Annotated in this window: 57 protein-coding genes (2 of these 57 only partly in view); 23 read left to right on the forward strand and 34 right to left on the reverse strand. The window is 48.2% G+C overall.

Annotation, left to right across the window (positions count from 1 at the left end; all coding sequences use genetic code 11):
- A protein-coding gene (locus JSU04_13760; protein MBS1971369.1) for a MarR family transcriptional regulator crosses the window boundary here: on the reverse strand, nt 1-423 show its 5' portion. The gene continues 15 nt to the left of window position 1, outside the view; only the first 423 of its 438 coding nucleotides appear in the window; the start codon lies at nt 421-423; its stop codon lies off the left edge, out of view.
- Nucleotides 424-859: 436 nt separating this feature from the next.
- On the opposite strand from JSU04_13760, the gene JSU04_13765 reads away from it, so the two are divergent.
- Together JSU04_13765 and JSU04_13770 are read left to right on the forward strand one after the other, a co-directional pair.
- Nucleotides 860-1,135, forward strand: coding sequence for a hypothetical protein (locus JSU04_13765; GenBank protein ID MBS1971370.1), 276 nt, complete (start codon nt 860-862; stop codon nt 1,133-1,135).
- 25 nt (nt 1,136-1,160) lie between these two features.
- Nucleotides 1,161-1,877 carry a PilZ domain-containing protein gene (locus JSU04_13770; protein ID MBS1971371.1) on the forward strand — a complete coding sequence of 239 codons (717 nt, stop codon included), beginning with the start codon at nt 1,161-1,163 and terminating at the stop codon, nt 1,875-1,877.
- 153 nt (nt 1,878-2,030) lie between these two features.
- Here JSU04_13770 and JSU04_13775 read toward each other — a convergent pair whose 3' ends face one another.
- On the reverse strand, nt 2,031-2,705 hold the full coding sequence (locus tag JSU04_13775) for a hypothetical protein (GenBank protein MBS1971372.1): 675 nt from the start codon (nt 2,703-2,705) through the stop codon (nt 2,031-2,033).
- Between the two features lie 84 nt (nt 2,706-2,789).
- Here JSU04_13775 and JSU04_13780 point away from each other — a divergent pair, with 84 nt between their 5' ends.
- On the forward strand, nt 2,790-3,518 hold the full coding sequence (locus JSU04_13780) for a hypothetical protein (GenBank protein ID MBS1971373.1): 729 nt from the start codon (nt 2,790-2,792) through the stop codon (nt 3,516-3,518).
- Here the strand turns inward: JSU04_13780 and smpB are convergent.
- From smpB to pal, 8 genes are all read right to left on the reverse strand, one after another.
- The gene (smpB, locus tag JSU04_13785) at nt 3,463-3,915 is read right to left on the reverse strand and encodes an SsrA-binding protein SmpB (protein MBS1971374.1); all 453 of its coding nucleotides are present in this window, start codon (nt 3,913-3,915) and stop codon (nt 3,463-3,465) included. The two genes, JSU04_13780 and smpB, sit on opposite strands and share 56 nt — an antisense overlap.
- A 223-nt stretch (nt 3,916-4,138) precedes the next feature.
- Nucleotides 4,139-4,948 carry a TIGR02147 family protein gene (locus tag JSU04_13790; GenBank protein ID MBS1971375.1) on the reverse strand — a complete coding sequence of 270 codons (810 nt, stop codon included), beginning with the start codon at nt 4,946-4,948 and terminating at the stop codon, nt 4,139-4,141.
- Nucleotides 4,945-6,138 (reverse strand): hypothetical protein, encoded by a 1,194-nt coding sequence (locus JSU04_13795; protein MBS1971376.1) that lies wholly within the window; start codon nt 6,136-6,138, stop codon nt 4,945-4,947. The genes JSU04_13790 and JSU04_13795 overlap by 4 nt, the downstream gene beginning before the upstream one ends.
- A 160-nt stretch (nt 6,139-6,298) precedes the next feature.
- A complete protein-coding gene (gene rsmA, locus JSU04_13800) occupies nt 6,299-7,141 on the reverse strand; it encodes a ribosomal RNA small subunit methyltransferase A (protein ID MBS1971377.1) in 843 nt (280 codons plus the stop codon).
- Nucleotides 7,138-8,181, reverse strand: coding sequence for a tRNA (adenosine(37)-N6)-threonylcarbamoyltransferase complex transferase subunit TsaD (gene tsaD, locus JSU04_13805; protein ID MBS1971378.1), 1,044 nt, complete (start codon nt 8,179-8,181; stop codon nt 7,138-7,140). Before tsaD ends, rsmA begins: the two co-directional genes overlap by 4 nt.
- Before the next feature lie 35 nt (nt 8,182-8,216).
- Entirely contained in the window at nt 8,217-8,921 is a 705-nt protein-coding gene (locus JSU04_13810; protein MBS1971379.1) for a tetratricopeptide repeat protein, read from the reverse strand.
- Nucleotides 8,918-9,196 carry a DUF4398 domain-containing protein gene (locus JSU04_13815; protein ID MBS1971380.1) on the reverse strand — a complete coding sequence of 93 codons (279 nt, stop codon included), beginning with the start codon at nt 9,194-9,196 and terminating at the stop codon, nt 8,918-8,920. The genes JSU04_13810 and JSU04_13815 overlap by 4 nt, the downstream gene beginning before the upstream one ends.
- 49 nt (nt 9,197-9,245) lie before the next feature.
- Entirely contained in the window at nt 9,246-9,755 is a 510-nt protein-coding gene (pal, locus tag JSU04_13820; protein ID MBS1971381.1) for a peptidoglycan-associated lipoprotein Pal, read from the reverse strand.
- A gap of 121 nt (nt 9,756-9,876) precedes the next feature.
- On the opposite strand from pal, the gene JSU04_13825 reads away from it, so the two are divergent.
- From JSU04_13825 to JSU04_13840, 4 genes are all read left to right on the forward strand, one after another.
- A complete protein-coding gene (locus JSU04_13825) occupies nt 9,877-12,813 on the forward strand; it encodes a hypothetical protein (protein ID MBS1971382.1) in 2,937 nt (978 codons plus the stop codon).
- Between the two features lie 83 nt (nt 12,814-12,896).
- Nucleotides 12,897-13,412, forward strand: coding sequence for a hypothetical protein (locus tag JSU04_13830; GenBank protein MBS1971383.1), 516 nt, complete (start codon nt 12,897-12,899; stop codon nt 13,410-13,412).
- Nucleotides 13,413-13,466: 54 nt separating this feature from the next.
- Nucleotides 13,467-13,982 (forward strand): hypothetical protein, encoded by a 516-nt coding sequence (locus tag JSU04_13835; GenBank protein MBS1971384.1) that lies wholly within the window; start codon nt 13,467-13,469, stop codon nt 13,980-13,982.
- On the forward strand, nt 13,979-14,479 hold the full coding sequence (locus JSU04_13840) for a hypothetical protein (protein ID MBS1971385.1): 501 nt from the start codon (nt 13,979-13,981) through the stop codon (nt 14,477-14,479). The genes JSU04_13835 and JSU04_13840 overlap by 4 nt, the downstream gene beginning before the upstream one ends.
- Here JSU04_13840 and JSU04_13845 read toward each other — a convergent pair.
- Together JSU04_13845 and JSU04_13850 are read right to left on the reverse strand one after the other, a co-directional pair.
- Nucleotides 14,476-15,777: an O-antigen ligase family protein gene (locus tag JSU04_13845; GenBank protein MBS1971386.1), complete on the reverse strand. Its 1,302-nt coding sequence runs from the start codon at nt 15,775-15,777 to the stop codon at nt 14,476-14,478. The genes JSU04_13840 and JSU04_13845 overlap by 4 nt on opposite strands.
- Complete coding sequence (locus JSU04_13850) at nt 15,777-16,307, reverse strand: SLBB domain-containing protein (protein ID MBS1971387.1); 531 nt, start codon at nt 16,305-16,307, stop codon at nt 15,777-15,779. Before JSU04_13850 ends, JSU04_13845 begins: the two co-directional genes overlap by 1 nt.
- A 134-nt stretch (nt 16,308-16,441) precedes the next feature.
- Between JSU04_13850 and JSU04_13855 the strand changes: the two genes are divergently transcribed.
- Both JSU04_13855 and JSU04_13860 read left to right on the forward strand, forming a co-directional pair.
- The gene (locus JSU04_13855; protein ID MBS1971388.1) at nt 16,442-17,545 is read left to right on the forward strand and encodes a hypothetical protein; all 1,104 of its coding nucleotides are present in this window, start codon (nt 16,442-16,444) and stop codon (nt 17,543-17,545) included.
- A gap of 943 nt (nt 17,546-18,488) precedes the next feature.
- Nucleotides 18,489-18,791, forward strand: coding sequence for a hypothetical protein (locus JSU04_13860; protein ID MBS1971389.1), 303 nt, complete (start codon nt 18,489-18,491; stop codon nt 18,789-18,791).
- A gap of 71 nt (nt 18,792-18,862) precedes the next feature.
- Here JSU04_13860 and JSU04_13865 read toward each other — a convergent pair whose 3' ends face one another.
- The 7 genes from JSU04_13865 to folD all read right to left on the reverse strand — a co-directional run bounded on the left by JSU04_13865 (nt 18,863) and on the right by folD (nt 26,712).
- Complete coding sequence (locus JSU04_13865; protein MBS1971390.1) at nt 18,863-20,689, reverse strand: DUF2723 domain-containing protein; 1,827 nt, start codon at nt 20,687-20,689, stop codon at nt 18,863-18,865.
- A complete protein-coding gene (locus JSU04_13870; protein MBS1971391.1) occupies nt 20,658-21,935 on the reverse strand; it encodes a response regulator in 1,278 nt (425 codons plus the stop codon). The genes JSU04_13865 and JSU04_13870 overlap by 32 nt, the downstream gene beginning before the upstream one ends.
- Entirely contained in the window at nt 21,932-22,306 is a 375-nt protein-coding gene (locus JSU04_13875; GenBank protein ID MBS1971392.1) for a hypothetical protein, read from the reverse strand. The genes JSU04_13870 and JSU04_13875 overlap by 4 nt, the downstream gene beginning before the upstream one ends.
- A gap of 118 nt (nt 22,307-22,424) precedes the next feature.
- Entirely contained in the window at nt 22,425-23,735 is a 1,311-nt protein-coding gene (locus JSU04_13880; GenBank protein MBS1971393.1) for a class I SAM-dependent rRNA methyltransferase, read from the reverse strand.
- A complete protein-coding gene (locus tag JSU04_13885; protein MBS1971394.1) occupies nt 23,735-24,808 on the reverse strand; it encodes an esterase-like activity of phytase family protein in 1,074 nt (357 codons plus the stop codon). Before JSU04_13885 ends, JSU04_13880 begins: the two co-directional genes overlap by 1 nt.
- Entirely contained in the window at nt 24,796-25,836 is a 1,041-nt protein-coding gene (locus JSU04_13890) for an aromatic ring-hydroxylating dioxygenase subunit alpha (protein ID MBS1971395.1), read from the reverse strand. Before JSU04_13890 ends, JSU04_13885 begins: the two co-directional genes overlap by 13 nt.
- A gap of 12 nt (nt 25,837-25,848) precedes the next feature.
- Nucleotides 25,849-26,712, reverse strand: coding sequence for a bifunctional methylenetetrahydrofolate dehydrogenase/methenyltetrahydrofolate cyclohydrolase FolD (gene folD / locus JSU04_13895; protein ID MBS1971396.1), 864 nt, complete (start codon nt 26,710-26,712; stop codon nt 25,849-25,851).
- Between the two features lie 166 nt (nt 26,713-26,878).
- Between folD and JSU04_13900 the strand changes: the two genes are divergently transcribed.
- The 6 genes from JSU04_13900 to JSU04_13925 all read left to right on the forward strand — a co-directional run bounded on the left by JSU04_13900 (nt 26,879) and on the right by JSU04_13925 (nt 30,048).
- The gene (locus tag JSU04_13900) at nt 26,879-27,166 is read left to right on the forward strand and encodes a hypothetical protein (GenBank protein MBS1971397.1); all 288 of its coding nucleotides are present in this window, start codon (nt 26,879-26,881) and stop codon (nt 27,164-27,166) included.
- 126 nt (nt 27,167-27,292) lie between these two features.
- Nucleotides 27,293-27,556, forward strand: a complete 264-nt coding sequence (locus JSU04_13905) for a hypothetical protein (GenBank protein MBS1971398.1) — start codon at nt 27,293-27,295, stop codon at nt 27,554-27,556.
- Complete coding sequence (locus JSU04_13910) at nt 27,525-27,878, forward strand: hypothetical protein (protein MBS1971399.1); 354 nt, start codon at nt 27,525-27,527, stop codon at nt 27,876-27,878. The genes JSU04_13905 and JSU04_13910 overlap by 32 nt, the downstream gene beginning before the upstream one ends.
- Before the next feature lie 2 nt (nt 27,879-27,880).
- Entirely contained in the window at nt 27,881-28,618 is a 738-nt protein-coding gene (locus JSU04_13915) for a hypothetical protein (protein MBS1971400.1), read from the forward strand.
- 72 nt (nt 28,619-28,690) lie between these two features.
- Nucleotides 28,691-29,170 carry a hypothetical protein gene (locus JSU04_13920; protein MBS1971401.1) on the forward strand — a complete coding sequence of 160 codons (480 nt, stop codon included), beginning with the start codon at nt 28,691-28,693 and terminating at the stop codon, nt 29,168-29,170.
- Nucleotides 29,171-29,175: 5 nt separating this feature from the next.
- Nucleotides 29,176-30,048, forward strand: a complete 873-nt coding sequence (locus JSU04_13925; GenBank protein ID MBS1971402.1) for a hypothetical protein — start codon at nt 29,176-29,178, stop codon at nt 30,046-30,048.
- Between the two features lie 43 nt (nt 30,049-30,091).
- Here the strand turns inward: JSU04_13925 and JSU04_13930 are convergent, their stop codons facing one another.
- Complete coding sequence (locus tag JSU04_13930) at nt 30,092-31,360, reverse strand: amidohydrolase family protein (protein ID MBS1971403.1); 1,269 nt, start codon at nt 31,358-31,360, stop codon at nt 30,092-30,094.
- A gap of 55 nt (nt 31,361-31,415) precedes the next feature.
- Nucleotides 31,416-33,392, reverse strand: coding sequence for a hypothetical protein (locus JSU04_13935; GenBank protein ID MBS1971404.1), 1,977 nt, complete (start codon nt 33,390-33,392; stop codon nt 31,416-31,418).
- A gap of 174 nt (nt 33,393-33,566) precedes the next feature.
- Between JSU04_13935 and JSU04_13940 the strand changes: the two genes are divergently transcribed.
- Nucleotides 33,567-34,673: a hybrid sensor histidine kinase/response regulator gene (locus JSU04_13940; protein ID MBS1971405.1), complete on the forward strand. Its 1,107-nt coding sequence runs from the start codon at nt 33,567-33,569 to the stop codon at nt 34,671-34,673.
- On the opposite strand, the gene JSU04_13945 is transcribed toward JSU04_13940, so the two are convergent.
- The gene (locus JSU04_13945; protein ID MBS1971406.1) at nt 34,670-35,554 is read right to left on the reverse strand and encodes a type 1 glutamine amidotransferase domain-containing protein; all 885 of its coding nucleotides are present in this window, start codon (nt 35,552-35,554) and stop codon (nt 34,670-34,672) included. The genes JSU04_13940 and JSU04_13945 overlap by 4 nt on opposite strands.
- 203 nt (nt 35,555-35,757) lie before the next feature.
- Between JSU04_13945 and JSU04_13950 the strand changes: the two genes are divergently transcribed.
- Entirely contained in the window at nt 35,758-37,074 is a 1,317-nt protein-coding gene (locus tag JSU04_13950; GenBank protein ID MBS1971407.1) for a pilus assembly protein, read from the forward strand.
- Nucleotides 37,067-38,170, forward strand: a complete 1,104-nt coding sequence (locus JSU04_13955) for a CpaF family protein (protein ID MBS1971408.1) — start codon at nt 37,067-37,069, stop codon at nt 38,168-38,170. Before JSU04_13950 ends, JSU04_13955 begins: the two co-directional genes overlap by 8 nt.
- 3 nt (nt 38,171-38,173) lie before the next feature.
- Here JSU04_13955 and JSU04_13960 read toward each other — a convergent pair whose 3' ends face one another.
- From JSU04_13960 to aspS, 4 genes are all read right to left on the reverse strand, one after another.
- Complete coding sequence (locus JSU04_13960; GenBank protein MBS1971409.1) at nt 38,174-38,533, reverse strand: hypothetical protein; 360 nt, start codon at nt 38,531-38,533, stop codon at nt 38,174-38,176.
- A 431-nt stretch (nt 38,534-38,964) separates the two neighbouring features.
- Entirely contained in the window at nt 38,965-40,065 is a 1,101-nt protein-coding gene (gene namA / locus JSU04_13965; GenBank protein MBS1971410.1) for an NADPH dehydrogenase NamA, read from the reverse strand.
- 31 nt (nt 40,066-40,096) lie between these two features.
- Complete coding sequence (locus JSU04_13970; GenBank protein MBS1971411.1) at nt 40,097-40,486, reverse strand: cupin domain-containing protein; 390 nt, start codon at nt 40,484-40,486, stop codon at nt 40,097-40,099.
- 5 nt (nt 40,487-40,491) lie between these two features.
- A complete protein-coding gene (aspS, locus tag JSU04_13975; GenBank protein MBS1971412.1) occupies nt 40,492-42,333 on the reverse strand; it encodes an aspartate--tRNA ligase in 1,842 nt (613 codons plus the stop codon).
- Between the two features lie 76 nt (nt 42,334-42,409).
- Between aspS and JSU04_13980 the strand changes: the two genes are divergently transcribed.
- From JSU04_13980 to JSU04_13990, 3 genes are all read left to right on the forward strand, one after another.
- The gene (locus JSU04_13980; protein MBS1971413.1) at nt 42,410-42,712 is read left to right on the forward strand and encodes a polyhydroxyalkanoic acid system family protein; all 303 of its coding nucleotides are present in this window, start codon (nt 42,410-42,412) and stop codon (nt 42,710-42,712) included.
- A 10-nt stretch (nt 42,713-42,722) separates the two neighbouring features.
- Entirely contained in the window at nt 42,723-43,838 is a 1,116-nt protein-coding gene (locus JSU04_13985) for an RNA polymerase factor sigma-32 (protein ID MBS1971414.1), read from the forward strand.
- Nucleotides 43,839-43,909: 71 nt separating this feature from the next.
- Nucleotides 43,910-44,899, forward strand: coding sequence for a C40 family peptidase (locus JSU04_13990; GenBank protein ID MBS1971415.1), 990 nt, complete (start codon nt 43,910-43,912; stop codon nt 44,897-44,899).
- A gap of 70 nt (nt 44,900-44,969) precedes the next feature.
- On the opposite strand, the gene JSU04_13995 is transcribed toward JSU04_13990, so the two are convergent.
- The 3 genes from JSU04_13995 to JSU04_14005 form a co-directional block, all read right to left on the reverse strand.
- Entirely contained in the window at nt 44,970-46,385 is a 1,416-nt protein-coding gene (locus tag JSU04_13995; protein ID MBS1971416.1) for a hypothetical protein, read from the reverse strand.
- 227 nt (nt 46,386-46,612) lie between these two features.
- The gene (locus tag JSU04_14000; protein MBS1971417.1) at nt 46,613-48,040 is read right to left on the reverse strand and encodes a hypothetical protein; all 1,428 of its coding nucleotides are present in this window, start codon (nt 48,038-48,040) and stop codon (nt 46,613-46,615) included.
- A 379-nt stretch (nt 48,041-48,419) separates the two neighbouring features.
- Entirely contained in the window at nt 48,420-49,118 is a 699-nt protein-coding gene (locus tag JSU04_14005; GenBank protein ID MBS1971418.1) for a hypothetical protein, read from the reverse strand.
- A 162-nt stretch (nt 49,119-49,280) separates the two neighbouring features.
- Between JSU04_14005 and JSU04_14010 the strand changes: the two genes are divergently transcribed.
- Both JSU04_14010 and JSU04_14015 read left to right on the forward strand, forming a co-directional pair.
- Nucleotides 49,281-50,132, forward strand: a complete 852-nt coding sequence (locus JSU04_14010) for an endonuclease/exonuclease/phosphatase family protein (protein ID MBS1971419.1) — start codon at nt 49,281-49,283, stop codon at nt 50,130-50,132.
- The gene (locus JSU04_14015) at nt 50,119-51,177 is read left to right on the forward strand and encodes a hypothetical protein (protein MBS1971420.1); all 1,059 of its coding nucleotides are present in this window, start codon (nt 50,119-50,121) and stop codon (nt 51,175-51,177) included. The genes JSU04_14010 and JSU04_14015 overlap by 14 nt, the downstream gene beginning before the upstream one ends.
- Before the next feature lie 26 nt (nt 51,178-51,203).
- On the opposite strand, the gene JSU04_14020 is transcribed toward JSU04_14015, so the two are convergent.
- The 5 genes in view from JSU04_14020 to flhB are tightly spaced (at most 60 nt apart) and all read right to left on the reverse strand, a layout consistent with a single transcriptional unit that may run on beyond the window.
- Entirely contained in the window at nt 51,204-51,989 is a 786-nt protein-coding gene (locus JSU04_14020) for a FliA/WhiG family RNA polymerase sigma factor (GenBank protein ID MBS1971421.1), read from the reverse strand.
- Between the two features lie 60 nt (nt 51,990-52,049).
- Nucleotides 52,050-52,880: a MinD/ParA family protein gene (locus JSU04_14025; GenBank protein ID MBS1971422.1), complete on the reverse strand. Its 831-nt coding sequence runs from the start codon at nt 52,878-52,880 to the stop codon at nt 52,050-52,052.
- Complete coding sequence (flhF, locus tag JSU04_14030; protein MBS1971423.1) at nt 52,877-54,367, reverse strand: flagellar biosynthesis protein FlhF; 1,491 nt, start codon at nt 54,365-54,367, stop codon at nt 52,877-52,879. Before flhF ends, JSU04_14025 begins: the two co-directional genes overlap by 4 nt.
- Nucleotides 54,357-56,456, reverse strand: coding sequence for a flagellar biosynthesis protein FlhA (flhA, locus tag JSU04_14035; GenBank protein ID MBS1971424.1), 2,100 nt, complete (start codon nt 56,454-56,456; stop codon nt 54,357-54,359). Before flhA ends, flhF begins: the two co-directional genes overlap by 11 nt.
- Nucleotides 56,456-57,311, reverse strand: partial view of a flagellar biosynthesis protein FlhB gene (flhB, locus tag JSU04_14040; protein ID MBS1971425.1) — the 3' portion only. Its footprint extends 209 nt past the window's final position; the window shows 856 of its 1,065 coding nt (coding positions 210-1,065); its start codon lies off the right edge, out of view — the gene reads right to left on this strand; it ends in the stop codon at nt 56,456-56,458. The genes flhA and flhB overlap by 1 nt, the downstream gene beginning before the upstream one ends.

Raw genomic sequence — 57,311 nt, forward strand, 5'->3', positions numbered from 1 at the left:
TTTGTCGAAGTGCGCATTTATTTTTGTTAGTAAGTTAAAAAGTTGATCATGTTCTTCTGGTGAAAGCGAAGCGACTAGCAAATCCGCCAACTCACCGTAAATCGCCATAATCGCCGGCATTTGCTTTTCGCCTTCCGCCGACATTTTCACTTTCCATAAGCGGCCGTCTTCAGGACTCTGAGTTTTCTCAACCCAGCGCTGTTCGACCATCTGAGCGATGGAACGACTGACAGTTCCTGGGTCGGTGCCAACTCGCTCTGCGAGTTTACCCAGGCTGATTTCGCCTTGTGTGTGAATTACCTTGAGCATCACCATCTGACGATGCCCGAAAGGAAGATCTTTAATTCTCTGAGAGACTTCTAAACTAAGGTTTCTTCTCAGAGCGCCATATTGTTCGAGGGTTTTAATATTATTGTTTGCCATAGCAAATAATATAACAGGTGTTATTTGCCATAGCAAGGAATGCTAAACTCGCATTTCAAAATGAGACTTAAGATACTGGAATAATTGATAGATCCAGAAAAACAAAAAGCCATGGGTTTCAATCCATGGCTTTGTTTTAAAAGTGTTTTATAGCTCTACCCCGGGGGACCTGTCTCCTGGTGGTGGACCAATTCACGCAGCTCCGTGTGAAGCATGAATTCGTGGCGAAGTGATTTATTTATTAGTAACACTCGCATCCTCCTCTAGGGCCCTCATTACGATGAGCCAACATGTATGACTTATCGGCTGGACCTTCGGCGAGTTGAGGAGTTTTTTTGGCCGCACATACGATTATCAGTGTGAAACGAGAAGTGCTGAAAAAAGAATCATCTCTAATCTTAAGACAGTTTCCGACTCAATCTCGGACGAATTGCAAATGCTTGCCGCAAGCTCCGGAATTTTTGTTAATCTTTCTTACATGAATAAGAAGACTTCAGAGAAGCTGGACGTTGGTAGTGAAGACTTCGAAAAGATCCTCGAGTTCCTTAATGAGGATTCAGAAGCGCCTCCCGCAAGTGCCATCGAGCAGGCTGAGTTCAGTGCACTCAAAACACTGCTCCTGACACCCGCTCAAAATCGTCGTGCGGTGAGAGGCTATCTTCAACAAACATCCAGCTTACAAAAAGGCGAACGCGTAAAAAAAGCCGCTTGAGTGTCTACTCTTGAGAGGATGCTTGATGTATCATCAACCTGTGAGCCAGGATGGAGCCGATATTTTTTCGAAAGTGACCGCCGAAGAGCGCATGCGTCTTTTCAGAGACCTTGCGAACGTACGCGGCGAAGTCACCTGCAAAGGTGACAGCGACGAAGTTTATCGTCTGATCGTAGAGCGCGCGACGGCGAAAGCAGAACTTCAATGCTCTATTCCTTTCGGCCTGCAGTCCCCTGCTAAAGAAACCGAACTTTTAGGAAATTTCTTTTTAGGCGGTGAACGATACTTCTTTAAAACACCCGTGAAGGTGGATCAGGACGTTGTCGTTTTACGAATGGATTCAGATCTCTTTCATCTGCAGCGCCGCCAAAATTACCGCATTAAAATTCCAGAAAATTATCAGGCTACTTTGCTGATTTCCTCTCTGAATAAAGCGCCTGTGAAACTAACAGGTCAGCTCTATGATTTAAGTAGCGGTGGCTGTCGCGTCGTTTTAACTGCGAGCACACCGGTGCTTGAGCATGGTGATATCATTGAGGGTCATGTGGTGATCGGCAAACGGGAATCCCTCGAGATTGAGGGCACCGTCCGACATCACAAAATCGAAAAAGGCGCGAACGTCACTAAACAAATTTTTGGTATTGAATTCAAACCGCTCTCTTCTCTGCTCGAGGGAAAACTGTTCGCAATTACAATGGATTTGCACCGAGAGTTCTTCTCAAGATTAAACACCAAAGGCTAAAGAATTATTCAAATTTTAATCGTGTCCTGAACGGAACCAGCCGATAAGTATCTTAAGAAGGCAGGTGATTAATGAAGTACGTACTTGGAATCATCATATTTGCGTTCATACTAGGTATTGGCATCTGGTTTGAGATGCTCATGAACAGCTAATTTAGTTTTTTTGCTTAGCCGCTGCCTCTGCAGCTTTCTTGGCCTCTTCGTAGCGTTTGGTATAAGCGCGAAGCTCTTGATTAAATTCATTACTTTTCTCTCGCGCATAATCATCGAAATTCTTTCTTTTATCTCTCATGTCGGATTCGAACTCTTCGCGCTTATCACGTTCGGCGGAGTAGAATTCTTTTCTTTTGGCATCGAGATCGTCGTAAAAATCTTTGTTCTGATCACGCGTGCTCTTTTGTTTCTTAAAATCGCTGCGGGCTTCCTCTTGCTGTTTGGTGAAGTCGTCTTTACGCTTCTTCTCTTCTTTCACGTAGGTTTCGCGGGCCTTGGTCATATCTTTTTGAAAAGTTTCGCGCTTCTTGCGCAAAATGCTATCGAACTTTTCGCGGATATCTGAGGGAGATTTTTTTTCGTCGGCAAAGAGCTGACTCATGAACGCAAGTTCGTCGTTTTCTTTTTTCTTCTCTTCTGGAATATTCTTGCGAAGCTCATCGAGCTGTTGGCGATCCGCCGTCAGAGAGTACTTATCATCGACTAGAGGCGCATTCTCAGTTTGAGACGGGGTGCCTTCCGATCTTTTTGTAGAAATTTGGCAGGCAGAAATGAAAATCAAAGATGCCACATAAAGCAGCGAAAGGTATTTTGTTTTCCCCGACCATAGTCCCATGAACGGACCTCCCTGAGTCTAATTTGTCTCACTCTGAGAATAATTGGACTTCAAAGAAAGAGCAATCTGTCGATAAGTATATATATGTTGTACGGAAAACGAATCTACGAACCTCAGTCGCGTTTGTCTCACAATCGGTCTCAGAAGATGATTCTGAACAAGGCCTTCCAGTACAAGTACACGGTCTTTTTGATGACCGCTGTCCTCGGCGGTGCGCTGCTGTTCTTCATTCCGGCGTACTACTTCATCAGTCAGAACTACACTCTCTTTACAAATCTTGCTTATGATACGCAACCGGCTCTGGTGACTCACCTGGAGCGCGAAGTGGTTTGGCTTGGCGTCTTTATGGTCCTTAGTCTGGTCATCATTGGCGGCTTCACACTCGTCGCCGGCCTTCGTATGACAAAGAACCTTCTGGCTCCGCTGGTGCAAATGGAAAAGCACATGAAAGAGCTCATGTACGGTCACTGGCATATTCCTGATTACAAAATCACCAATGAAGACGACTTCCGCGATCTGGCGATGACGTACGATTACTTCTATCGTTCATTGAAAGCCAACACTGAAGCGGAGTTGAAACTCATCGAAAAGCTTTCGATCGATCCACAAAATCGCGAAGCTTATGCGGCTTGGAAAAATTTAATCACGATCAAGCGTTCACGCTTAGGTTTACAAGAGCTGCCATTTGAAGAATTCACGGTGCAACCGTTGTCACGCAACGGTCCTGATTTCGAAGCCGAAAAAGCGAAGGCGGCGGCTAACGGTCCCGACGTAGTGTCGATCGAAGCTGGGCGTCGGCGTCGCGTTTCTTAATCGCCTCACGCTTGTCGTGGGTCTTTTTACCCTTCACTAACGCAATCTCAACTTTAGCGCGGCCTTTTTTGAAGTAGATCTTCAAAGGCACGCAGCTATAACCCTTTTCACGAAGAGCATCGTAAATACGATCAAGCTCCAAGCGATGCATAAGAAGCTTACGCAATCTCTCAGGCTCATGGTTATTGTAGCTGCTGGCTTTATAAACCGAGATATGGGCGTTCTGCAAAAAGGCTTCGCTGCCCCGGAAGCTCACATAGGAATCTTTGAGCTGAACATTCTTATCGCGAAGTGATTTCACTTCACTGCCCGTTAAAACAAGGCCGGCCTCGAAGGTATCAACGACCTCATAGTTGAAGCGGGCTTGTTTGTTTTCTTGGATAATCAGAATGCTCATGACGAAAGAAACTAGCACCCCACCCAGCCGAAGTCACGCGGGCAACACCGAGCCAGCTTGCTTATATTGCTTGTCGCAGCAGTACGGGGCACAGCAAGGCGCATCCATCCATGAGAACGCCTTCCTGCCGGCCATCGTGGCCGCCAGGAAGCGGGGTTCGGGGCAGTCGCCCCGATTGTCAGGATGCAGAAAGACCTGCGAAGCCATCCCCTACGCTCGGAAACTACGCCGACGTGGACTGGAAGAACTGAACATTGAGCTGGAACACCTCGGTGCCCCCGCTCGTATCCATCTCCTCATTAAACTTATCAACGAAGTCACGGATCAGCTTCTTGGCACGTTCCATGTCTTTCGGGCGCATAGCCACAGCCAGGTTATTGAATTCGCGAATATCGACCGGCTGTCTGCTCAGAGCGGCCGTCGCACGTTGCAACTGCTGGCGGTGGTTTTCACGAATCGCCGCAGACACGATGTCATCAGACGTCGTGATGTCCTGAGCTTCGACCGGGCGGAGTTCGCCTTCGGGAGTTTGCTCTAAGAGTCTCAAATTCAATAGACGGTTGATCGCATGAGTGGCTTCCAAAGGCTGAATTTCCAAGCGGCGCGCGATCCAGTGCGGATCGTTGCGGAAGCCCGGGATCTTTGCCAAAGCGATGATCGCAAAATGATGCCAGTCAGAGATTGTTTTGAAAGTCTCGAGATCCAACGTCCTTCTTTGAGCGCTTTTGCTCTTAGAAGCCATTGTTTTAAGAATCTCTGCGCGGATCTCTTCATCTTTTGTCATTTCAAGCTGAACCAGCAGCATGAAGTAGCTGGTCTCGGAACGGCCAAGCTGCAGGCGCTGAGCCACTCTGCCCGCCATCACCATCGAAAGCTTTTTAGAGCCCGACAAAACGCGCGACAAATGCGAAGGGCTGAGCTCCAAGTTGCGTGCGAAGGAACGGAGAGAAAACGCCGCATTCTTCTTCACTTTGTCTTCAAGAACATTACCTAAGTATGTGCGATAGCTAGTGTGATCAAAAACTGAAATCATGGGACTGTCACTCCTACCGTCGATTGAACGAAATCCAAAACAAACTCAGAACCTTCCAGAGTCACGTCTTTGCCGTTCACGGTGCCTTTGAAAACCAGCACCGGCAATGGACCTGGCAACACAGACGTTGGATCGCCGTCACCGCGAATTGTAACCTGACGGCTGTCAACCGATACGAAACTTTCGCGGATATTGGTCAAATAGCCGCTACCATCTTTAAAAAATAATTTCCCATTGATACCCGCTTCCTGAATCGTCAGTTCGTTCACCAAGGCATCCAGGCAGGTCGGCGCACCTTCCGCGTTGAAGTAACGTCCAGCAGCGGCCTCAGAACATTCACCGTTTTGTAGAATAACTTTATTACCCAACCACGTATAGAAAATGCCGTTCAGAATCGGAGCAGCTGTTTCTGCAAAATCAACTGTATCTGGCGACGAGAATCTTACTTTAGTATGAACAAACTCGCCTTGAGCACTCGCCGTCGTGATCACAATTGGCAAACCGTACTGTGTATCCATCGTCGCGACATAATTTGCGCTCAGATTATTGTAGTACTCTTGCAAGTGCATAGTTTTCACTTCGCGAGAGCTAAAGAACGCATTCAAGCTACGCGCAAAGTACGAAGTCCCATGCGGCGGATACTGAGTCACCAGCTCGCGATAGATCATCTCATGCAACACAAGGCCGGCTTTGCCGTTATTGTCGAGCTTGTTCCAGATCCCTTTGTTAATGATGTAGCGACGATCACCACGCAGGTTTGTATCTTGGTGAACCGCCGCCTGAGCCAAGTCACAACCTTTTGGCGGAGTATCGATTTCGCCGGTATCTTTTAACAAATTCAATTTTGCATCGGTGAAGTAAGTATCCATTTCAAAAGATGCAAGCCACTCTTGATAAAGAGCTGCACGGCTTGGGTTCAATCGCTGGATGGAGTCAATCACTGCCGCCACTTTTTGAAAGTAATGATCTTTTGGAGAACCGAGATCGAGAGTCCATTGTCTCTTGCTTGCTTCGTAGTGATCCAAAAGCTGAACAGTCGCCTGGCCGGAGCGGTTTTTACAGATAAGAACAACACCACCATTTCCTACACGTGGCCCGCCGTTACCGACACGTGGCCCATCCAACAACACAGCGTGGACAGATGCAGTCCCCAACAAGAAGGCGCCTATAAAGTGAATGAAAATCTTCATTTACGTTCCTTTGTCTCTAGTTAACTTTGTTTGAATTACAGCGGGACTATTCACATGAGACAAGCCCCCAAGGCAACAAATTGTTATCCGCAGGCAACAGCTGGGCAATGAAGATTGGCGCAAAACCGCTCCAGGAGCGGCTTACAAGAAGGTCTCGTTTTTAACGTGTAATTTTTTCGAATTGAAACCGGTGGTAAAGTTCGACAAATTGAGCAGGATTCAATTCCTCAGCTCGAACAGTCTCTTTAAATCCCATCTCTGAAAGCCAGCCCACAACCTTTGCGTCATCGGTCCCGGTTTGGTTGTAAAGAGCTGACAGATTCTTTTTCAAAAGCTTTCTTCTTTGCGCAAACGCCGCTTTGACGAAACCTAAAAAGGCTTTTGGATTTTGCACAGAGGTTGGCTTGCGAGTGAATGCCAGAACTCGCGAAGCAACCCGGGGTGGCGGATCGAAATCACGCGGACCTGCTTCAGTCACTTTTTCAGTTTTCCAGAAAGTCTGAGCAATCACCGTCAGCAAGCCATAGGCATCGGTCTGCGCTTGAGCCGCGATTCTTTGTGCGACTTCTTTTTGGAACATCAATACCATGTGATCAAGCCCCTCTTTATCAAGGCTGCGATCAATCACAATGCTGGATGAAATCTGATAAGGAAGATTGCTAACGAGGACTTTCTTGCCGGTTTTGCCTTCGTAGAATTGCTGCCAATCCAACTGCAAAGCATCGCCTTCTATAACATCGACTCCATGGCCACGCCAGAATTGCGCCAGCACGCGATCGAGTTCAATCACACGAAATTCCGCTTTAAACTGACGCAAGAAATAAGTCAGTGCACCGGGCCCAGGACCGACCTCAATTAAAACATCCGGCTCAAATTCCCGGGCTTTATTGATGATTCTTTCAATGACAATATCGCTGACCAAAAAGTTTTGGCCCAACGACTTCTTGGCTTCGATGCCAAGGGCTTCTTGCACCTCTTGAAGGCGCTCGCGAGCGGTACTCATTGTTTGTTATTGAAATCTTGGGGAAGGCTTTGCGGAGAAGGCCCAAGATCCAATGTAGAAACTTCGCCACGATTCAGGCGCAAAACACCAACGTAGCCAATCATCGCTGCATTATCAGTGCAGTATCTGAGCGGCGGAATCACAAGCTTAAAACCTTTGCGCTTTGCCCAGTCTTCGGCCCGCGCACGCAAACGCGAATTCGCACTCACTCCACCCGTTAGGATGACACGTTTCGCTTTAAACTTCTTAGCGGCTTTTTCTAACTTAGCGATTAAAACGTCCACGATCGCTTCCTGGAAAGAGGCGCAGAGGTCCGGCAAATTTTTTTGCACTTCCTCAGCTCCCATCTGTTCAAGCAAGCGCTGACCGGAAGATTTCAAACCCGAGAAGCTCATGTCGAAGGTGTCGTCGTGAATCATGCTGCGCGGGAAATCGTAAGCTTTCGGATTTCCTTTTTGCGCTTCTTTATCAACACGCACGCCGCCTGGAAAACCAAGCCCCGCCATCTTCGCAAACTTATCGAAAGCTTCACCGGCCGCATCGTCTTTGGTGGTGCCGAGCACTTCGTACTCGCCGATGCCTTTGATGTGATACAAACTCGTATGACCGCCGCTGATTGCAAGACCCACATAAGGATAATCAAAATCCTCAGGTGGCGCGTACTGCGCATCTTTCAAGAAAGGCGCAAGCAAGTGTCCCTCAAGGTGATTCACACCAATAAACGGAATCCCCTTGGCCTGAGCGATGCTTTTTGCAGTAATCAATCCGACGATCAAAGACCCCACGAGGCCCGGGCGATTGGTCACCGCAATCGCAGGAATATCTTTCCACGTCATGTTCGCTTTTTTCAGAGCTTCTTCAATCAGGGGAATCAAGGCTATCGAGTGATTGCGGCAGGCGATCTCTGGAACAATTCCGCCGTAGGGCTCATGTTCCAGGTCTTGGCTCGCAGAAACGACCGAGTGAACCCAGCCTGTGCGTTCAACAACAGCTACAGAGGTATCATCACAACTCGTTTCAATCGCGAGAACGCGGTCCATTTAGTACTCTTTATTTCAAGCCCCAAAGGGGCCCATTATTTTTTATTAAGACCTTTTAAACGGATCTTAGCTTTTTTCGCTTCGTTGGAATCCGGAGACTTCGTCACAAGCTCATCATAGAAAGTCTTTGCTTCGTCTTTCATACCCAGTTCTTGGAAAGACACACCCATCTTATAGGTCGCTTCGTTGAACTTTTTGCCCTTAGGGTTTTCATCACGATATTTCTGATAATTCAAGATCGCTTTTTTCCAATCCTTCTGGTCGAAAGCCTCTTGGCCAAGCTCATAGGAGCTTTTCTTGGCTTCTGTCGCTGCTTTTGCCTGGGCTGCTGACGCTTGGGCTACGGCTGCGGCTTTTTCAGCTTTCAAAGCATTTACTTCGGCATTTAATTGGAAAACGGTTTTTTCAAGATTGCTGAGACCTTCTTGCAAAAGAAGGATCTTCTTATTGGCATCCGCAGAAGAATCGGCAGCGAACTTTTTCGCCGCTTCGGCCTCTTGCGAGCCTTGGCCTTTTTGGTGTTCAAGCACTTCTACACGGCCGCGAAGGCCACGCATATCTTCTTCGATATCAGAGAAGCGGCTTGCGGAATCCGCAGAGGCCTTCTGCATTTTTGTGACTTCTTGCTGAATCACTTGTTTTTGTTCGGTTTCACGCACGTCCGTACGGGTTTTCAAGCAGCCAGTAAGGCCGAGGGATAAAAGCCCAACGTATGTAGTTGCAGGAAGTAACCACTTCATAACACATCTCCTGTTTTTTGACGGATCAGACGAGCTGAATTTTCCGCTCTTTCGGCGGCTATTCTTGCTTTAATAAAAGCGTCACGTGCTTGGGCGTAATCTCTGTCTTTATAGTACAACCGGCCTTGTCGATAAGCTTCGTCAGCTTGATGCCAGTAGCCTGGTGAATGGCGGGGAGCTTGGACTGCCCGGGCGGCTTCAATCGCGGCGCGGGCCAGAGTATACTCTTCAATCGGCTGGGGGACCGTTTGGCAGCTCACTAAGAGAGCCAACATTGTCACTGCTAGAACAACAAATCCCCTCACCCGAAAATTCCTTTAACTATTATTGCTGAACTGGCAAGAAGTTCGCGCGACGGTTTTTCGCGTTCGCAGCTTCGCTCTCACCTGCTTCAACAGGTTTTTCTTTTCCGTAGCTGATCACAGACAAACGAGCCGCTGGAACACCCAAGCTTACCAAGTAAGCCTTTACAGCGTTTGCGCGTCTTTCGCCCAATGCCAAGTTGTACTCGATAGTCCCGCGAGCGTCGCAGTGACCTTCGATTTGAACTTTGTAGCCACCGTTCTTTTTAATCCAGTCCGCGTTGCCTTGGAGGATCTTCTTATTCTCAGCATCGATGCTAGATTTGTCATATCCAAAATGCACAGTCTCAAGTCCAGGGATTTTACCGCTGTCACTGCCTGCAGTATCAAAACTCATTGGAGTTGATTCCACAGCCGTCTCAGACGTTGGCGTTGTGATAGGTGTTGATTCAACATCAGACTTCGTTTGTTTGCCTTTACAAGCAACTACCAAAGCGACTGCAGCAAAAGCGAACGTCAATTTACGTAACATCGTTACTCCTCCTTAAGGTTTTGAACCCTTAAAACTTTAAGCCATGATGGGTTATTGTCAAACCATATCAATTAGTTGTTTCGATATTGATGTTGCGTTGCCATGCGGTGATACTGGGCCCATGAAATTGAAAAATCTGTTATTTTTTGCGGCAGTCCTCGTCACATCGTCATTCTTTTCCGCTCCTAGCTTGGCTCTTGAAGTTCCTCCAGATTGGAAGTTTAAGAAAATCACCACTCCACACTTTGAAGTTATTTATAATGCCGAGCAGCAAGAGCTGGGAGATCTATACGCCCGTCAATTAGAACGTGCGTACAACGTCCTCTCTCCCATTTTCGCCGTCCAGCCTGAAAAAACTCTCGTGATCATCAATGACAAAACGGATGTGACGAATGGTTATGCGACTCGCATTCCTTATCCACACATCATGACCTATCCGGTTCTACCGGGCCCGCAAGAAAGCTTGAGTGAGTCCGGCGATTGGTCTCTAGAACTGCTTGCGCACGAGTACACGCACATCCTGACGTTTGAACCTGCGACGGGAGTTTTCCGTGTTCTGCGCGGAGTCCTCGGCAGCATTGCATCGCCGAATATTCTTTTGCCAAATTGGTGGAAAGAAGGCCTCGCTGTTCAAGTCGAGTCCATGCTCGAACCTAAGGGCGGTCGTCTGAAGTCTCTGTATCAAGATGCCGTGATTCGCGCGATGGCGGATGATGGCAGCTTACAAGCTTACGATGTTGCCCAAATCAACGAGTACATCCCTTCCTGGCCTGAAGGCATGCGTCCTTATATGTTCGGCTCGATTTTCTGGAGCCAAGCCGTGGATGAAAACGGCAAAGAGGTCATGAACAACCTCAACATGCGCCACTCTTCGCGCATCCCGTTCTTTATTGAAACTCCGGCCAAAGATTTACTAAAGCTGGACTACGAAGGTTTCTATAATAAAGCTCTCAGCACGACGAACACGATGGCCCAAGATCAGCTGAAAGCTTTGCGAGTCACGCCAACGACTGAGATCCATAGCCTCCCTCTGAAAGCAAAATACTCTTCTGCACCGGCCATCAGCGACGACGGCAAGTACTTGGCACTGATTACTGTCGACTACAAAGCCGATCGTGTGATTGATATTTTCATTCGCGACCCAGACACAAAAGTGATCTCCAAGAAACTGCAGGTTGAAATCAAAAAAGAAGAAGAACCTCTCGCCCCGAAAGACAATAACGACGGCCCGCCTTCTGGCAGCATTCAAAAGATCGCGTGGTTCCACAAGACACCGAAATTGATTTACGACCAGCTTCGCTACTTTAACCGCATTGAGCGCTACTCGGAACTCTACACTTATGATCTCGACACCGGTAAAAGCAAACGTCTGACGACAGGCCTGCGTGGCCGCGAACCTTCGATGGCTCCTGACGATAGCAAAGTCGTCTTCGTCCGTCTCGAAGGCGGACGCACCCGTCTTGCCGTTTACGATCTGGCGACCGAGAAAGCCGAGATCCTCTTGAGCGCAGCCATGCAAGAGCGCATCTCTTCGCCAACTTACTTAAACGCGGACACGATTATCTTCGCGCTTCGTAACAGCCAAGGTGAAGAAGGTCTTTGGACGTACTCACTCAAAGACAAAACCACCGCGCAAGTTTTGACATCGTTTACGCAAGCGCGCTTTCCGAGTGTGACGAAAAATGGTTTGATGTTCACGGCCTCTAACAACGGTGTGCATAATCTCTATCTCGCCAACGCCGAGATGACTGCGGCAAAGCCAGTAACTCACGTAGGCACAATGGTGAGCTCATCAGCACTTGATCCACAGACAGATAATCTCTATGCCACTTATATGTCGTCTGTAGGCCCGATGGTTGTTATGATCGCAGCTGATAACTGGAAGAAAACTCCGGCAGAGCTGCCAAAAATCGACGGGCTTTTTGCAAAACGCTACCAGAAGACTTTGGCGCCGGCGGAAACTCCGGCCACCGATGAAACAAAATACGAAGTCAGCGATTACAGCCCTTGGGGCTATATGTGGCCACGCTACTGGATTCCATATCTTTGGACTTCCCCTGAAGGCGGCATTGTCATTCAGGCGCAGACCTCCGGTTTTGATCCACTTCATCGCCATTCTTATGATGTGCTTGTCGACTGGAATACTTACCTCAAAGCCTTTGACTGGTCGGTGAGCTATTTGAACAACACCACGAACCTGCCAGTTCAAGTCACGGGCGCGCAAACTCATTCATACCTCGTTGAGCGCGAAAATCTTGTGAAAGATACTTTGGCACAGGTCTCTGCTCTGCCGGATATCTGGCGCTTTAGTGACAAGCTCACTCTAGGGCTTGGCTGGCGTTACCTTGAAAGAACCGTGGTCAGCAGCCCGACCACAAAGCGCACGGGGCCTTTCGGCTCATTGATCTACAAAAACTTTACTCAAGGCGGGGAACAGTTTGCTCCGCAAGAAGGTGGCGGCGCTTATCTGATGGCGGTGGATTACATCGCGGGCAAAGACCTGATGAACCATTCGCAGTTCCAAACCGGCGGCGTTTATTATTTCTCAAAATGGCTGCCGAAATTGCACTCCATAATGGCCCGCGCGAGCGTGCTTTACACGCCTGAAAAAATTGCTGCGATTTACGGAACTCAGTCGGACTCGATGGATTTCGATGGTTCGGATTTGATGTCGAAGTTCCTGGCACGTGGTTACTCGACCGGTCAATTCATTGGCCGCAATATGTACAATGCGAGTCTCGAGTACCGCCTGCCGATTTGGGACATGTACAAAGGCAAGGGAACCTGGGCGTTCTTTGCCCGCCGTCTGTATGCAGCGGTCACGATGGATGCCATTTCAACCGACGGGTTTGCTTATGAGATCGTTGACGGCACTTACACGGCCAATGCGGTGACGGCGCATGATATTTTCACGAGCTATGGCCTTGAAGGGCATTTGGAAACGACGATTGGCTACGAATTCCCGCTGAACTTTGTTTTTGGTGTCTACCAAGGTGCTAACAAAAAGTACGCGCCAAATCCAACAGCGGGCCTTGCCATCCAATTCGGAGGCTTTTAGCGCTGCATGTTGTCGGCTCTCCACAAGGACCCCTTGACAATGATCCAGGTCGTCGAAAACACTGGAAATACCTGGAGGGGTGCATGGAGAAAATCAGCTGGATTAAAGAACTTGTGAAAGCTGAACAACAAATGGAGGAGTCTGGCCTCGTAGACATGAGCTTTGGTTTCGACCCAGAGCGCGTTCTCGTGACAGAAAGTATCCAATTCCTCATGAACCTCAAAACCGAGTTCGTGGATGCTGCTACCAATTTTAATGAGCTGAAACCTTCAGCTCTCGGCCGCATCAAAATTTACGGGATCGCAAAGACTCACGCAGACTTCATGCTCTTCCGTAATGGCTATAAGATGATTTTCTCATTGAAAGCCCCAGGTCAGATCAGTGTTCGATTCAATTTCATCGGCACAAATTACATCCCTACTCCGGGAGCAGCAGAGAACACTCCGGCTGCGAACGCGAACGTCATGGATGAAAATATCGTTGAAGCAAAATGGGCGGCCTTCGAAGAGCTCATCTGGACTTATCGTGGACAGACTGTGAAGCTCGAGTACATGGTTCGTCACTACCTCACTCAGTTCATCCGCGAAAGCTCAAAATAGTTTCATAGTCCTGGACTTACAAAATGTCCGCAGCTCGCGGACAATAGAGCTAAGATGACATCAAAGCTTTGTATTTCTATCTTTGTTGGCCTGGGTTTTATCAATAGTGCTTCTGCCGCTGATATCTGTGCTAAAAACGGCAAAGACTTAGCTCTGTTGAAAGACTCCTTTCCCCGATTTTTTCAGTCACAAACAGAAATCCACTTCGCCCGCTCACAAACTCCGGTGGCCTATCTCAGTGTGACGGTGGCGCCGGATAAAATTGCCGGTGAAGCGAAGTACAAAATTCCGATCTTCGGGATCAAGCAAGAAAAAGGCTATGCCACTCAGCTTTGTTATAACAAAGACGACGGTGAGCTAAAGATTGAGCTCGATAACGGCAAAGAATTCAAAGTGAAAGTCATCAACGACAATCCTCCGGATGCGACTGTCACTATTAAAGGTTACGAGATGACCCGCAAACCTGCCGAATACAACAAAGCGATGGCCATTCTCAATGGCACAAGCTCCGGCTCTTCATCTTCATCAAGCGGATCCAGTGACTTTAACAATAATGGAGGTGCTCAATGATGACTTTCGTGATCAGCACACTTCTCAGCCTGTCTTTTGCAGCGACCTCTCCGGTTCAATCCAAAGAAGAGATCAAGTTTATTTCTAAAGCTGACAATAAGCTTTTGGACACTTTTAAAACGGACGCTTACATCGGCACCATCGGCCGCGTAGACGAGAAAACTCAGGATCTGAGCCTCGTCGATCTTTATGCTTTTAAGGATAACGGCAAAATTTCGATGAATGAGGCGCTTTGCAAAGACTATCTCAAGCAAGTCTATGGGCCGCTTGATAAAATAACTTTAAAAGTGAAGAACATCAAAATCTATAAATCGCACACGGGTAATACTTGCGAGGCTCAGGCAGATGATCCTGAAGCAAAGAGCACGGTTCCTGAACACCGAATCATCATCGGCTTCTTAAACGCCAAACCCTACGCGATTGAATTTAACCTTGCGAAGAAATCGACTCCCGACGTTCAAGAAAACATCCGCAAGTTCTGGGATAGCCTTCGCTAGTGAGTCGTCGCCTCGGCCTGCTTCGTAAAAGCTTCGGGCTGAGGCTGAGGACGCTTTGTCTGGTGAATATGTAAAGCCAAGTAGCCGAACACCAACCAGTAAAACCGATCGGCCATTCCACCGAGCGATAAATGCCAGTGATAGATAATTAGAATCGGAATCTGCACCATCGCGTAGATCCCGAAGATATGCAGGACCGAGTTCTCGGACATCAGAACCTTGACTGCCATCACCACCAGCAAGAGCAGAAAAATTCCCGTCCAAACTATAAAGGGCCAACCACCGACCACGCCCGCAGAGGCAAAGATATTGTGCGGGTCTTTGAATGAGTTGTAGCTTTCAACATTGAGATCGTCTTTGCCCGAGAATTTCGACAGCAAACCCTGCCCGATCCACGGGCTGGTTTCGAAGTACTCCCAACCGCGTTCGACTTCTTCCATGCGGCTGGCGACGCCATCTTGGGCTTCACGATCGACGAGGCCTTTTTTGCCAGTGGCAATATCGCTCGCGTATTCCGCCATCTGTGCGCCGAAAAGAACCAACGTGACTGTCATAATCAGGGCCGCTGAAAACTTAAAGAAGCGAAAGCCTGCGTGCTTCGTCGGAACTCGCAAGAGCCACAGCACCCACGCCATCATCACCGCAGCCAGCGCTGAACGCGTGCCTGTAAGAATCAACGCTACAACACTCAAAAGAATGCCGACAATCCAAAGCGCTCGCACCCAAGGTCTTTTTGTCTGCTGCAAACACGCCAGCGGAAAGACAGTTCCGACGGTCGCGCACGTCACCATATATGGAATGTGCTTAAAGATGCCGATAAAGCGGCCGCCTTTGAAAGTCAGATCCGGGCGCACTGCAAGCAGTCCCAACGAGAGAATAACGAAAATCACTGACCAGAAACTGAGAAACCGCACCGCTTTCTTTGGATCCAGCATCGCGGGCAAAAAAACTCCGAACAAAACGATGATCCAATACGTGGACGCCAGCGCCGCCCATCCATAGAGACCTTTATGATTATCCATAAAGATAAATTGCAGAAGTGTCTCCAAGAACAACGTCAAGAGCAGCACAATGACAAGCGTGCGATAGACTTTGCCGAGCTTATTCAAACGATCATGATGATGAAGAGTGTAGAAAACTAGCGGCAGTCCCAGCAAAAAACTCAGAATAACGTTCATATACGGATGCAAACCGTGCTGAAAGATGATGACCGAGACCTGCGAGGGAATCCCCATCCATGTCAGCGACAGTTTCGAGACGAACACTAGAAAGAGTAATGCCAGTGCCCAGAAAGCCATTACTGTTTTTCGTTGCTGTATTTACTAATTAGCAGACCCGTCAGTGCAATACTCATGACCACAGAAACCAACGTGATCGCTTTGCTGGCTTCAGGGCTGACGAGCATTTCTCTTGGCGGAACGTAAATCAAATCTTCATGGCTCATTTTCAAGCTGTCACCGCCGCCTTGTTTGATGAGCTCTTGCACATCGACCTCGTAAGTTCCACGATGCTCGTCCACGGCCTTGGAGTGAATGCCGGCCCATTTTTCAGGTTCTTGTTTGCGAACCATGACCTCAGAGATGTCGCCACCATTCGTACTGCCGCCTGCAAGAGTCAGTACCTTTAATAGATCCGTGTTACTCGGCACATAGTAGACACCAGGCTTTTGGACAGCTCCAAGCAACTGGACTGAGATCAAGGACTCTTTCGGCGAAGAACGATACATGTATTCTGAGGCTTGCGCTGGCGTTTTAATATCACCAATCGCGCCCAAGTCTGCCGTCGGTGCCGCTGATGCAAGAGACGTCCAAAAAGTTAAGAAAACCATCAGGAATTTCAACAGCTTCTTCGCAATTATATTACTCGGCGTATTCACGGTAAAACCCTCCCCGTTGCTCTTTCCTAGACCTGTTGGGATACAAATATAATGGCCCGGACCTTCGCCGAGAAGTGAAGATTTAGGTGACGGAATCTGGCCCTCCGTTTAGCCTTATACCTATGACGAGTCCAGTACCAGAACACGAAAAATTATTCGACGAAATCAGTAACAAACTCAATGAGCTCAGCCAGCGCTATCAGGATGGCACTACAGCCGAAGAGGCGCCGTCTCAACAGCAGAGATTGGAGCGAATGCAAGATCAGTTGAAGAAATTCAGAACTGATATGCAGGGCAACAATAACGAGATGATTGAGAAGATTAAAAGTCTTGAAAATGTGAATTTTTCGCAAAACGAGATCACGGGACAGCTTCGTCAGATCACTGAGCAGCTGAACCATGAGCGTATGACGAATTCCAAACTCAGTGCGGACCTCGCAAAATCTCTGGAACTCTGCTTGCAACTGCAACTTGAGATCCAAGGTTTGAAAGCTCGCTCTATGGCGATCCAAACAGAGGATAAAAAATTCTCTAACTCGCTCATCGAAAAGAATCGCGTTCTGCAACGTGAGCTGGAACTCTCGCAAGCACTCAAAGGTGAAATGGCCATGGAAATGGCTAAAGCCAAAAGCGCGATGCAAAGAGAACAACAAACTTGGGTTGAAACAGAGCAAAGCCTGCAAAACCAAATCGCCGAACTGAATAAAGAAAAAGCGGAGATGCTGGCTTCCATCGAAGAGCTCAACGGCATGATGGACGAAAAGGATCTTCAGATCGCGAACCTCAGCATGGACATCGAAAAAATCTCTACTTCATTCAACGAAGTCGAATCTTCAGCGGTTCAACAAAGCGATGTTCTGAAAAACTTGATGGCGGTTGCCGAAACAAAGATCGTAGAAATGAAACTCGCTTTGGATAAAAAACACAGCGAAGCTGCTGACTACTACAGCCACTTGCAAAAGGCTCTGGCACAAGTGAATGTTCTGACCCAAGAGAACATGACTTTGAAAGACTACGTGAACAAGCTGAACTACTACCATCAGCAGACACAAGCTTTGCAAGCCGCAGGCTTGCAACAGCAGCAAGCGCAGGTTGCGGCTCAAGCACAGGCTGTGCAGCAGGCTCAGGCGCAGTTGCAACAACAAGCCCAGCAAATGCAGCAGGCGCCTCCGACACAGACGCCGCAGTAATTACGGATTAAAGTTAGAAGCAAGGAGCCCTGGTGATGAACCGGGGCTTTTTTTTTGCGCAGAGATTTACTGGCTCCGCCCTTCTTTACTAGCTGCCGCCGGCGCTTCTCCATCCATGTGAATCGAGGCTTCTGCCTCGAGCTCCGCTTCCTGCCGGCCATCCAGGCCGTCAGGTTTCTGTATTTTTGGAACTTCCTTCGATCTAATTTTTTGTATTCATACCAAGGACCTTCCCTGCGAATCGTCTATTATACGACCCGGTCGTCTTATAGACGACTCACTCGTATAATATACCATTTCATCAGAGGTATGCTTTCTGCAAATGGCGTAACACGATCACGTGATCGCACTACAATCTCTAACTAGAGAGTTCAAAGACTGAACAAATTAAAAATCAACGCCACCAAAAATTTCAAATCAAGTACTTGAATTCGGCCTTCATACCCAGACGGCCACGATGGCCGTCTGGCCCCGTTCTCAAGGACGGATGGCCGTCGCTGTTCCCCTCACTGGGAGAACGAAGACAAATCACACACTCACCGCTCGAAATCCCCTCTGAGAGCGGGTTTTAGTTCCACTTCGGAACTAGGCTGTCGATAGGATTTCAAAAAAAAGATATTTATTTCTGTTTACAAATCACATCAGAGTGTGAGAACTTGAAATCACTCTATTGAAAGGAGGCTACGATGATGATTACAAAAATTTACAGCATGACTGCAGAGTCCGGGATGAATCAACTTCAACCGCACGTGGCCTCTCTAGTCGTACGTTAGGTTTTTTATCTCTATTAGTTCAGCCACATTTTAATACTTAAATAAAACTTTCAAGGCAGTTGTTGTCTTGGATTTTAATTCAACTCTCGTCTGGAGTTTGCTTTATCGGCCATAAAGCGCTTCGGCGAGCATTATCACATTCGGGCATTGCTATGTCCGAGGAGGAAGCTATGGAAGCGTTATTACGCAAGAAAAGAGAATGGGAATTTCAGAACCACAAGGTATTACTGAAACTCGTTCAGACTTCCAGTGATGTGTCTGTTGAAAGCGTGAAAAAGGCCGGTTTAGTAACAAGCTTCCTCGCGTATCTGATCTACGTCATGGTCAGAGGAATGCTCGCCTTCGGCGCCTTTATTTTGAATGGACCAGTTTTGGTTCGCAAAGTAGCTCCAGGCTTTAAACCGCAAGAATTTCACGAATTCAATCCGCATCACCACGAAGCCAAATTAGCAAATCGTCTTTGGCGATGCTAATTTGAAAGCAATCAGCATAAGGTTGATTGCAATGACCGGGCGGAGTCGCCACCGACTCTGCCCTTTTTATATTATTCAGCGAGATGAGACAGAAACTTTTCTGCACGGGCATGGATTTGATCTTGCTCCGCTTTGAGTTCCGGCGTGAACTTGAGAAGCTTTTCATAAACTTCGAGATTCATAAACGGCGCTTGAATAGACGCGACAGAAACCGGACGAGGCTGAATCGGCGCTTGCTCCACTTCATCAAGAAGAACTTTTAAACTATCCAAATACAATCGATGCTCACGCGCAATGAAGTCCAAAGGCACTCGCGATGCTGGGAGCTTTAATTCCAGGCTGCTGCCAATCGGTGTGACCTGCATGTCAGGCATATTGAAAATGTTTAAATCCCCGGGATACATCACGAAAATTCGATAACCTTTCGTGAGCGCACGGGCGAAAATATCCAGCATGATCGTTTCACGCGTTTTACCGGTAAACGTATACGAAGGCTCAAGCAAGTGCTGCACTAAACGCAATTCAGACTTACCTTGGAACTGACCGGTGATCACCGTTGCAATGCTGAAGAAGTAACAGCGATAGTTTGTTTGGAACTCATTGTAATATCTACCGCCGAAATGAAATGGATCCGACAAGCCAAACACAAGACAGCGGTTGATTTGCGGGTTCACTTCAGTATCCAGCTGAGGCCCCATTGCACGCTCAATCACGCGGTAAGTTTGCGCGATCTGAAAATCCATCGTCGAGTAGTGGCGATAATTCAATCGGGCCAGTGAATAACTCCCCGCAACCAGCGCAATGACAGCCGCGACGGCGTAAACTTTCGCGTTGTACTTCTGACTGAGCTTTTCCACGCCGAAAATCAGCGGATAAATCAGCAGAAAGCCCGGAAAAGTCAGATAACGAACGAAGGCGTTTTTACCCTCAAGACTATCCACCGGAAAATTCGCCATTATACAAAAGGCTGCCACAAAAATTACCAGCGTAACAACCGATAAAACCGCCGTGGCAGACACTGGCCTGCGTGCACGCCAGAAAAAAGGAATCGCCGCCAAACCACCCAGCACGCCTACCGCATAAGTGCTTTTAAAAGTTCCTTCAACGATAATTCTAAAAATTTCCCAGGCTGGAACTCCTTCAGCAGTCCCTGTCATCTTGAAAGTTCCATAGCCTTTGCGCAAAACCACGAACAGCAAATCCTGCAAAGTATTTACAGAATAGTACGTGTAAGCCGGATCATGCGACGTCGCGATGAAATAATAGGCCATCGGCAAAAGAGCGAGAACAAAACCGCCAACAAACAAAGAACAGCCTTTACCCCAGCTGGTTTTCATAAAGCCGCGAATCAACAAAAACGCAGATGCCGGAACCATCAAGGCCATCAAATGATGGTGGCACAGTCCCAAACCGTACATCAAACCGATCATGAAAACATATTTAAGCTCACGCTTTTCATCAAAACATTGATGGAAATAAATCAGCGCCGCAACCAAAGTCAGGTTCAAAGTGAATACTTCAGGAATCAGAATATATTGCTGAAGCAAGCCCTGGGCGAGAAAAACCAGAACCGCCACGAGAGCTGCATTTTTATTCGCCGCAAATGTTTTAAATAAAAAGAAGCAGGCAGTCCACGCCGCGAGAATATTCACCCAAAACTGGGCATCAAACGGGTTCTGAGTAAAAATAAAGAAGAACTTACCCAAAAGAACATACAGCGGATATCCCGGAGCGTGCGGGATTCCCCAGCCTTGGATGGCGGTGGCAAAATCGCTGGCGTCAAAAAAAGACAGACCCTCGTGTCTGAGGTAAAAACTGACGAGGGTAAAGAGAAGAAAGACTATTTGGCTGACTAAGAACTGCTGGTTAAGGCTGCCCGCCTTTTTCAAGTATGTCATATAAAGTCTTTCGTAAATTCGGATACTGACGTACGGCTTTGGCTACAACATCTTCCGCCAGCGTGATCTTCTTATCATCCACCAGCAACTGCACGAGGGCTTGATAGCATTCAGCGTCCGCATAACCATTCACAACGAGCTTTCGACCCAACTCAATGGCCTGAGGCTTGTGTTGAGACCGGACGGCCGTTAAGAAAACCAAAGCACAATGCTCTTTGCCGCCGATTTTTCCATTCGGAAAACGCTGCAACAGTTTCGCTGCGTGCTGTGGCCCCTTCTCTTTAGTATTAAGGAGGGCGCGAATAGCTTTGTCAATGTATTCAACATCCGGGCCCACAACCTGAATGCCCATATCAAAACACTCCGCCGCTTTGTCGACTTCATCACGATTGATATGAAAACGTCCCGCAGCTAAGAGGGCCGCTGAGAATACTTTACGAAGTTCGGGAGTCACGTTATCCAAGCTCAAGAAGCGTCCATAAAACTTAGGAATTTCTTCCAAGTGACCGGCGAAAACCGCAGAGATAAATAGGTTGCCGAGGCGTTTCGGACCAATCGGATAATTCTCGAGAATCATCGGTGCCAAACGATAAGCGGCGGCATAGGACTTCTGCTCAAAAAAGGCATCGAAGTTCCCAGTCAGGCATTTAAAATGCAACGGTTGCAAGTCAAGACCCTTACGGAACTCATCCACAGCCGGCACGTAATTGTTTTGAATAAACTTCGCATACCCCAAATAGTAGTGCGCGAGTGTCGGCTTCTTTTCTAAACTCATTGCGAAATGAAATTGGGCTTCGGCTTCTTGAGTTTTTCCCTCGATCAAAAGCTGCTTTCCGTTACGGATAGATTTGATGTACTCACTGGGATTTACTTTACGGGCAATGATGCTGCGAAGACGGTCTGAAAGCTGTCCGCCTTGAAACGGCTTTACAATATAGTCGTCGACGAGTTCTTCGGCGGCCTCTGCGATCGCCGTGCTTGAATTGCTATGGGAAACTATCACTGAAATCTTATTCGCGCTCTGAGCGTTCATAAGACTCACAAGTTCAAGCCCTTGACGTCCATTGAGTGAAGACTCTGTGATAAGAATGTCAGGCTTCTTGGCGTTGATAATATCGCGGGCTTCTTCGTATTTTTTTGCGATATATATATTCTCTTCAGTACAGCCAAGAGATTTTAAGCTCGAGGCAATGCCATGAGTATACGAAGTGGAATGATCCACCACTAATGCCGAAAGACTATTCATAACTCGATTTCCCGCATGGATCTAAAAAGAAGGTCGACGGCGCGTTGATTTTGCTCCATCGCACGGCGGAAGTCGCCCCAAAGATTAAAGTCATAACGGTGTAATTCAATGCTGTACATGCAAAGCTGATCACTGAGTTCAATCACAGCGGCGATCCGGCCGGTTGCAACGAACCTTTGGCGTTGGTTTTGAAAACAAAGAATGCCCTCGAGATTAACGAGTTGGCCGACCGCGCAGGTCTTTTGTGGTGCCTCGAAGCTTACGTGACGGTGGTCGACCTCAACGGCTTCCGTCATCTGTTTTAATAACGGAAGTTCGGTCGTTAAGTTCTCAAGAAAATGAATTTCAAAATAATTTCTATTTGAAGCCATGATCGGAACCTCTCACTATCATTAAACCCCAGGAGACGCTGGCCTTCCAAGACTCAAACGGAGTTCTGGACAATAGTGAGAGATCGATAAGGTCTGTATCCGAGTGTTCGAACGCTCGTTATTCCACAAAGTGGGTGAACATCTTCAGATAGAAGCCTTCAGGGAACTGCAAGATCGTCGGATGGTCCGCCGCGTGCCCACCACGAGTGAGATTGCGAGCCTGCCAGTTATTGCGTTGAATCGCCTTACGGATGGCCTCTTTGAAATCCTCTTCCTCGAGAAGTCCAGAGCAAGAGCACGACACCACAAAACGCTGAGCTTTAATCATACGGAAGGCTTGGGTGTTCAATTTTAAGTATGCATGACGTCCTGTTGGGATGTCCTTCTTGGCTTTAATAAACGCCGGCGGATCCGCGATAATGATATCAAAGCTGCGACTTTCAAATTTATCAAGACCTTCTAAAACATCCACTTTATGAGCTGTGACTTGTGCGCCTTCACGTTCTGCATTCAGCTTGGCAAATGCCAATGCAGACTCAGAGACGTCACCAAGGTGAACTTCCACATCAAAACCCTGACTCTTCAACGCACGCGTGATCTGTGTTGCCCAGTGGCCGACGTAGCAGCAAAGATCCAAAATACGAATCGGCTTTGCTTTTAATTCAGGATGAGATGCCGCCCAGTTTTTAAAAAGCTGAACTGCTTGGAAAATATTTTGCGTCTGATCGAGGAAGAAGCCGGTCTTCTGCCCTTCAGCGAGATCGCACTGCATGCGAATCACGCCCTCATCACTTGCGGAATTCAAAAGAATATCCACTTTCGTCAGATCAATCTCCGGAATCTGTTTAATAGTTTTTGGATCTTGAACTTCCATGCCTTCAAGTTTGCGAACATTTACATCGTTTCGCAAAACCACAGCGGTTTCATTCCAGCCCAGTGTCGTCAGATTCTGCTTCTGTGCCTCTTCAACCAGAAGCTTAAAGAAGCCTTCCGCATCTTGTAGGGCTTTATCTAAACCCGCCGTCACAAGCTGAGCTGCAAACACTTGGCCTTTTTTACCGTTTTGCTCAACCAAGTAATAGTCCAAGACCAATCCCGGGAGGAAATCGGCTTCGCCAAAGCACATACGGAAACTGCCACGGAAACCGGCGTTCTTGCGAACTTGCCAAGCTTGTGTGAGTTTCTTAATCAGTGAGGGAAATGCCAATGGTTCACGTTCTTCGGCATTGAAGCTGACGGCACGAAATGAAATCAAAGAGTGTGGGTTCCCATAGCCGCGCGCAAGAAATCCGCCTTTACAATCCTGGAGCTCAACAAATGAGCCCAGACCGATTCCTTTAGGGCTGCTCGAAAGTTCATTTGAGAAAACCCAAGGATGGCCGCCACGAATACGCTTGTCAGCGCCTTGGCGCAACTTCCAGATCACCATTACTCAACCTCTTTAACTGCAAACACCAACAATGTGGTCTTCTCTTTAGCGGAAAAATTATTATCGCTCATGACCAGCAAGCTCTTTCGTCCGTCTGGCAAAGCAGGACCCCAGGCAAGAGCTTCAAAGTTTTCTAATTTCTGGTTTTTAAACAGCTCTTCAAAATCAAGGAGCTTGGTTTTTTTCATTGCCGTAGATTTACCATCCGCGAGACTCTTGACGCTAGAAACATCTTTCACGCCTGAAGTTTCTGCCAAGTAAAGGCCGCCGGTATAGGCAATTCCCGTCTTCGTCAGACGCGCGCCACGCTCAAGCACAATAAACTGACCGTCACTGACATAAAGAATCTCAGAAATACCTCGGAAGACCTCAACGCCCACCGGGCTATTCGGCATGCGAGTCACCATGTAAGGATACTCTGCTGACACTTTGAAGTTATCCTTGTCTTTTTTGAACTCGACCATTCGTAGCCAGTAGTTCATATCGTCATCGCCCTGATCGGCAATGATAGGATACTCATTCATGATGTAAAGAGTCTGCCCGCTGGGATTTGCCGTCATACCCTCAAAGCCACGGTTGTTTTCGATCCCTTTTTTCTGAAGACCCGTAGACTCCGGCAAAAATTTATCAGGCAACGGAATATCAGATTTGTAAACGCCCGTTGCAGACGTCACAAAGATGTGAGGCATCGCACGCGGCTTCTTATCGTTGTCACCTTCTGTGCTGATAACTAGGTCGCCGCCTGGCAGACTGACGATGGCTTCATCATCTAGAATCCAGTCGCTTGGCGTATCTTTCAGATGTTGAACCTTAGTGACATTAAAATCCACTTTGCCTGAGGTGATTTTCATATCGAGTTCGTAAAAACGAGGAGTGCCAAACTTGCCGCGGTCATCGCTGACGGCAGTGAGCTTGCTGCCGTCCCAAAACATGCCCGATAGGCCGCCGACAGATTCGCTATCGAGGGTCAATTTCGGCGCAAGGCTCGATTGAGCATAGAGTTCCACTTGGAGACTCTTGGCATTCGCCAAAGTCGAAACAAATAACAGAAATCCTAAAATTAGCTTCGCCATCTCAGTTCGGTCTCTTTCACCGGATTGTGGAACTCGCGCTTTTCTTCAAGATGCTTTTCCCATTCCGTTTTTAAAGCATAGTACCACTTGGCCTGAGAGTCCGCATCTTTGATTAACATCAGGCTAGGATCATACCTTAGGCCGTCTTGTTGCTTGGAAACCGCATCCATATCCTGGTGCAAGAAAACCTTCGTGAATCTATGAATCGCCGGCTTAATGAAGCTCAGCCACGGGATATCCCAATAAGCCATCTGATGAATCACAGTTTCTTTCTCATTCACCGGAGTCAAAGCCGTGTAAGAGTAGAAATTGCGCTCACCGACCTGAACGTGTTCAACCCGTACACATGGAAGACTGAACGTGATTTCCGTCGTCGGCACACCACCGAGAATTTTATAAGCCTTGGAGTTCGAAGATGGCTGATGGCGCACCATCTGGAAGCCATGATCCACCGGCGCAAACTTTTTGCGTTTTTCATACATAGTTTTTTCTGAACGCCAGAACCAGCTCTTGTGAACATAGGGCCCATGCGCTGGATCCATTAAACCGATCACCGCGTGATCAATGTGGCATGGGAAAATACACTTCTCAAGAATCTTAGGCTGTACATCCGCTGGCAGGCCCTTCATGTATGGAGGCTCTGGAGCTTTTGAGATATCGAAGTTCTTGTCGCCAACGAAGACCCAGATAAGACCTTGTTGCTCTTTCACCGGATAATGGCGGACCTTAATCTTGGTGCAATCCAAATCCTGACCTTCGCACAAAGACGGAATCTCCGTGCAAGTGCCTTCGCCGTTGAATTTCCAGCCGTGGTAGGGACACTCGACTTGATCTTTAACGACTCGGCCATAGCTCAGCGGAATTCCACGATGAGGACAGATATCACGAATCCCAGAGACCTTGTTTTGCGAATCGCGGAAGAAAACAATTGGATCACCTAAGATCACGCGCGATTGCATTTTGTTTGTTTTTAATTCGCTGCTCGGAAGAGCCACGTACCAAACGTTACGAAGAAAAGTTTGTTGCATTGAAAACCCTCACTACGAGCGACGAATGCCCGCACGAACCTCTGCGAGGAACACCGTATTTTCTAAAAGAGACGTAATGGTCATCGGGCCCACGCCGCCCGGAACCGGAGTAATTGCTGAAACGACATCTGCCAGCTCTTCAAAGCGCACATCACCGCAGAGCTCTCCTCCGCCAGTGCCGTGCATGCCGACGTCAATGACGACAGAACCTTGCTTGAAATCCTCGCGACCCAAGAAACGCTTCTGCCCCGCTGCAACTACGACGATGTCTGCACGCGAAGTGTATTCGCGCACATTACGAGTTTTTGAGTGGCAGATAGTGACTGTTGCATTGGCATCATTCAGAAGCATCGCCATCGGCTTACCAACGATCTGGCTACGACCGACAACAACCGCGTTCATGCCCTCGACGTTGATTTTGTAATGCTCAAGAATGCTCATGATTCCCATCGGAGTGCAGGGCTTCACAAACGGCTTCCCCGAAGCCAAGTAACCGGCATTTGCGTAAGTCAGACCGTCGGCATCTTTCTCGGCCATGATATTACGAAGAACCGGCTCGAGCTGAAGATGTTTCGGGAGTGGCAACTGAACTAGGATACCGTCGACTTTGGGATCCAAATTCAATCTCTCGATCCATTGATTGAGATCATCCTGAGTTGCAGTGGCTGGCAAAGTGTGAATTGACGAATCCATTCCTGTCTTCTGACAAGCGCGGTGTTTGTTTCGCACATACACCTGGCTCGCAGGATCTTCTCCGACAAGAACAACCGAGAGCTGCGGAGCGCGGCCCGTAGCTTTCTTAAAGTTTTCAATTCTTGGTTTTAAAGCCTCTCTGCGGACAGCAGCGACGTTTTTTCCATCCAAGAGGATCATCAAGTACCACCTTTGATGTCTCAATTTGTTCTATTTCATTAAGAAATTCAATGATTTATCACAAAAAAATTCTCGACTAAATGCTCTGCAAACGGCCATGGGTGCTGCCTTGACCGCAACAGCGCCGTAGTTTATTGTACAAATTCTTGAAACCACGGAGGAATTTAAAATGGCTGAAAAAGTTAAGCTTTCTAAAGATGGAAGTTCAATCGACTTTGTTCAATCTGACAGTATCCCTACGTCCCTGAAAAAGTTCCGCCAAAGCCCTGAAATCGAAGGTTTCTACCGCTTCGTTTTCGAGAATGATTTGCAAAAAGAATCTTACGAGATTCTCGATCAAATCATTATCGCTCGTAAAGCTAAAAAAGCGTCTGCAGCGAAAGAAGCAAAAGCGGCCGCTAAAGAAGCTGAAGCTGCTGCAAAAAACGTAAAAACTATCAAAGCTAAAAAGAAATAGTTTTTTGTTTTTAAAACAAAAGTCCGACGAAAGGATCCGCAACCCGGATCCTTTTTTTATGTCCTCGGCTTAAATGGCCGCTCGCCCTGGAATCCATTTTGCTCTGCTGCCTGTGCAGGAGGGCTCATGTCTCAAAGAAGTCTGAAAAATTGCAAAGGTCAAAGCCTGATTGAATATCTCATTATCGTTGCCATCGTTGCGGTGGGAACTCTGTCGATCGTGCGCGTGGTTGGCAAAAACGTCTCCGTGCAATTCGCCAATGTGGCAAAGGCCCTTGGCAGTGGCGACGACAATCAACTCAAAGCCGAAAAAATCGATTCCAAAATGTATAGCAAGAAAGACTTAGGGAACTTCCTCGATGGCGCGACTTCCGGCAGCTCTAAGAAGTAATCGCGGCCAGGCTTTGATTGAAACGCTCGCGCTGAGTTCGGCGCTAGTGGCCGCTCTCGGAGTTTTGCTGGGAGTTCTTTACTTTGGCTTCGTTCATATCGGAGCGAACTATCTGATGCACGAACTTCTCGCTTGTCAGGCGACCGAGGGCGAGCACGGCTGCGAAAAGCAGTTCCGTGCGCGGGCCGAGAGGTTTTTGTTTGCCGCCAAAGTTCTCGATCTTGAGAGCCGGCAGAGTTTCGGCGGCTCTCGCCGTGCGCGCTTGGTTTTACAAATGCCGATGAAGCGGACTTTGACGCTGAAAAAAGAACTGCGGATCTGACGATGAAAACTTCAGAGGGATTTGCCACTGTTTTGCTTTTGTCTTTGCTGCCGCTGATCTTAGCGGCGGGACTTGCGCTGTTTTGTACGTTTGGTTTCCTGAAGAGTGATCTTGCTGTGCTGAATGTCTGTCGCGCCAAAGAGCTCGAAGTGCAAAACAAAGTGGGCCGGAATCTGACGAAGTTACTAAAACTGAATGCGCGTGCTTTGAGCTTGCGCGCGGAAGAAGCCCGGGCCGAGAAAGCGTTGGCTTCCGCCATCGAAAGCGGAAATCCCGGAGCCATCGCTGCCGCTGAAGCTTACTTGCTGTCCGTGAAAATGCGTCGGCAGGATCTGCACATCCGCCAAAGAGCACTGATCGACACCGCCGATGCGTGGCTGGCAACGGGTGGCGCGGAACTCCCTCGGGAGCTACAGCGCGAATGGCTTCAGCATCACCGGGGTTTGTCTTCTTGGCTCGAGAGCCGGTTTCAAACCGGGCGCACAGGTCTTGCGAAGCTGGCCGTGATGCCGGACTTTCCCGAGATCGCGCCTGCATATTTGTTACGGCCCGATTTTACCGAGGCTCAGGCTTGGAAGCAGAACTGGAGTTTTCGGCTCGCGACAACCGGATGGGCGCGGAGATTTTTAAATTTTAACGGAGGCTTTGAAAGATCATGCACGGTTTCTCTGTATGCCGACGGCGACGATTGGATCGCCCGTCTGAAAAAGGACAAGTTCTCATTGAAGGGCTCTTTGTGATGATTTTTATCACCGGCGTTTTGATTGTGTTGATGAGTTTCGTGAAGAAACAAAACGGAGTTATGAAAAATTATGAACTTCCTGCAAAGATTAAATATAAAAACCGATAAAGCCCTTCTGATTGCCTTCGCTGGTTTAGGCGTCGCGATCTTGCTTTTAAATTTGTTCTCCACTCCGTCAGTGCCGGGTGAAGTGGCAAATTCACAGAGTGAAGAGCGATATGCCGTCGACACCATGATACCTGCGGGTCACCTGCTGATTCCTTTAGAGCTTAGCAATGCAGAGTCGCTGTCTTCTCTTTCGGGAAATTTCTCGATTGTCGATCTTTATGTCTCTGGCGATAAAGGCAAAAAGGGATTTAAGATCGCATCGGCAGTCAAACTTTTGCGGGCGCCCCTAAATCCACAGCAATTCGCCGTTCTGGTGCGCGAAGAAGACAGTGGAAAGATTGTCACGCACGAAGGCCCTTTCTTCGCTGCTCTTAAAAATCCGAAGGAAGTTTCCAAAGTCCGAGCGACGAAGAATCCCCTCTTGATTCAATACGGAGAATAAGTTTTATGTTACAGAGATATGCTTTATTAGCTGTGCTGGTTATTCTGAATTTCGCAGTGTCTTCGACTGCAAAAGCGATCTTGTTTCAAGCTCCGGGTTCGAACTCCGAAGAATTTCAAAACTACGCTCTAGAAAAGAACCAACTGACTTACGCCAAGTGGGTTGAAACTAAACTGGCGATACCGGCAGAGGAGCCTCATCCCCAAGTTCTCGAGTTCTCTCAGCGCGCGCTTCAAGAAAAATCCTCGAAGCAGCTCGCTACGGACTGGGAACGAGTGCGGCTTAATATTGAATTGAACCGGTTGGATCGCGAGGTCTTGCTTTTACTTGCCGAAAAATTGCATGTTACTCAAGAACTTTGCCGTTATCTTCTTTTGGAACCTGACCTGGAGAGTTTACTCGAGAAACCTGTTCCTGCGAGCCTTTGCTCATCGCTGGCTGTTGCAGTGCCGGCTTCTCTTCTTGCGCAGGTCGATGCTCATGGTCTGATCGTGATTGATGGCAAGGGATTTTCCAAAAGCCAATTGCCGTCGCGGCTTGTGAGCGGCTCTTATCAATGGAGAATAATCTCGGATCGCTATGAAGATCGTCGCTTCATCGGGAGTGCGAAGGACCTAGCTACGCAAAAGGTGCCACCACAGCCCTGGGTGAGTGGTGACTGCCAAAACTATCGGGCTCCTAATTTTGATTTTTCTCTCCAGCTTCAGTCGCAGATTTATTTCAGTAACACCTGCATCCAACCGGGAATCCCCAAAGAGAAAACCTTCGGTGATTGGGCCTCAGACCACAAAGCTGTGCTTTGGGTCGTCGGCGTTGTGGCGACCGGCATCGCGGCCGCTCAACTGAAAGATAAAACGTTGGTGATCACGAAGCCTTAGTGGCTTTTTGCCCGGGCAGAAAACTTCTTACACATTTGCTGGATTATTTTTCAGGTTGGAACGCCAACGACCGGCCATCAAAAACAAGTTCCTGTAGTTTTTGCTCAGCAAAGACCGTATATGTCTCACCGAGAGTTGCTCCAGGAAAAGAATGGTAATCGACGATATCGCCTTTGAGTGCCGGGATTTTTGCCTTCACGCTTTCAGTGAGTGCGCGCTGATTATCCCAGAAAGAAGTTTTCGCCACTGGAGAATCACTGCCAAAATAAAGCGGAATGCCCGTGCGAGACAAAGTCCCCCATGGGAAGGCGTGCTTGTAAAGGTCACCGAGCTTTTCTTTGAGCCACGCTTTATCACTGAGCCAGTGACATGGCTGCATATGACAGCGCACGTGGAGAGCCTTCATCATCAAAACAGTTTCTGGTCGCAGGACCTCAACGTGCTCGAGGTTGAGCCAGCCCGTGTACTGATTCGTCGCCATGACTTTTCTTGCCGCAAGCACGACTTGATGAGCGGCTTCGTCGCCAATCGTGTGAACAGCGATTTCAAAGCCTTTGCTCCAAGCTTTCTTAAAAAGATTTTCTAAATCATCCGAGGTCCACGAAAATTTATGATGAGCGCAGTTGCATTGAGAAAGCCAGGCGGTGTCTGAACCCAAAGTGCCATCGAAGAAAACTTTTATCCCCAACGCTTTCAGATGAGGTGTCTCTTGCGTCTTTGCGGTCTCGAGCAATCCTAAAACGCGATCGATGTCTTTCGGCTGCTCGCAGAGAAAGTTTTCTTGCACGTAAAGAGTCAGCTCGCCAGCCTTATCAAGCTCCAAAGCGGCACGCCACTGCTGCTCATCGCACGTCATATCGCGAATATGGGTGAAGCCTGCACGATTGAAAATCTCACAGCCTTTTTTAAGTGACTGACGGATTTGCTGGTCAGATAACTTTGGCAAAGAGTAGTACGCTTTGAAATGCTCTTCCTCGAGAAGAATTCCGGAGTGACCGCACTCAAAACCCATTTGATCTAATGCAATCGAGTTCAGCCAAGAGCAATGCCCGTCCGCGCGCTGAAGCATCACAGGGAAATTTGGGAAAGCGCGATCGAGGATGTCTTTGGTCGGAAGTTTTTTATCAGGCCACTTATTGTGATCCCAGCCAAAGCCGACGAGCCACTTGCCGCGGAAGTATTCCGGCTTCACCGAGACCTCTGAAATGTCCTCGGGCTTTTGCAAATCAAAGAGCTGCAGCCCGACAGCAATCTGTCCGGTGCCAAGCCAATGAACGTGAGAGTCATAAAGACGTGGGATCTTTAAAAGCATAAGCCCCTCTGTTTTAGCAGAGGGGCTTCGTTTTATTAAGTACTAATTTTGTAAACTATCGGCTGCCAGCTGGAATGACGACGCCGCCGCCCGTTCCAGTCGCCGGAAGGACACCGGTTCCAGTATTAACACCGTTGCCCGGAGCTGGGATTGGAATGCTCGGATTGCCCGTGCCACCAATCGTACCGAATCCGCCACCGATGCTGATACTGCCACCAACTCCAAGGCTTGTGCCGTAAGAGCCGTAACCGTATTGAACTTGTTGGATTCTGTACATCAAGTTGTAAAGCTCAGATTGCAATCCCGCCATTGTTTGCTGACGAGCCATCTGATTTTGCATTTGCTGTTGGTATTGCTGCATGTAGAGCTGCATTTGTTGCTGTTGCATTTGCATCATGGCTTGCTGCATTTGCATTGAGCCCAAACCGCCATCCATCATGGTACCCATACCCATCATGCCCATCATACCGCCGTTCATCATGAGGCCACCATTCATCATGTTGCCCATCATGTAACCGCCGCCCATCATTCCCATCATGCCGTATGGATTCATCATTCCGCCACCAGCCATGAGACCGATGCCACCGTTAGCCATCATACCGTAAGGGCTCATCATTCCGCCGGCCATCATGCCGTACGGACTCATCATCCCACCAGCCATCATTCCATACGGACTCATCATTCCGCCACCAGCCATGAGACCGATACCACCACTCGCCATCATGCCATAAGGGCTCATCATACCCATCATGCCCATGTTGCCGTAGGGGCTCATCATACCACCAGCCATCATGCCGTAAGGACTCATCATCCCTCCGTTCATCATGAGACCGCCGCTCATCATTATGCCACCCATACCTGGATAGCCGCCCATTCCACCCATGCCGCCCATGCCCCAGGGTCCCATACCACCGGCGTACATACCGCCGCCATATGGTGAACCGAACATGCCATTTGGATAGCCGAAGGCACCGCCGCCGCCGATACCACCATAGATACCGCCGCCCATGTTAGCGCCGCCGCAACCAAATGCGCCGCCGCCGACACCACCACCCAATGCTCCGTACAAACCGTTAGCTAAGAATGGAAGACCGTAACCCCAAGTCGGATAAGACTGAGTTGGCCAGCCAAGATCCGAGTTGTATTGAGCCACCATTTTGTTTTGTTGGTAACCCATGTACATTGCAAGAAGTCCAGTACCGACGTTCGCAGCAACGCCCGCCCAGTCTGGAGATTGTCTTTCAGAACGATAGCCGCTGCCGCCAGCGATACAAGTCAAACAAACATCACCTTCAGTACCGGCTTGACGGTCTTCTTTGTAACGTTGTTTTGCATCACGCATAAGTTCTGGCAATTGATCTTTGTAGTTAGCAATACGTTGTTCAGAACGCTCGATATCAGTTTGTGTCTTCTGATAGTCAGCTGTGTCTTTGCGATAAGAGGTCAAAGCTTTCTTACAATCATTCGGAGAATATCTGCCGCGATCAGAAGAGGCATAACCCGATGTCGTACAAACCGCTGTATTGATAACGCCTTTACCTGGTTGGCAAACTGCTCTCCATTGATTCGGAGAGAAACCTGTCAACTTCGTCAGGCTCTTTTGAGCACCGCCTTCTGCCGGCGGAAGATCTTGACCGTCTACATCAACCTGAGTGCGAGTTTTGGTCGGTGTAATTTCACCGGTGTCATACTCTTCGCAAGTACGAAGGTTGTCGATATGAGCTGTGATATCAGAAGTGTATTTCGAATTGATCGTGTCTTCGATCGTTTCGCGTGCTTTGTCGAGGTTCTTTTCAAGGTTGCGAAGTTTACGCTTCATCTCGCGAAGCTTAGCTTCTTCTTCGGACTTAGCTTTCTTTACTTCATTGTATTCATCGAGATAGCTGGAAGCACCATCACCTGCAGAGACATTGTATGGGCATGATTGTTGACCCATCATGACCCCGGTCCCCCACATCTGAGCATTTGCAGACATCGCAGATAACGTTACGGAAGACACCGCAAGTATCGCTAATCGCTTTCCGAATTTCATATTCGCTCTCCTGAAACAAAAATATACACTACTTCATTCAACGTATCGTCAGGAGAAGACCGAGACTTGACTATCTTTTAGTCAAATCCGAGGAAGGATTGTGTAAACTGGACCTACATCCTTGTGAAGTCGTCATCCGTGACAAGCTTACTTTCCAATCCTACACTAAGTTTTATGGCGAAGCATACAATTCTTTGCGTGGACGATGAACTGGACAATGTAGATGCGTTGGAGAGGCTCTTCCGCAAGAATTATACAGTACTAAAGGCTACGTCTGGTGCGCAGGGATTAGAGGTCCTGGCCGAAAATCCAGGCGTTGCTCTGATTATCTCGGATCAAAGAATGCCGAGCATGACCGGCGTTGAGTTTCTCGAAAAAGCTCAGCGCACTCATCCTGAAGCGCTTCGCATTCTGCTCACCGGGTACACGGACATCGAATCTGTGATTCAAGCGGTGAATCAAGGGCAGATCTATCGTTACCTCACAAAACCTTGGGACTCGAATGACCTTCTGAATACCGTGGCGACCGCGATTCAGAAATACGAGATGACGAAAGAGCTCAAAAAGAAAAACTTCGAGCTCGCTAAAGCTTTGAATGAACTCAAAAGCCTTGATAAAGCAAAAAGTAATTTCATGATCTTAATTAATCATGAATTGAAAACTCCACTGACTTCGATCATCAGCTTTATCGGCCTTCTGAACGAAACACAGATGGATGACGAGCAGAAGCTTTTCGTCAACCGCATCTCGCGCGGTGCTGATAAATTGAAATCCATCATTGATGACGTGCTCCTGATCGTACGTGCGGAGACCCACCAATTAAAAGTAAATACCTCACCGGTTTCTTTTGCGGGCATCCAAACCTTGCTAAATCCAGAGGTCAGTAACGTCCTTCAGTACAAGCATCAAACTCTGACGGAAAAGAATCTTGCCGTGACAGCCGCAGCAGATAAGGATTTGATCCGCCAAGTTCTCAACAGACTTGTCCACAATGCCGCGAAGTTTGGCTCTGACAATAGCGAAATTTTTATCGAGGCTGCCGCCGCTGAAAATCAACAAGTTGTCTTCTCAGTCACAAATAAGGGGCCGCAAATCGAAGCCCCGATGATCGAGAAAATTCTGCGCCCATTCTTTATTGATGAAGATGTGATGAATCACTCGACGGGTATGGGGTTAGGTCTTAGCATTTGCCAATCGATCTTAGGACTGCACCAATCGAAGCTCCGCATCGAAAACACGGACGAAGGCGTCCGTGTTTCTTTCAACTTACCCTCTGCCTAACGGCTGACGGCTTTCATTTTTAAATATCGTTCAGACTTTGGCACATAAGGCTTTAATGGTTTTGCCATGGATTTTGCCAAATTAATTCCGAGCTCCATGCCCGAGAAAGACTGTTGTGCCGTTAAAAAATGTTTTTCCGCTCCATAAAACGTAAAGGACGAGAACGACGGACCTGATTTATAACCGGCCCCTTCTTTTTTAATCTGATCCTGCAAGAATCCATTTGGTGTCAGCAAAGCAACGTCCCACCCAAGCGCTTGGGCCCAACGTTTTTCTTCATCGCGGGAAACGGCCGTGAGCTCTACTCCGCGGAGGACCTGCTTACCACTTGGCGTCGTCATTTTAAGCAGGCCGTAAACTCCATAGTGAATTGCCGAGAGCATTTTATTTTGTTCCCAGAAATCTTTGAGGAGGCGCTTGAGATCCGCATTTCCCGGCAAATCATACATCGCAGCCATTCCCCCTGCGATTACTATTGAAGAATAATCTTTGGCTTGAACCTCTGAAAGCTTTTTCGTGTTCGTTAGCTTTGCCGCTGCAATATCATCGCTCAGAAAACCTCGCGTAAGGGCATCATCGGCATTCATTGCATTGAGATTGCGCGGATCGCTTTTTTGCTCAATCGGCACGGCGCCGCCTTGTGGGCTCGCGAAATCCACTTCATAGCCTGCATTCAACAAAGCGAAGTAAGGATGAACCGCATCCGGCAGCCATACTCCGGTCTTAATCTGACTGCTCCCCAGCTGCGCCTGACTCGACAGCACGATCAAGACTTTCCCTTTCGACGTGAGAAGCGTATTACGAATCTCCGCATAAGCGGTGACGACCATCACGGAAATACCAAGCACTGCAAGAATCGATTTAAGAATCAGGATTTTCATCGGAGGCTCCTTTAAATGAGTCTCTAGGATCGCCAAAATTCTGTTTGCCTGCGACCCAACAGTCTTCCGAATTTGTGAAATTACCTTCCAAGCACGGACCGCCGGATCGAAAATCCGAAATCGGGATGCCGTTGCCAATTGAAAGACGTTTGAGTCCAGCCCCGATTTTGCTGAGAGCATTCTATATGTCGAGTGAGGTGGTTATGAGGAGTGGGATCTTCGTCTTATTGTTATTGTGGATTTGCTTGCAGGCTTCCACAGTCTTTGCGGAATCTTTGGTTTTAAAAATCGGTGAAGACTATCGCTTACCTATTCCATCGAATCACCGGGTTTGGGTTCAGAACCGCAAGCTTCTGAGTATTTCTACTCGTGGCGGTTTCGTTATTTTGAATGGCCTCAACGAGGGGCAAACCACTCTGCAAGTAGGAAACAAAGGCTATCAGGTTCAAGTGATTCAACCGCTGAAAAAGAACCTGCTACAAAACTTCGAGAAAGAACTGCGCAACGTTCTCGGGCTTAAAATTCAAATCAAAAAATACCAAGTCATGGTGACCGGCAAGCTCTATCGCTGGGAAGACTGGCAGCTCCTCGCGAAAGTCAGCGAAGACACCGGCGTCAGCTATGGCATGAGCGCAGAGATTCCGCCAAACCTCCAGGCAAAGGCGCTGGCCTCTTGGCAGCAAGCGTTTGATCGTGCGGGTCTTGCAGCACTGCCCGTGCATTTTGCTCATCCTTTGCAAGCCCGGAGCGCAGTGGATCCGCAGCTCTTTGCAAAGTATTCGGACATCCTGGGGCCTTACGGAGTTGTGCTTGAAAAAGATGTGCAAGCTTTGGACATAGCCCCTGTCATCAAAGTGCAAATCACAGTGGCGGAAGTTCGCAGAGATTTTGCTCAGAAGTACGGGCTTCAATGGCCGGCCAGCTACTCAGCCAGAGTCTTATCGAACGGTCAGACTGAGTTTGAAGATGCGATCTTCACCGCTCAAGCATTTGAACAACAAGGCCGCGGCAAAATCCTCGCCAGCCCGAATCTGATCTGTCGAAGTGGCAAAGAAGCAGAATTTCTTGCCGGCGGAGAATTTCCAATCAAAATTGCCAACTACAAAATGCAGGATGTGGTTTGGAAAAAATACGGAATCCTCTTACGGGTGCGCCCCAAGGCAGACTCTTCCGGGCGCATGAGTATCGGAATTGAAACCGAAGTGTCCACCATCGACAATAGCCGGACGGTGGAAGGCATTCCGGGTCTGCTGACGAATCGAATCTCTTCGCACTTTGATCTGAGTCGTTCGCAGACGATCGTTCTTTCGGGACTGATTAAAAATGAAGAAGGCAAATCCACAGAGGGCCTTCCAGGTCTGAGCCGCATTCCCGTTTTGGGCGCGCTCTTTGGCAGTCGTGACTTTAAAGAAAATCGCACTGAATTAGTGATTCTGGTTCGCCCTTCGATCGTGCGCGAAAATACAACGGCTGAAAGCGCGGACTCATCTCAGCATCTCGGAGATATCAAACATGATTGAGCAATTCCAAGAGGCCTTTGCTAAAACTCAGCAGCATCTTCGTGAGGCCGCCGACCGTGGCTACGGTCATGAAGAGTTTTGGCGCACACAGAACTCAGAGAAGTTCCGGGAAGCACTCGAATTCAGTCTGCGCACTGAAGCACCCGAAACTCAAAAACGGCTGCTGGCCGAGTATTTTACCTATGGTCCACTGGATCACTTGCTGGCTGATGAAAATATCACAGAAATCCTCGTGAACGGCCCACAGTCGATTTGGTTTGAAAAAGAAGGCCGTCTGCAGAAGCACGAGGACCTATTTCTTTCAGACGCTAGTTACAATAACACCCTTCACCGGCTCTGTGAAAAATCTCAATGCCAAAGCACTGTCGAGCATCCGGCGGCAACAGGATTCTTTGAAGAGTTTCGGCTCACCCTGGTTCGGCAAGAGCTCACCCGCAATCATCATCATTTGTCCCTTCGACGACACCCGAAAAACCCTTGGACACTCGAACGGTTGCTTGATTGTGGCTGGGCCTCCGAGTCTGAGATTCAAGTGCTTCGCGATTTGATGAAACGCCAGCAAAACTTTCTGATCGTCGGAAGTACCGGCAGCGGAAAGACGTCACTCATCAATGCCCTTCTGCAGACCTTATCCGCGAATGAACGGGCGATTGTCATTGAGGACACTCCGGAAATTGAGTTGCCAAATCCTTCGTGCATGAAGATGGTCACGCGCGAAGATCCTCAAGGTGTGTTGAAGAGTGTCACTCAAAGCGATCTTCTCCGGCACTCGCTGCGGCTTCGGCCTGATCGCATTGTGATGGGTGAAATCCGTGGCACCGAAGCAAAAGATTTGCTGATGGCTTTGGCAACCGGTCACGGCGGGAGCTTCGGGACCTTGCACGCGAGCGATCCTCGTCAGGCGCTGATTCGTCTTGAGATGCTGATTCAGATGGGCGCTCCGCAATGGAACCTGCAAGCCGTGCGAAGACTCATTCACCTGAGCTTAGATTGTATCTTAGTCGTCGAGAAAACGTCGGAAGGAAAAAGGAAATTCCAGGGAACATACAAAATATGTTCCCTGGAAGAAAATGGCTTTTTAGTCGAGAAGATTTAGACTCTATCTTTCGATAGCGACATTTTTGTAGTTCGAGTTTTGCTCGATGTTTTTGAGAGTCTCTTCAGAGAATGGTCCTTCATCCTCTTGAGCAACACTACGAGGATTGAAGAACTTCTCAGCGATGTCCTCAACAGCTTTCGCGCGAGCGCTTTCTTTGCTGGTATTCTTGTAGGTCGCTGTCGGTTCCGGAGAGCGATTGTTCGCAAGCGAACTGAGGCTCACGCGGTCCTGAACATCTAAAGAGCTGTTCTTGATTGGGCGACCAAACTCTGGCGCTCCCGGACGCACCGGTTGATTGCTCTCTACGTCGACAGTCGTAACCCGTCTGCTGGGCGGAAGAATGCGGCTGATCTTATCCATCTCTCACCTCCGTGTGGAGACTGTTTCTATGAGCCATCCTAGCTCATACCTCCGTATCGGCTTGAGACGTTTAAACTTGAGACATATTTCAGAAAACTAGACCTTGTTCTGGGGCGATCGGTTTACACGGGCTGGTTTAAATGTGGATGTGTGGGTGCGGGGTCTTTGCTGGCTCCGCACTTCTTCCTACATCCTGATAATCGGGGCGTCTGCCCCGAACCCCGCTTCCTGACGGCCGTCCGGGCCGTCAGGTTCTTGTAACGAAGACATTCTAAGTTTTTCAGTACTTGTATTAAGTCTTCTTTCCCAGACGACCACGATGGTCGTCTGGCCCCGTTCTCATGGACGGATGGCCGTCGCTGTGTCCCTCACTGGGCGAGCGAAGACGCAACTCAAGAGTGACCAAAATGCTCAGCCAGAAGAAGTGCCTATCACCGCTTCGCGCGGTCGTATTGCACAGGCCACTTTAGATCCACGCCGAGCTCTTTTGCCGCGTGCAGTGGGAAGTAAGGATCACGGAGCAGCTCTCGGCCAATAAAGAGAACATCCGCTTCGCCCTCTTTGAGGATTTTTTCCGCTTGAGTGCCCGAGGTGATAATCCCCACCGCGCCAGTGAAGATCTGCGCTTGATCACGAATGGCCGCCGCAAATGAAACTTGATAACCAGGGCCCGCAGGAATTTTTGCCTGAGACGTTGACCCGCCCGAAGAACAGTCAATCAAATCGATGCCGACTTCTTTGAGCTGCTTTGCAAAGACGATACTTTGCGGAAGATCCCAGCCATTATCAACCCAATCAGTTGCAGAAATGCGCACGAACACCGGCCACTTTGCGGGCCACACCTTACGGACACGCTCAGCGACTTCTAGAGGGAAACGCATGCGGTTTTCAATCGAGCCACCATACTCATCCGTGCGATGATTCGACAACGGCGACAAAAATTCGTGCAGCAAATAGCCGTGAGCTGCGTGAATCTCGACAACTTCAAAGCCCGCTTCAAGACTGCGTTTTGCGGCCGCCTCAAAATCCTGAGCCACGGACTCGATATCTTCTTTCGTCATTTCTTTCGGCACCACATGCTTATCACTGAAAGCAATAGCACTTGGCGCTTCCGGCATCCAACCGCCTTGCTTGCCGTCGATAGCCCCGCCTCCATGCCAGGGAGACGCAATGGAAGCTTTTCTCCCTGCGTGCGCGAGCTGAATGCCTGCAACAGCGCCATGTTCTTTTAAAAATGCCACGATCGGTTTGAAGGCGTCTCGTTGAGTGTTATTCCAAATTCCTAAATCCGCCGGTGAAATGCGGCCCACAGGATGAACAGCGGTGGCTTCGACCATCACTAGGCCTGCCCCACCGACAGCGCGGCTGCCAAGATGAACCAAGTGCCAATTGTTCGGCACGCCATCCATCGCCGAGTACTGGCACATCGGCGACATGAAGATACGATTTTTAAAATTCAACTCACGCAAACGAATCGGCGTAAAGAGTTTCGTTGTATGAGCTGTCAGCGGCGTGTGGGTTTGAACATCCATGTGAGTCATGAAAGCAAAATATCACTCTCACCTACGAGAGTAAAGAAGGGGCCATCACTATGTCGTTGGACACGGACTTTTTGATGACAAGAATATGAGCTTCCACATTTGTTTCATTCAGAACGAAGTGGTATTCAGCAGCTCCTGCTTGAAAACAAACTGAGTCTCCGGGAGACAAAGCGATTTTCTCCCCGCCTTCAACTGCGGTGGGATAACCGCTCAAAACAAAAACAACCTCATCGGTCTCTGTGTGAGAGTGGGCTCCGGAAGCCCGGCGCCCTGCTGGAATAATTTCGTGAGTAATAAAGAAGTCTTTAGACTGAAGTCCCTCGCTCAGAACCTGCGAGTGGGAAAAGGCCTCACCTGTTTTCTGTGAGGTCAATTCCCTGTGCTGATGTTCAGACCGACGAAAGAGCTTCATCGCTCTTACATTTCTTTGTCAGAACCGTGCGAACGTGCTTTGCGAGCTTCGTCCACTGCTTTTTCAGCAAGTGGTGTGAGCTTCACGCCGACTTCTGTCAGCTGATCGCGATTTACTTCGCTTGGGCAATCGGCCATGAGGTCGGTTGCTTTTGCGGTCTTAGGGAATGCGATCACTTCACGAATAGCATCTGTTTCACAGAGGAGCATCACCAAACGATCTAAGCCCCAGGCGATACCACCATGTGGAGGAGTTCCGTATTTCAAAGCTTCGAGGAAGAAACCGAACTTGTGTTCTTGCTCTTCTTTGCTCAAACCCAAGAGACGGAACATCGCCTGTTGCAATTCACTGCGATAGATACGGATACTTCCGCCACCCATCTCGTAACCGTTACAAACAAGGTCATATGCTTTCGCCAGCATTTTACCGTAAGAAGCTTCATTGCCATCAATCAAATCCTGAGCGTATTCGTCTTTTGGCGAAGTGAACGGATGGTGACGAGCAACCCAACGCTTATCTTCCGGAGAGTATTCAAACGCCGGGAAGTCCACAACCCACAAGAATTTGTAAGTGCCAGGGCTCACGAGTTTCAACTCTTTACCGAAGTGAATACGAAGAGTCGACAACGCCGCACACGCCGTATCGAAATCATCAGCAACGATCAAAGCGCAGTCGCCGTTTCCAGCGCCAACAGCTTTAAACATCTCACCCAATTTTTCAGGGCTAAAGAATTTAGAAACCGGAGAAGAATAAGTGCCATCAGCCTCAGACTTGATCCACACGAGGCCTTTAGCGCCCGCGCGTTTTGCCATATCAGTGAGTTTATCGAATTGACCGCGAGAGTATGCGCCACCTTTAGGAACCGCGATACCGCGAACAATTCCGCCGCGAGCAAGAACATCGTCAAACACTTTGAAGCCAGAACCAGTGACCACGGATTTCAAATCTTTGATCTCCATGCCGTAACGTGTGTCAGGCTTATCAATACCGTAACGATCCATCGCCTCTTGATAAGTCATGCGTGGGATTTCGCCAACGTCGATGCCTTTGATCTCTTTCCAAACCGTGCGCAGCAAGCGCTCGTTCATTGCCATGATGTCTTCTTGATCAATGAAGGACATTTCCATATCGATCTGTGAGAACTCTGGCTGACGATCCGCACGCAAATCTTCGTCACGGAAACAACGAGCGATTTGGAAGTAACGATCATAGCCCGAAATCATCAAGAGCTGCTTCAAAGTCTGTGGCGACTGCGGAAGCGCATAGAAAGTCCCTTGGTTCACACGCGAAGGAACGAGATAATCACGCGCGCCCTCAGGAGTGGATTTATATAAAATTGGCGTCTCTACTTCGAGGAAGCCGTTGTCAGACAAAAAGCGACGAACGACTTGAGTGACTTTGTGACGAGTGACGAGGTGATTCGTCAAACGCGGAGAGCGCAAATCGAGGTAACGATATTTCAAGCGCAACATTTCATTTACGTTCTCATCATCCACTTGGAATGGCGGAACCGCAGAGTCATTCAAGATCTCACAACGAGTGGCTTCGATTTCGATTTCACCTGTTTTGATTTTTGCATTCTTCATGCCGTCAGGACGTGCGCGCACGGTTCCTTCAACAGCCAGTACGAATTCGCCACGCAGATTTTTTGATGCGGAAGTTTCAGCTTTGTTTGGATCCAGCACCACTTGCACAATACCTTCACGGTCGCGCAAATCGATGAACACGAGGCTCCCGTGATCACGGCGAGTATCAACCCAGCCCATGATGACGACCTTCTTGCCGACGTGTTGAGAGTTTAAGTTGCCGCAATATTCTGTTCTTTTGAGATCTTTGACGAATTTCATAGTGTTATGAGTCTGACACGTTGTCTTATTGCAGTCAAAAACCAAGTCAGGTAAATTATCTAGACTGGAGTCAACAATGCCAAAATTTACGATCGAGCATAACAGCTCACACAGTGCGAAAGAGACCTTCGATAAAATCAAATCGTTTACAAGTGACGAAGACCTACGACGCTTCGATCCTAAGATGCAGTGTCAATTTAACGATGGTGCGATGAATGGCTCCATTAAAGGCAGCCAGTTTAAGGCGGAGCTGAATGTGTTGGCACAAGGAACAGGGAGTAAAATTGAGATCATTGTCGATCTCCCTATGCTTTTGGCCCCGTTTAAGGGTAAAGTCCAGGAAACTCTCCAGAAGAAATTGTCTAAATATCTGGCATAATTAAGAACCTATGAAAAAGAAAGTGGCGGCAAAAAAGCCGAAGGAAAAAGCAAGCCCGGCGAAAAAGCCTGTTACGAAGCCCGTTGCAAAAAAAGCAACTTCAGCTAAGAAACCGGTCAAAGCCAAAGCCGTCGTCGCGGAAATCGTAGACGATGACAGCACACTTGCGCCTGAACAGGCCGCCCCCGAGATTGGCAAAGCCTATGCAATGCCAAACGAACGCGAAATAGAAGAAGAGTTTGGTCTCAACGACGAGCCGACGAAAGGCTTGGTTCCCACCGCAGATTCTAAAGCTATTACTTCGACCTCGGATCCTCTAGCGCTTTATCTTGCTGATGTCCGCAAGTATCCCGTGCTCAGCAAAGAAGAAGAGCAAGAAGTCGCTAAGAAATATTTCGAAACCAAAGATCCTGAAGCTGCACAAATCCTGGTGAAATCAAATCTTCGTTTCGTCGTCAAGGTTGCCGCTGAGTATTCCAAGTTCGGCGCGAAGATGATCGACCTTATCCAAGAAGGCAACGTGGGACTCATGCACGCTGTACGCGAGTTTAATCCGTACAAAGGAGCGCGCCTGATCACCTACGCTGTTTGGTGGATTCGCGGTTACATTCAAGAGTACTTGATGCGCCAGTATTCTATGGTCCGCATCGGTACGACTCAGAACCAAAGAAAACTTTTCTATCAATTGCAAAAAGAGAAAGACGCTCTCGATGCTATGGGACAGTCTCCGGACATTGCCCTCCTGAGCTCTCGCCTCGGCATTCCTGAAGATGAAGTGGAGCAAATGGCTCAGCGAATGTCAGGCCGTGATATTAGCCTCGATCGTCCCTTGGACGACGACTCGGGTGGCACGCTGATGGATTTCCAAAAATCGACATCAGACATGAGTGTCGATGAGCGCATTGCTCACGAAGAAGAGCTCGAGTTTCTGAAAGAGAAATTGAAAGAGATCCGCCCAGAACTTTCTGAGCGCGAAAGAATTATTCTCGACGAACGCATTCTGAATGACGAACCGCTGACTCTGCAAGAGATCGGCGAAAAGCACGGCATCACACGCGAAGCCGTCCGTCAGATGGAAGTCCGCGTGATGAAAAAAATCAAAGCCAAAATGGAAGAGCTTAAGTAGGGCGGTCTGTTCCGTCGCCCGACAAGATAACCAGCAAGTCTTGGCCCGCCTCTTGAATAATGGGTTTGGTTATGAAACCAAATCAATTTATTTTCGCATTAAGTTCCGTAGCATTTACACTTTTTGTTAGCTGTCCAACACTTGCACAGCAGGCCGCCCCGAGCGACCTCTGCCAAGAGTTCACAGCTGGCTGTCAGATTAAAAAGATCGCGGTCAAAGGCCCCATGGACACCGAAGACCAGTATGCCCTGGATGTCACCGTAGGAGCTCTGACAGAGGCGCAATTCAACAGCCTCTATACACGTTATGCAACAAAGCCTACGAAGGCCTTTGATGCTCGCCACGCTTATAAACTTGCTGAGTTCTTGCCGGCCTTTGCGCAAAAACTCAATGGCAAGATTTTGATTCCTCACTCTGTGCCGGCGCCTGCCGCTCTTATCCAAGCCCTGCGTGCGCAAGGTAAGAAAGCCGCGAACATTGCAATGGTTGATGGCAACTGCCACTCTGTGAGCTGGCAATGGGTTAACTACCTCCAAGGCCGTGGCACTGAAGAGGCCCTGCTGACTCTGGCTGATGGCGAGAGCATGAGTTTGGATGCTTCAGTAGACTATAAAGATATTCAGCCCGGTGATGTCCTTGTGATTAGCGGCACCGGTGGGTTTAATCAAGACGGTTCAGTTTTGCACTCGGCGGTTTACCTAGGCCACGGACTCATGTTTGAAAAACCAAATCCAGGTCAAGAATATGTGTATCGCATGAGCTATCTTGCTGACATCGTTGGTAAGTATAAAAAAGTGGATGCGCAGGCGGAGTTCCATTTCTATCGCCCGAGTAAGAATTCGCATCTCTTGCCAACTCTGACAGAGCAATTGTCACTCGTTTCAGATCAGAATCAAAAAGCCATGTCTGTGAATCTGTCTTCTGTACCCGCGGCGATTCTAAGCACTCATATTCTGCAGGAAAGCTGGGATAATGCAAAAGGCGAAAGCGTTTTCACTCTCGGCCGCATTTTGAAAGCGAGCGAAGTAAATCCGGCGAAATTTAAAAACGTCGGTCCTTAAATCTTAATACCCACAAAATGAAAAAGGCCCCGGCGATTGCCGAGGCCCTTTGTAAGTTATAGAATAAAAACTACTTACTGTTTAAAAACTCAAACTTCGAAGTATAAGAACCGCAAGTCTTCACCATGTTACCGACAAGTTGTTTGGCCAAATCTCGATGAGTTGTCATAGTAGAAGCAGAAATCTCACTTGGTACAAGTCGACAGTCAGAGGGCGCTACCTTTCCACTCGCATTTAGTCTTTTTACCGCTTGGGCAATTAGGTGGTCGAGCGCTTGAAGATCTTTTTTCTTTTGGACAATAGAAAGATTGTTGTAGTACCCATCTTTCTTTCCTTGGGCCAATTCAGCATCTAGAGATGCCTGCTTAGATACCTTTAGCCCCATTTGATAACAATATTCCAATTCATCTTCTGCAGCCTTGCACTCTTTGGTGTTCTCTAGTGCCGCTTTTTTTGCAACCTTACTACGCAACTCGGCTACCCTATTCTTTCTATCAGCCTCCAAGCTTTCAACAAGAGTTTTAATTTTCGCATCTTCACCAGGTTGTTCCGGAGGTTTGATCCAATAATTAATCTCTCCATTAACGCTCATTGACTCAAAGCCGATGCGACCTGCTACCTCGCCGGGCGCTACACACGTTAAACTGTCTCCGTAGAAGGTCTCACAGGGATCTGCACGATTTTCATTTGTCCTTCTAAAGCCAGTCCCAGGATGGCAAAGTGTTTCGAGACGGTCTGCCTCTGGCTTAGTGAAGCGATTATTCGCATTAACTTGACCTTGATTACAAATTTCATATTTAACTTTGCCCGCAACTCGATCGGCAGCCTTTTTCTTTGCGACATCAAGCTCTATCCTTTGAGCTTGACCCTTTACTTCTTTGCTTTTTTCATACGCAATAAGCTGTGCAGACCAATCCACTTTTGGTGGTGATACTTTATCCTTGGCGTAACAAGGGCAGACTCTTTTGAAATCCAACCATTCGCGTACATCTTGTGCTTGACCTTCATTTGTGACCGATCCAGCACTTTCAAGTGTCTCAAGCTTTGGTCCGACGCTAGTCCATTTCAGATCGCAATTGAAAGGCTCCGTACATTTCTGAGAGGAAACTTGAGCAACTTCCGGCGAAGCTTTTAGAGCCTCTTGGGCTGGCGCGGACGTTACTGCTTTCTGAGTCGGCACCTTAACCGTCTCAAGCTCTTTCTTCAATTTCAACCCCTCTGCCTGAAAGTCTCTCCCTTTTAAGGCACTTGTGATATATGCAGATGCGAGGCCCGATTTGCTTAAATAGCATTCGCATTCCTTTTGGTATTTTATAACTGCAATTGCTTTCTTGATATCTTCCTTTGTCGTCATGGGATTTGCTGGTATTGAGGTGTTGACCAAAGCGTTGCCACGTTCTTCGCATTTAGAATTTTCTTCTGGCGTACATGACCACGCCTTTGCGCTATGTATTGCGAAAATCAATATCATTACAGATAATTTCATACGTATACCTTTAGTGTGGTTGTACTAGCACGATAGCATACGCTCATGTGAAGTCATCGGTTATGAATAAACCAAGACTAATTTGCCTGAGTTGCGGCCCAAATCCAATACTCATGTCTAAATACTTCTTTCAGACAATAATCCAAACGGCGGTAAAAATGAAAAAGGCCCCGGCGATTGCCGAGGCCCTTTGTTATGTGGAGTTTACCAGAAACTCCTTTTAGCTGTTATTTACAAGGTCCTACATACCCAGCAACGTTGCTGTAGTTGAGGATTTTTGCGCCACCGTGCAAGCACACTTTGCCGGCGCTGTTTTTCAAGACTTTCACAGTACCGCCGTAGATGTGTACTACACCGGCTTGTGCAGTCAATTCATCCAACTGCTGAGTGATGATCACTTTCTTACCTGCAGTTGAAGTGATTTTGCCGATTGCTCTAGCTCTGATACAAGCGTTACCCGCCATACCATTCAAGCTACCAACAGTCAGAGCATTGACTTGTACGATACCTGCTACACCGTTGATAGTACCGATGTTTGCAGCGTGATCGACACGTACGCTACCGCTCATATTGCTGATAGAACCGATGTCACCAGAAACTCTGACATAAGCTGCACCTGCTGAACCAGAGATTGAGCTGATGTACATTGCAGAGTTAATGCTGAAGCCACCAGCGATATTTGAAACTTGCAAGTTACGAATATCACCAACAGTTTGCTTACCGGCTTTGTTCGCCAACCAGAGGTCTACATTCGAAGCATTCACTTGCAATGAATCGAAGGCCGCAGTGTTTTTGAACAGAGCACACTCACCAGTATACGGATCAGCATCATCTACAACTGGTGTAGGAGCTGGCGTAGGTGTTGGAGTCGGAGTCGGGTTATGACCGCAACCGCAACCTTTGCAAGGAGTAGGTGATACTACTGGCGTAGGTTTTGGAGTAGGACTTGGAGTCGCTACTGGTGTTGGACTAGGAGTTACAACTGGAGTAGGCGTAGCTACTGGAGTTGGGCTCGGAGTCGATACAGGAGTAGGACTTGGTGTAGCTACCGGAGTTGGTGTCGCAACTGGCGTAGGAGCCGGAGTTGGATCAACAACAGGAGTCGGTGTTGCTACTGGAGTTGGATTTGGTGTTGGAGTCGACACAGGCGTAGGCACTGGTGTCGGAGTCGAAACCGGAGTTGGTACTGGAGTAGGATCTACAACTGGCGTTGCAGTCGCTACTGGAGTAGGAGCCGGAGTCGGATCAATAACTGGAGTCGCCGTAGCTACCGGAGTTGGAGCTGGCGTTGGATCAATAACTGGAGTTGCCGTTGGAGCTGGTGTCGGAGTCGGAGTTGGCACAACAACTACTGGAGTTGGTGTTGGTTCAACGACAGGTGTCGCCGTTGGAGTAGGCTCAACAACCACAGGAGTCGGCGTAGCCACTGGTGTAGGGTCTACAACGGGTGTTGGTGCCGGCGTTGGCGTGGTATCCACCACAGGAGGAGGCACATCTTCTTGTCCTGGGATCCAGCCGTCAGCTGCTGGCGCCATGCTCATAATGGAGGATTGATCCCCTGCTTGCATACCACCCATATTGTTACCACAGGCAGTAAGGCTCAAAGAGAGAACGGAGCCGATCAGAAATTTGTTTGAGACAATAAATGCTTTCATTGGGACTACCCCTCCACATTAAGCAATATACGCAAGTCCTGGACCAAGCCGGATGCGGACGTTCCATCTTCTTAAGTGTGCTCAGCTATTTAGGATTCTCATTGTGGAAACTCTGAGGAAATGATCAGTCCTTAGTCGTGGAGAAACTTTGATCAAAAAATCGAAGATTGGTTTTGTCCTCAAATACAATCTGCGATGAGGAGCCTCTTTGTTTTAGGTCGGAATTTCTGATTTTTCGTCGAAGCTCTCGGCAAAAGCGCCCTTGCAGAGCTATCTCAATGTGAGGATTCAGAAAAAACTGTCTAGAAAATGAAAGAGCCCGGTGTCTCACTCCGGGCTCTTTGAAGTCTTATCAGAACGGGATGCCCTTAAGGGGGACTTATTGGCACTCACCCACGAATCCAGCGACATTGCTATAGTTCAAAACCTTGGCTCCGCCATGCAGGCAAATGCCGCCGGCGTTATTGCGAACCATTTTGATCACACCGCCATAAACGTGGATCTTACCGGCTGTATTTGAGATCTCCTCAATCTCTGCCGCGATCACTTTTGTACCGCCGGCTGCACCGGAAATCGTTCCAACTTTCATAGCATGAATACAAACTTTGCCGGCCAAATTTGAGATCGATGAAATCTCATTGGCATTGGCTTGAACGCCACCTGCGGCACCGTTGATACGCACGATCTTGTCGGCCGCGCGAATCATGATGTGACCCGCGATCCCTTGCAGATCGACATTCTTAGCAAGATCAATCTTCAGAGCGCCCGCACGACCACTAAGAACTACGTCTTGCGCCGAGCTTGGAATCATCATCGGGATTTGCATATCTTTAAACACAGAACAAGCGCCGGAATAGGCGACATTGGGATCATCAGGAATTTCCTGAGCCGGTTGATTGCCATTTTCATCCGTTGACGGAACACCGTCTTGTGGAAGTTCCATTTCAGCATCTCCCGCTTTCAGAGATGTTGCCCCTGGCACCGCCGTGAAGTTCGTCTTGCCGCAGTTCTGGAATCCGATGATCATTACCGTGAGCAAAGTAATGAACACGATTCTTTGTGGTTTTTTGATATACATTGTTTCCCCCGGATTCCCCTCATTAAAGCAAGATGGTTGCCACATATGAGCCCTTGTAAACAAACGTGGGCCGTCCCGGGCGCCCCGTCCTGCCGATTCCGTTTCCATCGTTTAAAAGATTTAAACAAAATCAAGGATTCACAATTGCATTAGCTCTCTGTCATGTTTTACTTAGCTCGCTTTATCATATTCATCGCGATTATAGGTTCTTTTGGGATCGGAACAGCCCGCGCTGCCGATGCCTTTTTGGGGAATCTGTACAATGATTCGACACTCTCGTTTGGTAAGCCGGCGCCAACGTCCTCGTTGCCTTCAGACAAAATACGATTGTTCGTTTGGAACATCCACAAAGCTGAGGATCAAAGACTTTCTCAAGACTTCGGTGATCTGACTTTCGGTGCGGATCTGGCCCTCTTTCAAGAAGCCGTTAGCCGACCTGACTTCATTCAAAGCTTAGTCGCCGCAAATACCGATTTCGAGTGGACGATGGCGAAGTCTTTCCAGCTTTTTGATTTTAGCTTTACCGGCGTTGCAACCGCTTATCGCGTGAAGCCCCTGGGTGAAGATGTGATTATCTCTAAAGTCACAGAGCCTGTGACTGAAACCCCTAAGACGATCTTGCTCTCTGTGTTTTCAATCAACGGTACTTACGACACACTTTTAGTGGCGAATATTCATGGTATTAACTTCGTGGGACTTGAGGCTTACAAAGTTCAAATGAACCAGTTAGCTGAAAAGCTTCGCCAGCATCAAGGCCCAATGATCGTAGCCGGTGATTTTAATACCTGGGAGCCTGCTCGCTTGGCTTATGTTAAGAGCCTCTTTGAACCGCTGGGTTTAAGCCAGGTCAACACTCCTGTCGCAGGAATGCTCGATTTAGATCATGTATTCCTGCGCGGAATGAAAGCGAACTTCATTTTTGATCTTTCTCATATCGATTCTTCAGACCATGCCCCATTGATGGTTGATCTAATTTTTGAAAATAACAAGGTGATGATGTATGAAGGCAACTAATAAGAACCTCCTCGTCTTAGTCGGTTTCGCTGTGGCTCTGAATGCCTGCGATATGAAACGCAATCTCGATGATATGCATGACCAGACCGCCGAGATGAATAAAACCACTCAACAGATGAACGAAACAACGGGCAAAATGAATGAGCGCACTGAAGGCCTCGAGAACGCTACTGGCGAGCTCTACGATGCTCTTCGCCAAGGTGACTCATTGGCTGCCCGCCGTGCCGCTTTAGACAATATGCTGAAAGCAGATGAACCTGCTCGCAAGCTTTCGGAAGCTGCTAAATACTTCATGTCTTTTGAATTCCAGTTCTGGACAAATGCCAACGAAGATAAAGGCGAAGAAAAGCGTATCGACCTTGCAACACTGGCTGCGCGTGAGTTCTTTAAAGATGTATATCAATTCATCCCTAACGGTGTGATGAAGCCAGATCCATTTGCTGACCAGATTATCTCTACGGATAAAGGCAACCTCATTGCTTGTTTGAATGCACTTGCGGTGACGACTCACTACTTGAATCCGAAGCAAGAAAAGCGCATTAAAGAAAATCCTTCCATGAAATCGATTTCAATGTACAAGATGATCGAAGAGTCTTTGCTTGCAAAAGCGTCGATTGAATCCGGCGATAAGAAGATCTCTGATTATCCGGGCTATGTTTTCGAAATTCTTTCTAACGAGCCTGCGGCCATTTACTTGATGCAAGCTCGCTATAATTACCTAAGCGCCTTGTTCCTCGGCCGCGCGACTCCGGTGGCTCACAGCAAATGGACGGGAGTTAAGTTCTTTGCGAAAAAATGGACTCTGGATTTGAACAGCTTTAACGCGGCTCAAATCGAGGAGTTTAATATGTTCTTGGACGGAGCTTTGAAAACGAAGAAGATCCTTCAACAAATCGGCGCGAAACCAGAAATGGATTTCATGCTGAAGAGAATGATCAACAATATGACTCTGGTGGATATTACCAGCAATCCACGAACGACTTCCGAGAAAGTATCTAACTTCCGCGAAATCGCCGCTCGCTTGACGGAATTAAAGAAGTTCTAAGCGACCACGAAAGGCCGCCTAGGTGACTAGGCGACTTCGAGCTCACCCGCGCCGATGCTTTGTTGCAGCTTCACACGAAGTCTCGCAACAGCCTGGGCGTGGAGCTGAGATACGCGGCTCTCTGTGACTCGCAGAACCTGACCGATCTCTTTTAAGTTCAAATCTTCAAAGTAATACAAAGAAAGAACCAAGCGCTGACGCTCAGGCAATTCTTCGATGGCCTGAGCCACGACTTCTTTGATGGACTTGATATTGAGCTGATTGAACGGATTATTCAGCTTAGAACCTTCCAAAAGGTTCAAGATCGACTTGTGGTCGTCATTGCTGAAGGATTGACTGTTATCAATTGAAAGCAAGCTCACAGGACGAACTTGGTTCACGAGATCATGGAACTCGTCGACAGAAATATTCAACGCCTTAGAAACTTCCTCGTCGGTCGGCGCACGACCGAGCTCGTTTTCTAGGTTTGCCATTGTCTTATCGAGAAGTTTTGCTTTGTCACGAATAGAGCGTGGAACCCAGTCTTGAGCGCGGAGCTCATCGAGGATCGCACCACGAATACGGAACTCGGCATAAGTTTTAAATTTATTATCACGAGTGGGATCGTATTTATCGATGGCATCCATCAAGCCGATCACACCGGCAGAGATCAAGTCATCCAATTCGATATTTGAAGGAAGGCGCACGGCAATCTTTTGTGCGACGAACTTAATCAGCGGAGCGTATTCCTTAATCAACTCATCCTTTTGTTTCTGGGTGAGTTTCTTAGGCTCCTCTTTGTACTTTTTCAGCAATGCCACGTTTTTCGCCATACGTTCCCTCTGTTATTCCATGTTAGCAAACGGATACCAGTTCTAAAAAGTCCAATTCCCTTAAGCTACACCGACGACCTGTTCCCAGAACATCTGCAGCCCGCCCTTAGTGATGATTTTCTGATTAGAATTCTCGATTTGCGTGCTGAGATTCTTAATCGCCTTTGCGGACTCCGCAGTCATGTCGTGTCTCATGATGAGACGATTTAACTGCGTCGCCTTACGAAGTACGGGATCCATAGGTACGGAACCCCAGTAATCAAGACCAATGTAGAGGAACTTATTCACAACATCGTTGAAGCGCTGATAAAGACCCGCGCCTTCCGCTTCATCACGAACATTGTTGCAGATAATAGAAAACTTATTCTCTTTGTATTTCTGATGCAGAACTTTAATAAGCGCATAAGAATCCGCCAGGCTGGCAGGATCCGGAGTGATCACAACCGAGATCGTTTGCGCGGCCGCATTTAAATACAGAACGTTATCAGCTATTCCAGGCGCTGTATCGATCAGCATGTAATCGAAATCCTGCGGCAAAGTGCCGACTGCTTCGATCATCGTGCGTCTTTGAAAGCTATTGAGGTTGTTAAACTCCAAGATGCCACTACCGCCAGGAATCAAGAACACATCCTTCGCCACTTCCACGAGGATTTCATCGATGGTCTTATCGCCCATGATCACATCATGGATATTTCCGTCAGCTTTAACTCCGTACAGAATATCCACGTTCGCCATTCCCAAATCGCCGTCAAAGATCAGAACTTTGTTTCCGGTCTGTGACAATCGCAACGCCAGGTTCGAAGTCAAAGTGGTTTTACCCACGCCGCCTTTACCGGAGGTGATGCTGATTGTGCGCGTTCCGCTGCTTTGGAAGAGTCCGTTATATTTCATAATGTCTGATGTTCCTGTTTAGTCGCTTGAGTGATTTTAAAAAGAAGATCCAACACACGCTCTTTCGTCGCGAACTCGAAGTCTTCAGGGACGCGCGTACCGATACCAAACGAGTGGAGTGGCACATCAAAGCGTCTCATAAAATTATAAATAGTTCCGTGCTGTACGGACTCATCAAGGCCCGTAAAGATCACGTCATGGTAATCCAGTACCGAGTAACGGCGGCCGAGCTCCGTCACGTCTTGATCTTTTGCCAATGTCGAAAGTACCAAGTGCACGCGGGACTTCAAAGTCGCCGGTGGCATCAAGCGCTTCAAGTTCATGCCTTCTTCGGCATTACGAAGGCTCAAGCCCGGATAGTCGACAAGGATGTAATCCACGCTATTCATGTAATTCATGATGTGATACCAGTCGCTGGCATTACGAATAACACTGAATGGGACATTGAGGATTTGAGCATAAATACGCATCTGATCCGCGGCACCCACCTTGAAAGTATCGGCGGAAAGAATCGCTACTTTTTTGTTTTCACGAACCACTAAGTGGCTTGCCATTTTTACAAGGGCTGTCGTTTTACCAGAACCTGCAGCGCCGACAAAAATGTGAACCTTTGCCTGCTTGGTTTCCTCTGGTGTACAAACCTTGGTTGTCTCAAGGATTTTTCTTGCAACCCAGCCTTCCACCAAAGCGCGGTTCTTCAATTTCAAAGACGGAAGATCTTTCTGTGCATGACCACAGATATCCGCTGAGATCTCAGGCGCAACGCCTGCGGTAACGAGCTTTTCAAATACGAAGCTCAAATCATAAGGCAAGCCGAACTCCGAGCCCGGATGACCTTGAACGAAATTCTGTGGAATGTTCTGAAACTGAGCTAAAACCTGCTTTAAGTTCGCAATCTCTGTTTTCAAAGACTGCATTTCTAAAGATTCTACTTGTTTTGCGGTTGGCGTTGGTACTGCCGGAATGACCGTGTTAATGGCCGCCGCTGCCGCCGCCTTCACTGGGGCTACAACCGGAGCCGCTTTTCTTGCCGGCTGAGGAGCTTGATCTTGCAAAGCCGCCAAAGCACGCTTAGCCGCTGACTGAACACGTTCTTGCGCCGCCATAGAACCATAGCGGTTATCCTGCTGCATCTGAACCTGTTCTTCATCGATATCAATATAACGTTGGGAAGTAATAGGACGTGGCGCCTTGTTTCTTTCAAGATGCTTATTCACCATCTTCTCGATCAACTCTTTTTGCTGGCGAGCCGTGCTTTGGCTGAACTTCGTCCGCTCTTGCTCACGCAAGCGAGCTTCGGCAAAACGTTTTTTTTGCAAAGTCTCCTCTGAAACCGCCGCTGTGATCTCGACACTGCCGTCACCAACAAGACCGTAGCTCTTGTTGTTATCCCGTGCAGAAAGAATGATCGCATCGGGGCCAAGCTCAGCTTTGACCATCTCGAGGGCTTCCTTCATTGTGCGAGCTTCAAATTTCTTAACCTGCATTGTTTAACTCCACCAAAGCGACGGATTGTACATTTGCGTCGGATGTTAATTCGTTATGAGACAAAATCACCAGTTGCGGAATGAATCTGTGAGTCAGCTTAAACAAGTGACGACGTGACGTCGGGCTTGTTAACAAGATCGGCTGACCCGCGATTTCAGGATGCGTTTCTACCGTGCGAGCGATCTCTCCAATGAGTCTATGCGCCGTATTTGGATCCATCACCAACTGAACGCCCTGCTCTGTTTGCAACAAGGAATTCGCAATCAATTCTTCAATCACTGGATGCAATGTCATCACCGGAATATTGCCAAGCTCCGTCGTATACTTCGCCGTAATCGAGCGAGCCAAAGCACGACGGACATTCTCGGTCAGAACCTCAGTGTCTTTATTGCGAGGAGCTTCATCCGCCAAGGTTTCAAAAATTGTCAGCAGGTCGCGGATAGAAACCTGTTCTTTCAACAAGCCTTGCAATACGCGCACGACAGCACCCAAAGACATTTGATCCGGGATAAGCTCTTCCACCACTTTCGGGTGAGACTTTTTAAAGTTATCAACCAACGAAGAAGCTTCCTGACGGCCAAGGAGTTCATGCGCATGCGTACGTACGATCTCTGTCAAGTGAGTCGCCATCACTGTCGGCAAATCCACCACCGTGTAACCGGCCATTTCAGCTTCTTCCTTGCGATTCGGCGAAACCCAAAGAGCATCCAAACCAAACGCAGGCTCCTTCGTAGGAATACCTTCGATACGCTCCATCACGTTGCCTGGATCCATCGCCAGCATGAATTCGGGGCGAAGAGTTCCGCCGCCGACTCTGTTCCCTTTAATAAGGACGCGGTATTCACCCGGAGCCAACTGCAAGTTGTCGCGGATATGAATACTCGGCACAACGATGCCAAGATCGAGAGCAAACTGTTTACGGATACTGACGATACGCTCGAGAAGATCGCCGCTTTTGTCAGATTCAACGATATTAATAAGACCATAACCCACTTCGAGCTCGACGAGATCCAGAGGAAGCATCGTCTCGATGTTTTCTTTCTTCGGTGCGGAAGCCACCACTTCGGCGGCTTTTTTCTCGTTTTCTTCTTTTTCCTGTTTGTAGCGATTAATGACCCAAGAAACCGTTCCAAGAATGATCGACATGAATAAGAATGGAACTGTCGGAAGACCCGGCACCAAGGCCAGCAACCCGATAACCGCTGCCGAAATCGCCACAGCACGTGGATTTACCAAGAGCTGACCCGCAACCTCAGCACCCATGTTCTCATCCGTGCTCGAACTGCGGGTTACGATCATACCGGCCGCCGTGGAGATAATAAGTGCCGGAATCTGAGCCAAGAGACCGTCACCGATCGTCAGCATCGTGTAGTACTTGGCAGCTGTCGAAATATCGAGGCCTTTTTGGATCACACCAATCAAAAGACCGCCAATGATATTGATCAAAGTAATGATGATACCGGCAATCGCATCACCACGTACGAACTTCGAGGCACCATCCATCGCACCATAAAAATCCGCCTCTTGCTCGATCTCTTTACGGCGTTTGCGGGCGTCAGCTTCCGTGATGAGGCCGGCGTTCAAGTCGGCATCGATCGCCATTTGCTTACCAGGCATCGCATCCAAAGTGAAACGTGCTGCAACCTCAGCGACGCGTCCAGAACCCTTGGTGATTACGATGAAGTTGATCACGATCAAGATCATGAAGACGATGATACCGATCACATAGTTATTACCGACAACGAAGTTACCGAAAGCCTCGATCACGTCACCGGCAGCATGAGTTCCCTCATGACCATGAGTCAGGATCAAACGAGTCGTTGCCACGTTCATCGACAAACGGAACAAAGTCGTCATCAAAAGCAATGACGGGAACGACGTAAAATCAAGAGCACGCTTTACGTAGATGGAAACAACCAGGATCAACAAGCTCAAAGACAGAGAGAAACTCAATGACAAGTCGAGCATTATTGGCGGGAGCGGAATGATCATGACCGCAAGGATTGCTAACAACCCGAAGGCAATGAATAAATCCGTATTCTTGGTGAACTTTTCGAATCTCTTGATGAATTGAAACAACGGTTCCATTATCTTCTCACCTTTTTACGTAACTTATAAACATACGAAAGAACTTCTGCGACCGCGACGAACAGTTCGCGAGGAATCACTTGGCCGATCTTGAGGGTTTTATAAATAGTTCGAGCCAATGGTTTGTTCTCAACAATAGGAATATTGTGTTCGCGTGCGATTTCTTTAATTTTTTCAGCCATGAAATCAGCGCCTTTAGCCACGATCTGTGGCGCCGGCAAGTTCGCGTCGTACTTCAATACAACCGCGATATGAGTTGGATTCGTGATCACGACGTCTGCTTTTGGAATCGCATCCATCATACGCTTGCTCGCGCGCTCGCGTTGCATACGGCGGACACGAGCCTTGATCATCGGATCCCCCTCGCGGGATTTAGCTTCTTCTTTCACTTCTTGCTTGGTCATCATCATTTCTTTTTCAAGCTTCCAACGCTGAAAGAAATAGTCCGCAGCTGACAGAATCAGCATCATCATGCCGATACCACCGAGCAGGCGAATCACGATGCCACCGATGTACTGGAAAATACCTTCCAGAGAATAACCGATCAGGTAAGGAACCTTCACCACTTCTGAACGAAGCAAGAAGTACAGAACCATCCCGATAAAGAGCAATTTCAAGAAGGACTTCAATCCTTCTACCAAAGCGCGCATACTGAAAACGCGTTTAAAGCCTTCAATCGGATTCAATTTATTGAAGTCCGGGCTCATCGCATCTTCAACCTGCATGAAACCTACTTGAGCAATCGACGAGATCGCACTGATCAACGCAGCAACAGCCATGACCGGCGCAATCAAGATAAACATCTTCTGCGCACAGAACGTCATAGCTTCCGTGAAATTGCCGGAGCGGATGGTG

The sequence above is a fragment of the Bdellovibrionales bacterium genome, assembly GCA_018266295.1.
GTDB lineage: Bacteria > Bdellovibrionota > Bdellovibrionia > Bdellovibrionales > Bdellovibrionaceae > JACMRP01.

Bases quoted from the DNA above. Each gene is read 5' to 3' on its own strand.
- JSU04_13765 (MBS1971370.1), top strand. From the start codon at position 860: ATGCTTGCCGCAAGCTCCGGAATTTTTGTTAATCTTTCTTACATGAAT.
- JSU04_13770 (MBS1971371.1), top strand. From the start codon at position 1,161: ATGTATCATCAACCTGTGAGCCAGGATGGAGCCGATATTTTTTCGAAA.
- JSU04_13775 (MBS1971372.1), bottom strand. From the start codon at position 2,705: ATGGGACTATGGTCGGGGAAAACAAAATACCTTTCGCTGCTTTATGTG.
- JSU04_13780 (MBS1971373.1), top strand. From the start codon at position 2,790: ATGTTGTACGGAAAACGAATCTACGAACCTCAGTCGCGTTTGTCTCAC.
- smpB (MBS1971374.1), bottom strand. From the start codon at position 3,915: ATGAGCATTCTGATTATCCAAGAAAACAAACAAGCCCGCTTCAACTAT.
- JSU04_13790 (MBS1971375.1), bottom strand. From the start codon at position 4,948: ATGATTTCAGTTTTTGATCACACTAGCTATCGCACATACTTAGGTAAT.
- JSU04_13795 (MBS1971376.1), bottom strand. From the start codon at position 6,138: ATGAAGATTTTCATTCACTTTATAGGCGCCTTCTTGTTGGGGACTGCA.
- rsmA (MBS1971377.1), bottom strand. From the start codon at position 7,141: ATGAGTACCGCTCGCGAGCGCCTTCAAGAGGTGCAAGAAGCCCTTGGC.
- tsaD (MBS1971378.1), bottom strand. From the start codon at position 8,181: ATGGACCGCGTTCTCGCGATTGAAACGAGTTGTGATGATACCTCTGTA.
- JSU04_13810 (MBS1971379.1), bottom strand. From the start codon at position 8,921: ATGAAGTGGTTACTTCCTGCAACTACATACGTTGGGCTTTTATCCCTC.
- JSU04_13815 (MBS1971380.1), bottom strand. From the start codon at position 9,196: ATGTTGGCTCTCTTAGTGAGCTGCCAAACGGTCCCCCAGCCGATTGAA.
- pal (MBS1971381.1), bottom strand. From the start codon at position 9,755: ATGTTACGTAAATTGACGTTCGCTTTTGCTGCAGTCGCTTTGGTAGTT.
- JSU04_13825 (MBS1971382.1), top strand. From the start codon at position 9,877: ATGAAATTGAAAAATCTGTTATTTTTTGCGGCAGTCCTCGTCACATCG.
- JSU04_13830 (MBS1971383.1), top strand. From the start codon at position 12,897: ATGGAGAAAATCAGCTGGATTAAAGAACTTGTGAAAGCTGAACAACAA.
- JSU04_13835 (MBS1971384.1), top strand. From the start codon at position 13,467: ATGACATCAAAGCTTTGTATTTCTATCTTTGTTGGCCTGGGTTTTATC.
- JSU04_13840 (MBS1971385.1), top strand. From the start codon at position 13,979: ATGATGACTTTCGTGATCAGCACACTTCTCAGCCTGTCTTTTGCAGCG.
- JSU04_13845 (MBS1971386.1), bottom strand. From the start codon at position 15,777: ATGGCTTTCTGGGCACTGGCATTACTCTTTCTAGTGTTCGTCTCGAAA.
- JSU04_13850 (MBS1971387.1), bottom strand. From the start codon at position 16,307: ATGGTTTTCTTAACTTTTTGGACGTCTCTTGCATCAGCGGCACCGACG.
- JSU04_13860 (MBS1971389.1), top strand. From the start codon at position 18,489: ATGGAAGCGTTATTACGCAAGAAAAGAGAATGGGAATTTCAGAACCAC.
- JSU04_13865 (MBS1971390.1), bottom strand. From the start codon at position 20,689: ATGACATACTTGAAAAAGGCGGGCAGCCTTAACCAGCAGTTCTTAGTC.
- JSU04_13870 (MBS1971391.1), bottom strand. From the start codon at position 21,935: ATGAATAGTCTTTCGGCATTAGTGGTGGATCATTCCACTTCGTATACT.
- JSU04_13875 (MBS1971392.1), bottom strand. From the start codon at position 22,306: ATGGCTTCAAATAGAAATTATTTTGAAATTCATTTTCTTGAGAACTTA.
- JSU04_13880 (MBS1971393.1), bottom strand. From the start codon at position 23,735: ATGGTGATCTGGAAGTTGCGCCAAGGCGCTGACAAGCGTATTCGTGGC.
- JSU04_13885 (MBS1971394.1), bottom strand. From the start codon at position 24,808: ATGGCGAAGCTAATTTTAGGATTTCTGTTATTTGTTTCGACTTTGGCG.
- JSU04_13890 (MBS1971395.1), bottom strand. From the start codon at position 25,836: ATGCAACAAACTTTTCTTCGTAACGTTTGGTACGTGGCTCTTCCGAGC.
- JSU04_13900 (MBS1971397.1), top strand. From the start codon at position 26,879: ATGGCTGAAAAAGTTAAGCTTTCTAAAGATGGAAGTTCAATCGACTTT.
- JSU04_13905 (MBS1971398.1), top strand. From the start codon at position 27,293: ATGTCTCAAAGAAGTCTGAAAAATTGCAAAGGTCAAAGCCTGATTGAA.
- JSU04_13910 (MBS1971399.1), top strand. From the start codon at position 27,525: ATGGCGCGACTTCCGGCAGCTCTAAGAAGTAATCGCGGCCAGGCTTTG.
- JSU04_13915 (MBS1971400.1), top strand. From the start codon at position 27,881: ATGAAAACTTCAGAGGGATTTGCCACTGTTTTGCTTTTGTCTTTGCTG.
- JSU04_13920 (MBS1971401.1), top strand. From the start codon at position 28,691: ATGAACTTCCTGCAAAGATTAAATATAAAAACCGATAAAGCCCTTCTG.
- JSU04_13925 (MBS1971402.1), top strand. From the start codon at position 29,176: ATGTTACAGAGATATGCTTTATTAGCTGTGCTGGTTATTCTGAATTTC.
- JSU04_13930 (MBS1971403.1), bottom strand. From the start codon at position 31,360: ATGCTTTTAAAGATCCCACGTCTTTATGACTCTCACGTTCATTGGCTT.
- JSU04_13935 (MBS1971404.1), bottom strand. From the start codon at position 33,392: ATGAAATTCGGAAAGCGATTAGCGATACTTGCGGTGTCTTCCGTAACG.
- JSU04_13940 (MBS1971405.1), top strand. From the start codon at position 33,567: ATGGCGAAGCATACAATTCTTTGCGTGGACGATGAACTGGACAATGTA.
- JSU04_13945 (MBS1971406.1), bottom strand. From the start codon at position 35,554: ATGAAAATCCTGATTCTTAAATCGATTCTTGCAGTGCTTGGTATTTCC.
- JSU04_13950 (MBS1971407.1), top strand. From the start codon at position 35,758: ATGAGGAGTGGGATCTTCGTCTTATTGTTATTGTGGATTTGCTTGCAG.
- JSU04_13955 (MBS1971408.1), top strand. From the start codon at position 37,067: ATGATTGAGCAATTCCAAGAGGCCTTTGCTAAAACTCAGCAGCATCTT.
- JSU04_13960 (MBS1971409.1), bottom strand. From the start codon at position 38,533: ATGGATAAGATCAGCCGCATTCTTCCGCCCAGCAGACGGGTTACGACT.
- namA (MBS1971410.1), bottom strand. From the start codon at position 40,065: ATGGATGTTCAAACCCACACGCCGCTGACAGCTCATACAACGAAACTC.
- JSU04_13970 (MBS1971411.1), bottom strand. From the start codon at position 40,486: ATGAAGCTCTTTCGTCGGTCTGAACATCAGCACAGGGAATTGACCTCA.
- aspS (MBS1971412.1), bottom strand. From the start codon at position 42,333: ATGAAATTCGTCAAAGATCTCAAAAGAACAGAATATTGCGGCAACTTA.
- JSU04_13980 (MBS1971413.1), top strand. From the start codon at position 42,410: ATGCCAAAATTTACGATCGAGCATAACAGCTCACACAGTGCGAAAGAG.
- JSU04_13985 (MBS1971414.1), top strand. From the start codon at position 42,723: ATGAAAAAGAAAGTGGCGGCAAAAAAGCCGAAGGAAAAAGCAAGCCCG.
- JSU04_13990 (MBS1971415.1), top strand. From the start codon at position 43,910: ATGAAACCAAATCAATTTATTTTCGCATTAAGTTCCGTAGCATTTACA.
- JSU04_13995 (MBS1971416.1), bottom strand. From the start codon at position 46,385: ATGAAATTATCTGTAATGATATTGATTTTCGCAATACATAGCGCAAAG.
- JSU04_14000 (MBS1971417.1), bottom strand. From the start codon at position 48,040: ATGAAAGCATTTATTGTCTCAAACAAATTTCTGATCGGCTCCGTTCTC.
- JSU04_14005 (MBS1971418.1), bottom strand. From the start codon at position 49,118: ATGTATATCAAAAAACCACAAAGAATCGTGTTCATTACTTTGCTCACG.
- JSU04_14010 (MBS1971419.1), top strand. From the start codon at position 49,281: ATGTTTTACTTAGCTCGCTTTATCATATTCATCGCGATTATAGGTTCT.
- JSU04_14015 (MBS1971420.1), top strand. From the start codon at position 50,119: ATGAAGGCAACTAATAAGAACCTCCTCGTCTTAGTCGGTTTCGCTGTG.
- JSU04_14020 (MBS1971421.1), bottom strand. From the start codon at position 51,989: ATGGCGAAAAACGTGGCATTGCTGAAAAAGTACAAAGAGGAGCCTAAG.
- JSU04_14025 (MBS1971422.1), bottom strand. From the start codon at position 52,880: ATGAAATATAACGGACTCTTCCAAAGCAGCGGAACGCGCACAATCAGC.
- flhF (MBS1971423.1), bottom strand. From the start codon at position 54,367: ATGCAGGTTAAGAAATTTGAAGCTCGCACAATGAAGGAAGCCCTCGAG.
- flhA (MBS1971424.1), bottom strand. From the start codon at position 56,456: ATGGAACCGTTGTTTCAATTCATCAAGAGATTCGAAAAGTTCACCAAG.